The organism is Bacillus sp. NEAU-Y102, from assembly GCF_054788175.1.
In genome coordinates, this window is record NZ_JBTWFK010000010.1 from 1 (window position 1) to 57671 (window position 57671).

Below are 57671 nucleotides of genomic sequence, written 5' to 3' on the forward strand. Positions count from 1 at the left end.
AGATTTCCCATAGCGTAAGCTAGTAAGATCCCTGAAAGATGATCAGGTTGATAGGTTCGAGGTGGAAGCATGGTGACATGTGGAGCTGACGAATACTAATAGATCGAGGACTTAACCATATAATATGTAGCAATGTTATCTAGTTTTGAGAGAACATAAAAAATTTGTTGACTTTTAAAGTGAATAAGTTATAATAATGATTGTCTCAAAAGAATAATGTCTGGTAATGATGGCAGAGAGGTCACACCCGTTCCCATACCGAACACGGAAGTTAAGCTCTCTAGCGCCGATGGTAGTTGGGACCTTGTCCCTGTGAGAGTAGGACGTTGCCAGGCAATATTATTCCGCAGTAGCTCAGCGGTAGAGCTATCGGCTGTTAACCGATCGGTCGTAGGTTCGATTCCTACCTGCGGAGCCATTGGAGAGCTGTCCGAGTTGGCCGAAGGAGCACGATTGGAAATCGTGTATACGTCACAAGCGTATCAAGGGTTCGAATCCCTTGCTCTCCGCCATAGGATTTATAATATTTGGCCCGTTGGTCAAGTGGTTAAGACACCGCCCTTTCACGGCGGTAACACGGGTTCGAATCCCGTACGGGTCACCACTTTGGAGGATTAGCTCAGCTGGGAGAGCACCTGCCTTACAAGCAGGGGGTCGGCGGTTCGATCCCGTCATCCTCCACCATATGAATTTTATATAAATAGTATTATCGCGGGGTGGAGCAGCACGGTAGCTCGTCGGGCTCATAACCCGAAGGTCGCAGGTTCAAATCCTGTCCCCGCAACCAAATGGTCCCGTGGTGTAGTGGTTAACATGCCTGCCTGTCACGCAGGAGATCGCCGGTTCGACCCCGGTCGGGACCGCCATTTTAATAAGGCTCGGTAGCTCAGTCGGTAGAGCAGAGGACTGAAAATCCTCGTGTCGGCGGTTCGATTCCGTCCCGAGCCACCATTTATTTTAATAAAATACGCCGGCTTAGCTCAATTGGTAGAGCAACTGACTTGTAATCAGTAGGTTGGGGGTTCAAGTCCTCTAGCCGGCACCATGTAAGTTTCGGAGGGGTAGCGAAGTGGCTAAACGCGGCGGACTGTAAATCCGCTCCTTCGGGTTCGGCAGTTCGAATCTGCCCCCCTCCACCATTTACATAGGGGCATAGTTTAAAGGTAGAACTGAGGTCTCCAAAACCTCCAGTGTGGGTTCGATTCCTACTGCCCCTGCCAAATATATTTACACAACATGGCGGTTGTGGCGAAGTGGTTAACGCACCGGATTGTGGCTCCGGCATTCGTGGGTTCGATTCCCATCAGTCGCCCCATTTTTATTTTTAAAATTACAAATAATTAATTGATACTTACATATAATTAAGTAAGAATTCGATGGGCTATAGCCAAGCGGTAAGGCAACGGACTTTGACTCCGTCATGCGCTGGTTCGAATCCAGCTAGCCCAGCCATTTTTGCGGAAGTAGTTCAGTGGTAGAATACAACCTTGCCAAGGTTGGGGTCGCGGGTTCGAATCCCGTCTTCCGCTCCAATGAAATTTAATATGGCGGCATAGCCAAGTGGTAAGGCAGAGGTCTGCAAAACCTTTATCACCGGTTCAAATCCGGTTGCCGCCTTTTCTTTTGTGCCGATGTGGCGGAATTGGCAGACGCGCACGACTCAAAATCGTGTTCCTTCGGGAGTGTCGGTTCGACCCCGACCATCGGTATCATGAACGTCGTAAAAAAACTCTATACAATTAGTATAGAGTTTTTTTGTTTTCTTTTCATTACATGACAAAATAAGCACAAAAAGTGTACGGTGAGTAAACTGCGAAACATTAAAAGGATAAAAACAAACATTCAATTTTATCCTTTTAATTGCGGTATTCTATAATATTCCCTTCGAGCACTCTAGAGAGAATTTCTCCACCCCGGTGACATGAAGTTAAATCCGACACCACCAGTAGATATTAGTACATGATCAGCTGTTAATTTCGTAATTTCTAAAAACTTCTTTTCAAACTTTTCTCTGTTGTATTTGTACATAGTTGAGTGGCACGACCACATGTGCGTTGAAGTACTCAACTAGTCCCCTAATTCCTTCAATTCAGGAAACGCCTCAAATTGGATTGGTTCATCTAATTTCATGAATCTTACTTGATAGATAGTTGGGTTTAACTTCTCTCCTATTCCTTTAAAAGCATGTGATTTTTTCTCATTTGAATGTGTCATAATTCTCCCTCCACCTTTTCTTCAAATTTTTCCCTATTTTTATTGTACAGCAATAGAAAGTAATTATGGGAATATTATGGAAATCGGTATCGGCAATATAAAAAGACTCTAACAGAAATGTTAGAGTCTTTTTTGTTAAATTATATTATGTGATGCTAAAATTCGTAATAAACTTAGGAATTCATGTATAATATAACTTGTCGAAAGAACAAAATGATAGTGATTTATATTATGTCTGTAATATGAATCAAAAATGAACTTTTTATATTTCTTTTAAAAATGTGTTGAACACACATTATATTTCATATTAATATTTTTATGTAGATTTAAAACGAGAAAGAGAGTGGAAAGTATGGGCCGTAAATGGAACAATATTAAAGACAAAAAAGCATCGAAAGATGCAAATACAAGCCGTATATACGCGAAATTTGGACGTGAAATTTATGTGGCGGCAAAACAAGGAGAGCCAGATCCAGAATCAAACCAAGCGCTTAGAGTCGTATTAGAACGTGCGAAAACATACAATGTACCAAGAACAATTATTGATCGTGCAGTTGAAAAGGCAAAAGGCGGTTCAGAGGAAAATTATGACGAGCTTCGTTATGAAGGATTTGGACCAAATGGAGCTATGGTTATTGTAGATACACTTACAAATAACGTAAACCGTACTGCAGCAGATGTACGAGCTGCATTTAGCAAAAACAATGGTAACATGGGTGTAAACGGTTCTGTAGCTTACATGTTTGATGCGACAGCTGTTATCGGCCTTGAAGGTAAAACATCAGATGAAGTTCTTGAAATTTTAATGGAAGCAGATGTTGATGCACGTGACATTCTAGAAGAAGAAGATTCTGTTATCGTGTATGCTGAACCTGATCAATTCCATTCAGTACAATCTGCACTTAAAGGTGCTGGTGTTGAAGAATTTACAGTTGCAGAATTAACAATGCTTGCACAAAGTGATGTTACACTTCCCGAAGATGCTCAAGTACAATTTGAGAAAATGGTTGATGCATTAGAAGATTTAGAAGATGTGCAACAAGTTTACCACAACGTAGACTTAGGAGAATAATACGATAGAAGCCCTGTCCGTTTAACGGATAGAGGCTTTTTTTATGAAGTTAATTAAGTTGATGAATTAGTAAAGGTATTTTGTTGTAGACAGGGAATATGCTTATAGGGATATATGAAATAATCATTATTTCTAGGAGGTTTAATATGGAACATAAAACACCAAAGCATATCGTTGCTGTAGCAGGTTATTTAACAAATGAAAAAGATGAAGTGTTATTAGCTAAAGTACATTGGCGATCGGATACGTGGGAGTTGCCAGGAGGACAGGTGGAAGAAGGAGAAGCGCTCGATCAAGCAGTTTGTAGGGAAATGTTTGAGGAAACCGGTTTAACTGTGAAGCCGGTTGGAGTTACAGGTGTTTACTATAATGCTTCTATGCATATTTTAGCTGTTGTTTTTAAAGTGGCATATGTGAGCGGTGAAATAAAAATTCAACCTGAAGAAATACAAGAGGCTAAATTTGTTGCTTTAAATGAAGAGAATATAGATGAGTATATAACGCGTCCTCATATGAAATCCAGAACGCTTGATGCGATGAGAGCAACACATTATATTCCGTACGAAACGTGGGAAGTACAGCCGTATAGTTTAATAGGAAGATTGTAAAGAAAAGAGTGACCGATTTGAGATACATTCAAATCACTACTCTTTTTTTTGTATACTGTTTAAGAAAAAGGTCAAAATAATAATAGCGCTAGTATTGATTTGTAGAACGTTTGTTCTGTATAATGGATTTATCCCGCTATTTGCCGCGCAGCTCAATTGGTGAGGGCTAATAATCAGTGGGGATGAACAAAACCTCCACTGATTAAAGTTTCACTTTATATGTTATATACATTTAGATTACTAGATAGTTAAAAGTACATATATTTGTAGATGATATAATTAAAGTGTAAAGTGAAAATATAATAGTCTTAAGGGTTACTCTCTTATTGGTTATTCGTACTTTAACATACCTATATTCAATATTTCAGATGAATAGTAGATAAAAAAAGACTGTGATACAATACTTTTTTATCCGACTATTTGCTGGGCAGTAAGCCTGATTGATGAGGGCTTATTAAAGTTTCACTTTATACCTTACAATGATGTAAGGTACGTGTAAGAGAAATCGATGGGATATTTTTTTACAACAATGTATTCTTAAAGTAAGAGTTATATGCTGTGTGGAAAAGAGGTGTTCAAGATGAAAGAACGAGTATTATCTAGGGTGAACTATCATCAAAAAGTTGCATTAAATCCAATGACTAAACTTTTTTATAAAGCCATTATATTATTATTATTGTTAAGTTGTACGTTATTATTCATTGGAAATGTAATGATTGAGCAAAGTGATATTAGTAAATTACATGTGCGGGCTAAGTTAGAGGTACCAGAATCATTAACACATGCATTTATTGCGACAGAAGATAAAAGATTTTATCATCATAACGGTTTAGATTATATAGCAATTATTAGGGCCTCTGTTGAGAATATAAAGGCTGGTGGTGTCGTACAAGGAGGAAGCACGATTACACAGCAGCTATCTAAAAATGCTTTTTTAACGAATGAACGTACATTTTCTCGTAAGTGGAAAGAGATTTTTTATACGAAAAAAATTGAACGTACATTTACGAAGGATGAAATTTTAAAATTATATGTAAGTAACATTTATTATGGAGAAGGAGCATGGGGAATTGAAAAAGCAGCAAACCTTTACTTCGGTAAAAAGGTGAACCAATTAACGTTGGCTGAAAGTGCAATGATGGCTGCTGTAGTAAAAGCACCTGCTTATTACTCACCTGCCCAAAATTATGATAAAGCAGTAGAGAGACGAAATGTCGTTTTGAGACTAATGGAGAAAGAAGGCTATATAAGCCATGATGAGTATGTTCAAGCAGTTAGTGAGAAATTGGTAATTCGTCATGATATAAAAATAGAGCAGTCGATGTTAAATAGCGCGCGTAAAAAAGCAGTAAGTTAAGAGAAGTTCCTACAGAGGAGCTTCTTTTTTTGAATAAATTGTGACAAATTGTGACACAATATCGTCACAATTATTGTGTTTTTGTAATTTATGTGAGCGTGTTCATTGCGTGACGTATATAAGTGTTGATATTATGTGTATTGTGTACAATGCTGTATACAGAATATGAATTTAAAGAGGAATGTATATGAAATCAAATAAACTCATGGCTCTTGGTATAGTTTTTTCTATCGCAGTATTGATTGTAATTGGAACAATTGCGTATAGCATCATAAATGACAAAAAAGATAAAGGGAATGAGATGTTTGCTTATTCCACACAACAATCTTTAGGGAAAGATGATGCTCCAGTTAAGGTAGTTGAATTTGGAGACTTCAAATGTCCTGCTTGTCGTACTTGGGATGTAACAGTATTACCTCGATTAAAAGAAGAGTATATTGATAAAGGCAAAGTGCAGTTATATTTTATTAACTTCCCATTTATCGGAAAAGACTCGGATTTAGGTGCAGCAGCTGGTGAAGCAATTTATAAACAAGATAAAGATTCATTCTGGATTTTCTATGATGAGATTTATCAAAATCAAAAGAAAGATACGGAAGAATGGATTACAGAAGATTTGCTTCTTAGCATTGTGAAAGAGAAACTTCCAAAAGTTGATGTAGAGCAATTTAAGAAAGATTTACACAGTAAAGAAATTACAGAAAAAGTACGTAAAGATTCAGATCGTGCTCAAAAATTAAAAGTTCAAGGTGCTCCTTCAGTATATGTAAACGGAAATCTTGCAAACCCTGATTTCGATAGTATGAAGAAGGCCATTGATAAAGAATTGAAAAAGTGATGAGGTCTCTCATCACTTTTTCGACTTTTTTCGATAAAATTCTTGCCTCTATTTTTTTAACATGCTATACTACTTTACATAAGTTATTCTAATATCTTATATGTAATTCATATTTGCGGGTGTAGTTTAGTGGTAAAACAAGAGCCTTCCAAGCTCTGGTCGAGAGTTCGATTCTCTTCACCCGCTCCAAATTTTATTAAATGTTTTTCTATAAATTGTGATCAACGCAGTGTTTCGTTTCCGAGATAAACGAGGCATTGCGTTTTTTAATGTTTGAAAAATATAATTACATGCGAAAATAGAAGTAAATAATAGTATTCCAAAAGTGAATTACTAACCAATAAAGTCGTTACATAAGGGATGATGGATTCATCTGAGGAGGCGATTAAGAGTGGATTTTGAACAATTAAAGCAAGATGTAATTGCGTATAGTAAAACAATTGGCATAGATAAAATAGGCTTTGCGAGTGCTTCTCCTTTTGAGGAATTAAAGCAGCGCTTAATCCAGCAACAACAATTAAATTATCAATCTGGATTTGAAGAGCCTGATATAGAGAAGAGAACGAATCCGCAACTTTTATTACCGGGTGCTAAATCAATTATTGCGATTGCTTTAGCATATCCTTCAAAATTAAAAAATGCACCATTAAGTAAGCGTGGAGAACGCCGTGGAATTTTTTGCCGTGCTTCTTGGGGACAAGATTATCATCTTGTTTTACGAGATCGTTTGCAAAAATTAGAAGCATATTTAATTGAAAAACTTCCGGATATAGAAGTGAAGTCCATGGTTGATACAGGTGAATTAAGTGATCGAGCTGTATCAGAGCGTGCAGGCATTGGCTGGAGTGGGAAAAACTGTGCTATTATTACACCTGAATTCGGTTCGTACGTATACTTAGGGGAAATGATTACAAATGTTCCATTCCCGCCAGATAAGCCGATAGAAGATCAATGCGGGGGCTGTACGAAATGTATCGATATTTGTCCTACAGGTGCTTTAATACAGGGGGGACAGTTAGATTCGAAGAAGTGTATTGCGTTTTTAACACAGACGAAAGGATTCCTACCTGAAGAATATCGCGATAAAATAGGAAATCGTATATATGGATGTGATACGTGTCAGACTGTTTGCCCGAAAAACAAAGGAATGGATTTTCATAATCATCCTGAGATGGAGCCGGACCCTGAGCTAGTTAAACCATTATTAACGCCACTTTTAACAATTAGTAATCGTGATTTTAAAGAGAAATATGGGATTATGTCAGGGTCATGGAGAGGGAAAAAGCCACTGCAAAGAAATGCGATTTTAGCATTAGCACATTTTAAAGAAGCATCGGCAATTCCTGATTTAATTGGTGTTATGAAAGATGACCCAAGACCGGTATTGCGCGGAACGGCAGCATGGGCACTTGGGAAAATTGGGGGAGATGGAGTAGGCGAAGCGATTGAGAAAGCGATGGAACGTGAGAAAGATGAAGAAGTACTTCATGAAATGAAGCGCGGGCTTGAATTGTTAGCACAGAAAAAAGAGTAGATAATATTTCCCTTTTTCATATTGTAATATGGGAGGGAAACGAAATGGCTGTAAAAATGAATATTGAAAAGCAAGTACAACAGTTTTTAGCATATATCACAGAGAAACGAACAGACGTGGATGGTATTGCTGAGGATTTACTACAAATGGCACAGAGAAAGAAACAATTGTTTCAAAGGCGTAGTGCACATATAGTGAAAGCAACTGCGGATGTTTCTTTCATTAGACAATTAAATAGTAATGACCATCAAGAAATTGATTATCAAATACATTTTAAATATTTAATTAAGCATAAAGAATTATTTTATATTGAAGAGGAACAATTAAAACGAAGAGTTTGTTTAAATAATAGTCGGATTATAGGCGATTATGATATTGAAGTGTCAGAAGAAATTAGAATGGGTGAGACATTAGAAAGGGAAATTACGAAAGAGAAGTACGGTTCTTATCAGTATAATCGTTTAGAGGCAGTGAAATATGCAGAGCGTTGGTGGGATGACCGAAATCCTATGTATCGTAATTTCCCTGATAATTGTACGAATTTTATTTCTCAATGTCTTCATACTGGAGAAGTACCTATGAACGGATATCCTAATATTCGTAAAGGATGGTGGCAAAGGGAGAATCAGTGGAGTTGGAGCTGGGCTGTTGCACATTCTTTTTATTGGTATTTGTCAGGTGCTACAACAGGACTTCGAGCAGAGGCGGTAGAGAGGCCAGAAGAACTTATTCTTGGAGATGTTATTGCTTATGATTTCGAGGATGACGGAAGATGGAATCATACGACGATTGTAGTAGCAAAAGATGCAGATGGTATGCCGCTTGTAAATGCACATTCAGCGAATAGCCGTCGACGTTATTGGAACTATGAAGACTCTAGTAAATATACACCACAAATGAAATATAAATTCTTTCATATTATTAATGGGTAGAGATTTTTCGCTCAAGTGGTATAATACGTAGTAGACAAAAAACAGAGGTGAATATCGCGTGGGAGTACATGTTGTTTTATATCAGCCAGAAATTCCAGCAAATACAGGGAATATTGCTCGTACTTGTGCAGCAACTGGAACAGAATTACATTTGATTAGACCGCTTGGATTTTCAACGGATGATAAAATGTTAAAGCGTGCCGGATTAGATTATTGGCAGCACGTGAAAATTACGTATTATGATTCAATTGAAGAATTTTATGAAAAAAATAAAGATGGTGAATTCTTCTATTTAACGAAGTATGGCGAAAAAGCTCATACAGCGTTTGACTATAGCAAGCGCGAGAAGGATTACTATTTTGTATTTGGAAGAGAAACAAACGGCTTACCAGCTAATGTAATCGAAGAAAACTTTGATCATTGTTTACGTATTCCAATGACAGATAAAGTACGTTCATTAAATTTATCTAATACAGCAGCAATTTTAATTTATGAAGCGTTCCGTCAACAAAATTACCCTGGATTAGATTTAGAAATCGTTTATTAAAAGTCGCCATATGGCGACTTTTTTTTATAAAATAAAAATAATATGTAATCATACATTTAAAAGAGAGGACATAATCATATAGAATGGGATATATGATTAAAAATAGATAAGACGGGTTGAGATAAATATGAAGGAAGAATATAGTAATCAAAATACCTTTTTAAGTATGATAGATATGGATTTAATTAGACAAGGATTATTACATGCTATTCAAGATTTAGTATTTATTTTGAAAGTTATTGATGATGAAACGTTTAAATATATGTATGTGAATAGAATAGGAATGGATTATGCTAGGTTAAGCGAAGAGTGCTATGGAAAAACTTTTGCAGAAGTATTACCAAAAGATATAGCGGGGATATTGCAAAGGCAATATGAAAAAGTAGTGAGAGAAGCGAAAGCACACACATTTTGTGATGTAGTCAAATTACAAAAAGGTGAGATACATTATGAATCTTCACTTAATCCTGTCTGCGATGAAGAAGGAATATGTCAATTTGTTATTTGTATTACAAGAGATATTACAGCTCAAATTGAGGAGAAGACAGAGATAGAGGAAAAACAAATGTTATTTAAGTCGTTACTAGAATATAATAATGACTCAATTATATCTATAGATTCTATAGGGAGAGTTACATATGCAAACCCGGCAACGTATGAAATATTTGGATACCGGTATGAAGAGTTAAATAATAAATTTATTTTTGAATTCATTAATAAAGAATATGAAAAAGACTTTCAAATTCTATTTAAAGGAGCTCTGCAGGGAAGAGCAAAACAAATTGTTTCAAAGAAATATGTTCATAAAGAAGGGTACGAGCTATATATTTCTTTGAGAACTATCCCGATTATTGTGAACGGTGAAATTGTTGGAGTTTATATTGTTACGAGAGATGTTACAAGGCAAGTATTAAACGAAATGCGAACAGAATATTTAGCCTACTATGACCAGTTAACGGGATTAATGAATAGAATTTCATGTACAAATAAGTTAAATACTTTTTTAAAAGAGAGTATAAATTTTGCGCTTGTATTTATAGATTTAGATGAGTTTCATCGTATTAATGATACATTTGGTCATAAAGAGGGAGATAAAGTATTACAAAAAGTTACAGAATGTTTAAGCAATCTAAAAATAGAAGGTATGCACTTATTTAGAGAACACGATGATCAATTTGTTATGTTAATAGAAAATATAACGAAAGAATGTGTAGAGGAAATTGCAAAAGGCATACTGAAAAATATTAGTGAATATTTTGTAATCGAGGAAGAAGATGTATATTTAAGTGCGTCAATTGGAATTGTAATGGCTCCAGCAGATGGAGAAGATGAAAAAATACTATTTCAGAGGGTCGATGCTGCTTTAGAAAAAGCAAAAGAAAAAGGAAAAGGACATTATCATTTTTATTGTAGTGGATTAGACTGTGAGCGTGAACAAAGGTTTATAATAGAAAACCAGTTACATCGTGCTATAGAAAAAAATGAGTTTTTCTTATATTATCAGCCACAAATTAATATTGAAACGAAAAAAATAGCTAGTATGGAAGCTTTAATAAGGTGGGAGAATAAGGAATTAGGATTTGTTTCTCCAAATCAATTTATTCCGTTGGCAGAAAGAACAGGATTTATTATTAAGCTCGATGAATGGGTAGTAAATCAAGTGTGTCAGCAACTGCGCGAATGGTTAAATAAAGGATATGAAGTGGTCCCAATTGCAGTTAATATTTCAGCTAGACACTTTCGCTCTATTACATTAATAGAGATGATTACACGGGCTTTAAATAAGTACAATGTACCAGCTCATTTATTAGCGATAGAGGTTACAGAAGGAGCTCTTATACATAAAGATATATCGAAGAGAGTGTTACTACAATTAAAAGAACAAAATTTAAAGATTCATTTAGATGATTTTGGAACAGGCTATTCATCTTTAAGTTACTTGAAAACATATCCAATTGATACTTTAAAAATTGATCGTTCTTTTATGGAAGGTATACATATAGATGAACGTGATACGAATATTACAGCTGCAATTATTCATTTAGCTCATACTTTAGAACTGAATGTAATTGCAGAGGGAGTAGAAAAAAAGGAGCAAATACAGTTTTTGAAAGAAAAGAATGTGAAGCTTGTACAAGGTTATTATTATAGTCGACCATTATCCAAATATGATATGGAAAATATGTATTATAAATAATGTATAAAAAAATGATGTGCTAAAAGCACATCATTTTTTATGTGTACCTGGTTTGTCATTGTAACCAGATGTAAAAATAGCTGTAAGAAATGTGAGTGATACACCTAAAATTAATAATAATTTCATACTAATATCCTCCTTACTTTTTTCGGTTCACGAGTTCTATTTATTACCCAAAATGTATGTAAGGTTCTTAGAAGAAAAGAATTTATTTATAATGAATAGCAGTGTGAAAACGTTAATACCTATATTATACAGAATTTTCTTTGAATTTTGGAGAGAATTTTAGCGTGCTATTATATATTTCGTTTTGATTTAAAGAATGTTTAAGGACATCCTAGCATACCTTTTATAATAATCCGATTGAACAAGGAGATGGGGGAGGAGCTATAATGGATATTCTAAAAAAGATTGAACAGCATCGAGCAGCAGAAGAACGGTTACAATGGGAAGGTACGTTTGCGGAGTATTTGGAGCTTGTGAAAGAAAGACCATGGGTGGCTCAAACAGCACACTCTCGCATTTACAATATGATAAAAGATGCTGGAATTGAAGAAGTTGATGGTAGAAGAAAGTATAACTTCTTTAGTAATCAGCTCTTTGGATTAGAGGATGCTCTAGAACGTCTTGTAGAGGAATATTTTCATCCATCCGCAAAACGATTAGATGTTAGAAAAAGAATTTTATTATTAATGGGTCCTGTTAGTGGAGGGAAATCAACGTTAGTTACGATGTTGAAACGAGGATTAGAAACATATTCACGAACAGATCGTGGAGCAATTTTTGCAATTAAAGGATGCCCAATGCATGAGGATCCACTGCATTTAATTCCACATCATTTACGAGATGATTTCTTTGATGAGTATGGGGTTAGAATTGAAGGAAATTTATCACCACTAAATGTCATGCGTTTAGAGCAAGAATACGGATCAAGAATTGAGGATGTAGTTGTAGAGCGTATTTTCTTCTCTGAAGATCGCCGTACAGGGATTGGTACATTTAGCCCGTCTGATCCAAAATCACAGGATATTGCAGATTTAACAGGTAGTCTGGACTTTTCTACGATTGCAGAATATGGTTCAGAATCAGACCCGCGTGCGTATCGATTTGATGGAGAATTAAATAAGGCGAACCGAGGAATGATGGAGTTCCAAGAGATGTTAAAATGTGATGAGAAGTTTTTATGGCACTTATTATCGCTTACGCAAGAAGGGAATTTCAAAGCGGGAAGATTTGCGCTTATTTCAGCAGATGAATTAATTGTAGCGCATACGAATGAAACAGAGTATCGCTCATTTATAGCAAATAAGAAAAATGAAGCATTGCACTCAAGAATTATTGTAATGCCAGTTCCTTATAATTTACGAGTAAGTGAAGAAGAACATATTTATGAAAAAATGATTCGTGAAAGTGATGTGTCGAATGTTCACATTGCACCACACACACTTCGCGTTGCAGCAATGTTCACTATTTTAACTCGTTTAAAAGATCCGAAGCGTCCGGATATTGATTTAATTAAAAAGATGCGTTTGTATGATGGAGAAACGGTAGAAGGTTATAATGCGATTGATGTAGAGGAGCTACAACGAGAATATCAAGATGAAGGTATGAAGGGTATTGATCCTCGTTATGTCATTAACCGAATTTCGTCTACAATCATTCGAAAAGAGGTACCATCTATTAACGCGTTAGATGTACTTAGATCTTTAAAAGATGGGCTGGATCAGCATCCATCGATTAGTAATGAAGACCGTGAACGTTATATGAATTTCATCTCATTAGCGAGAAAAGAATACGATGAAATCGCAAAGAAAGAAGTACAAAAGGCGTTTGTTTATTCATATGAAGAATCGGCTAAGACACTTATGGATAATTATTTAGATAACGTCGAGGCGTACTGCAATAAATCGAAATTACGTGATCCGTTAACAGGAGAAGAAATGAGTCCAGATGAAAAATTAATGCGCTCAATTGAAGAGCAAATTGGGATTTCAGAAAATGCTAAGAAAGCGTTCCGTGAAGAGATTTTAATTCGCATTTCTGCTTATGCCCGTAAAGGAAAACGCTTTGATTATAATTCACATGAACGTCTTCGTGAAGCGATTCAGAAAAAACTATTTGCTGATTTAAAAGATATAGTGAAAATTACAACATCAACGAAAACGCCAGACGAAAATCAGCTTAAGAAAATCAATGATGTTGTTGCGCGTTTAATTGATGAGCATGGCTATAATTCTTCTTCAGCAAATGAATTATTACGCTATGTAGGTAGCTTGTTAAACCGATAGTTTGATAACAAAACGCTGTCTCTTGTATTTTGCGGGACAGCGTTTTATTATCCGTTCATATGTGTATAAAGTGTCATACCTTGTCCAAATGTAATAAATTAAGATGCAATTTCATGAATTTATTGTCAATTATTTTTACAATATGCATATGATAGAGTAACCAACCATTCATACGAAAAAAGCCAACACAATACAATATGTTGCAAAGTAAAAATGTGTGCAACAATGCATTGTGTTTCTTTCTTATCAGTGGCTGAATATTTCTTTCTATTATGTGAGTGGCAAAATTTTGTTTAGGATGCTCGGGTATTGTATGAAAAACGTTATAAATGTTTATGGGATGATTTTCTGTGGGCAGTTACCTTTCAAATATTCTAGCTTGCACAGTACAGAACAAAATTTATAGATTGCTGTTCATAAAGGAAGACAATTACAGTAAGGAGGGAAAGGAATGGGCGAAGAAAATCAACCAAATTATACGATTTCACAGGAAAACTGGTCCCTCCATCGCAAAGGATATGACGACCAACAACGCCATCAAGAAAAAGTACAAGAGGCAATTAAGAATAATTTACCCGATCTTGTAACAGAAGAAAGTATAGTTATGTCTAATGGCAAAGATGTTGTAAAAATACCAATTCGTTCTCTAGATGAATATAAGATTAGATACAATTATGATAAAAATAAACATGTTGGGCAAGGAAACGGTGACAGTAAAGTTGGTGATGTCGTTGCGAGAGATGGATCAGGTGGTCAAAAACAAAAAGGGCCAGGAAAAGGGCAAGGAGCAGGAGATGCAGCTGGGGAAGATTACTATGAAGCTGAAGTCTCTATTTTAGAATTAGAGCAGGCGTTTTTCAGAGAGTTAGAGCTGCCTAATTTAAAGAGAAAAGAAATAGATGAAAATCGGATTGAACATGTTGAATTTAATGACATTAGAAAAACAGGATTATGGGGAAATATCGATAAGAAACGAACAATGATATCTGCATATAAACGAAATGCGATGCGTGGTAAAGCATCTTTCCATCCAATTCATCAAGAAGACTTAAAGTTCCGCACTTGGAATGAAGTATTAAAGCCAGATTCAAAGGCTGTTGTGTTAGCGATGATGGATACGAGTGGATCGATGGGAATGTGGGAGAAGTATATGGCACGTAGCTTCTTTTTCTGGATGACAAGATTTTTACGCACAAAGTATGAAACAGTTGATATTGAATTTATTGCTCACCATACAGAAGCGAAAGTCGTCACAGAAGAAGAATTTTTCTCAAAAGGAGAAAGTGGCGGAACAATATGTTCTTCCGTATATAAAAAGGCATTAGAACTGATTGATAATAAATATTCACCAGACCGCTATAATATTTATCCATTCCATTTTTCAGATGGTGATAATTTAACATCAGATAATGCTAGGTGTGTAAAGCTTGTGGAAGAATTAATGAAGAAATGTAATATGTTTGGATATGGGGAAGTGAATCAGTATAACCGCCATAGTACACTCATGTCAGCCTATAAAAATATTAAAGATGAAAACTTTAGATACTATATTTTAAAGCAAAAAGCAGACGTATTTCATGCGATGAAAAGCTTTTTTAGAGAAGAATCAGGTGAGAAAATGGCATAACCTCTTTTAAAGAGGTTCTTTTTTTGTAAACTTTTTATTTTTCTAGTTGACAATGATAATGAAAATCATTATCATTTATTCGAGAAATGATTACATTTCGAATTATATATTTTGGAGGAGATGTAAAGTTGAAACAAAATAAAAGAAAAAGTATAAATGCAATGATTATAGCGGCGGCGTTATCACTTCCGTTTGCTGTATATTCGACACCTGCTTTAGCAGCGGTAGCAATTGAGGTGAATAAAACGGGACAAGGTTTAGAAGATGGTACATATGATGCTGTTATTAAAGCTTATAAAGATAAAACGAATGAAGAGTCTATGGCAGCTGTTTATATAAAGGATCCGAAATTAACAATTGAGAATGGAAAGAAAATTGTAACAGCAACGTTAAGTGATAGTGATTTTTTCCAATACTTGAAAACAGAGGATATTCATACCCCTGGTGTGTTTCATGATGTAAAGGTCATATCAGAAGACAAAAAGAAAAATGGACGAAGGTTATTCAATTTGAAGTTGGAGAACTAGGAAAAAGATATAATATGCAAATGCATATTTATATTCCAACGATGGCCTATAATAATAAATATCAAGTGCAGTTTGAAGTAAATGCTATAAATTTAGAAAACAATGTTTCAGAAAAACAAAAGGAAAATAAAGAGGAGCAACAAGATGAAAACGGAAATGTAATATTAGATAAGCAATTACAAAAATATATTAATAAATATAACTTAGATAGAGATAATGTAGATACGCCAATCACAAAGAAAGATTTATTACAAATTAAAACATTATCCATTTATTCAGGTAAAGGGATAAATGAAATAGCTGGTTTAGAGTATATGACAAATTTAGAGAAGTTGACGTTACGAGAGTCTAATGTAACAGATATATCAGCTATCTCGAAATTGAGAAGTTTGAAGTACGTTGATTTAACTTCTAATTCAATTGAAAGTATTCATCCAATTGGGCAATTAGAGAATATTAATATGCTTTTTTTAAGAGATAATAAAATTTCTGATCTTACACCATTAAGTAAAATGAAAAAAATCAAAACATTAGATTTAATCGGTAATAACATTAAAGATATCCAGCCATTATTTACATTATCAACTATGAAACAATTATACTTAGCAAATAATCAAATCAGTGATCTTAATGGAATTGATCGATTAAATAATGTGGAACTATTATGGATAGGGAACAATAAAATTAATAATGTTGAATCTATTAGTAAAATGAGTAATCTTATTGAACTAGAAATTGCTGATAGTGAAATAAAAGATATATCACCATTATCTCAATTAGGAAATTTACAAGTGCTGAATTTAGAAGAGAATTATATCTCTGATATATCGCCGCTGAGCACCTTAACAAATTTACATGAGATAAATCTTGGAGCAAATGAAATTTCTGACGTAAGACCTGTTGAGGAATTAGGTAAGCGAATTTCAATTGACATTCAAAGACAAAAAATCTTTTTAAATGAAGCAAGCGTAGATGAAGAAATAAAAATCCCAGTATACAACCTTAAAGGAGAGCCACTTCAAAATATTAATGTAAAAAGTGAGGGGGCTACTCTGAATAACGGATTTATAAAATGGAATAGTCCTGGAGAAAAAATATATGAATTTAAACTAGATACTAATTCTACTGAAAGTAAAATAAGATTTAATGGTACGGTTATACAGAATATAGTTGAAAAACAAAAAGAAAGTCAAAATGTAATTCTCGATAAAACTTTACAACAACATATTAATAAAGAGAATTTAGGTAGAGAGAATTTAAACGCTCCTATAACAAAAGAAGATTTATTACAGATTAAAACAGTAGAGATACTTAAAGAAAAAGGAAAAGAGATAAAAGATATAACAGGTTTAGAGTACATGACGAATTTAGAAAAACTCACTATAGAAGGAGTAGGCCTAAAAAATATAGAGTTTATCTCAAACTTGAAACAATTGAACGATGTAAATGTATCTCATAATCAAATTGAAGATACAACACCGTTATCTTTATTGAAAAATTTGCAATGGTTAAATCTTACAGATAATCGTATTAAAGATGTAACGGTTCTTGGCTCAATGTTAGACTTACTTAGTTTAAAATTAGCTGAAAATGAGATTCGTGATGTAAGGCCATTAATACAATTAGGTCAGTGGGGGACAATTGATGTTAGAAGGCAAAAGGTCATTTTGGATGATGCAGAAATAAATAAAGAAGTGACAATTTCTGTATATGATCTAGAGGGAGAGCCAATTGAAAAGATTACACTAAAGAGTGAAGGTGGAACGCTTACCGATGAGGGAATCATTTGGAGTACTTTAGGAGAAAAAATATATGAATTTGATTTAGATGCAGATCATTATGAGACTGGCATATTATATAGTGGCATTGTAATTCAGAATATAGTAGAAACATTAATACCGAAAGAAGAAGTGAAAGAACCAACGAAAGAAGTGGAAGAAACAAAAGAAGAAGTGAAAGAACCAACAAAGGAAGTTGAAGAGTCAAAAGAAGAAGTGAAAGAACCAACAAAGGAAGTTGAAGAGTCAAAAGAAGAAGTGAAAGAACCAACGAAAGAAGTTGAAGAGTCAAAAGAAGAAGTGAAAGAACCAACAAAGGAAGTTGAAGAGTCAAAAGAAGAAGTGAAAGAACCAACAAAAAAAGTTGAAGAGTCAAAAGAAGAAGTGAAAGAACCAACAAAAGAAGTTGAAGAGTCAAAAGAAGAAGTAAAAGAACCAACGAAAGAAGTTGAAGAGTCAAAAGAAGAAGTGAAAGAACCAACAAAAAAAGTTGAAGAGTCAAAAGAAGAAGTGAAAGAACCAACAAAAGAAGTTGAAGAAGCGAAAGAGGAAGTAAAAGAGCCAAAAGGAAATAATCAGGTTGTTGAAAACGAAGGCAGAAAAGCAGATACTTTAAATAAACAACATGTTAATAAGACGGAGGAAGGAAAGAAATCTTTACCATCAACAGGCGGTGAAGCTAGCACATCGATTTTACTTTCTGGAATAACACTTGTTCTTTCCGCACTAAGTATGTTCGTATTTAGAAAGAGGTTATTTAAGAAATAAATAACGTTTAATCTTATTATTGTATATAATTAATGTTTATTTTTTGAGAAGACATCATCATGGCAGTTTCATTAGAAACATGCATATGATGATGTCTTTTATGTAATAGATAGAGTAAAACCCCATTCGTATGAAAATTATATTTCATACGAATGGGGTTTGTTAATTTTCTTTTTTCTCTCAGTCATCACGGATTCAGAAGTAATTTGAGGTGCCAATTGTTACATAATCTTTTTTATTTTTTGCGGAACTTCTTTCGTTTGCGAATTAACATCTTCCTTTCGCAGCTCTTTAAATAGCGAAGCAACCATAAGAACGACTACGATAGAAAATGGTAGTGCTGCGATTATAGCTGCAATTTGTAGTGCATTTAATCCTCCAGCTTGTAATAAAAGTGCTGCAATGATCGCGATTGTTAATCCCCATATAAGTTTTAAACTATTTTTCGGTGATAAGCTTCCGTTACTCGTTTGCATTGAAACAACAAATGTTGCCGAGTCGGCAGAAGTAACGAAAAATGTGGCTACTAAAATTAACCCGATAACCGTTAAAAATGTAGAGAATGGTAGGTGTGAAATAACAGCAAATAATCCAATCTCTGTACCATTTTTTGCGATTTCATCAGCTATCCCAAGCGATTGGAACATTTCCATATGGATAGCGGTACCGCCAAATACTGCAAACCAAAATGTACAGATAAGAGTTGGGACTAATACAACTCCAATAATAAATTCTTTTATTGTGCGCCCTTTAGAAATACGAGCAATGAATGTACCGACGAATGGAGACCAAGAGATCCACCATCCCCAATAGAAAATAGTCCAGTTTTCAATCCAAGAAGAAGATTTTTCACTAAATGCTCCTAAATTTAATCCCATACTAGGTAAAGCGCCGATATAAGAACCGAGTGTAGATGTGAAATATTTCATAATAAATACAGTTGGTCCTAAAATTAAAAAGGAGACGAGTAAAATACCTGCGAGAGAGAAATTCAAGTTACTCAAATATTTAATCCCACGATCTAAGCCAGTTTGCGCACTTGTTAAATATAAAACAGCGAAGATAGCTATAAGTACGAGCTGAGTAAGTAAAGTGTTATGAATAGAAGGGAATAAATAGCTTAATCCTCCGGCAATTTGTTGAGCACCAATCCCAACAGATGGCACAATGCCAAATACTGTGGCTAAAACAGCCAAAATATCGACTGTTTTTCCGATAGGAGAATTTTTCGATCGATTAAATAATGGAGTAACTGTAGCCCCAATTGTGCTACCTTTTTGTTTGCGGAATGTGAAATATGCAATTGTTAAAGCAACCATCGCGTATAGTGACCACGGAAAGAGTCCCCAGTGGAAAAATGAATATTGCATAGCGAGTTTGGCGCTTTCCTCTGTACCTGCTTTTCCTGTTAATGGATCTGTAAAATGTGAAATCGGTTCAGCGATTCCATAGAAGAGGAGTCCAATCCCCATTCCTGCTCCAAACAACATGGATAACCAAGATGAATAGCTGTATTTTGGTCTTTCTCCATCTTTACCAAGACGAATAGAACCGTATTTTGAAAAGGCTAAATAAGTAGCTAAAACAAGCATTGTGGTCATAAGTAGAGAGTAAAACCATCCAAATTTATTGAGGATAAATGAGTTTAAAGAAGATGTGATACTTTGTAAATCATGGCCTTGTATCCAGCTTGCTGGTATGACACCCCATATAATAAATAAGGTTGTAAGCAAGATGGAGATATAAAATACACTGTTCTCTTTTTTTATCATAGAATCCCACCTTTATTTAATAAAGTTAACAATTATATTAACCATAACAATTAAAGGGTGAAATGTCAAAAAATTCTCTTTTTAATATTTGTAAAAGGGAATTTTGATTGTTATAAGTTCATAATCAGCGGAGGTTAGATAAAGGAAAGGGTGTTCACGATATGTACAAATTATAGGAAGAAATAATATGAAATATTGCATTTTATATTGTTACATCCAGATTTTATGTTAAATTCTTGAATGGAATATTAAAATAGGGGGCAAGGATATGAACAAGAAATCAAAGATCAATAAAGTGATGCTTAGCATTAGTACAATGGCTTTATCGTTAGGGGCACTTCAAACTCATGCAGCAGCGGAAGAAAAAGTACCGTATAATGTGCTAAAAACGAAACCGGTTGGAATTGAAAAGCCAGTAGATGAAGTTGGGCATGTTTCAAAAGTTGATGAAACCTTATCATTTCAAGAACGTTTAAAAGTAGGCGATTTTTCACAGCGACCAGCATCTATTACGAAGAAAACGGCAGTAAAGCAAGTTAAAGAAAGCTATTCAATGGCTGATTTAAACAAAATGAATGATCAAGAATTAGTTGAAACATTAGGCAGTATTAAGTGGCACCAAATTACAGATTTATTCCAGTTTAATGAAGACACAAAGGCCTTTTATAAAGATAAAGGAAAAATGCAAGTCATTATAGATGAATTAGCTCATAGAGGTAGTACATTTACGAAAGATGATTCAAAAGGAATTCAAACGTTTACTGAAGTGTTGCGTTCCGCTTTTTATCTGGCATTTTATAATAACGAATTAAGTGAATTAAATGAAAGAAGCTTCCAGGATAAATGTTTACCTGCTTTAAAAGCAATCGCAAAAAATCCAAACTTTAAGCTTGGTACAGATGAACAAGATACAGTCGTATCTGCATACGGAAAATTAATTAGTAATGCATCAAGTGATGTTGAAACAGTTCAATACGCATCAAATATTTTAAAGCAATACAATGATAATTTTACTACTTATGTAAATGATCGAATGAAGGGACAAGCAATATACGATATTATGCAAGGGATTGACTATGATATACAGTCGTATTTAGTTGAGGCCCGTAAAGAAGCGAATGAAACGATGTGGTATGGAAAAGTAGATGGGTTTATTAATGAAATAAATCGTATTGCTCTTTTAAATGAAGTAACGTCAGAAAATAAATGGCTCGTTAATAATGGTATTTATTTTGCAAGCCGTTTAGGGAAATTTCATAGCAATCCGAATAAAGGATTAGAGGTTGTTACACAAGCAATGCATATGTACCCACACTTAAGTGAACCATATTTTGTTGCGGTAGAACAAATTACAACAAATTATAATGGTAAAGATTATAGCGGGAATACAGTAGATTTAGAGAAAATACGTAAAGAAGGAAAAGAGCAGTACTTACCAAAAACGTATACATTCGATGATGGATCAATTGTGTTCAAAACAGGAGATAAAGTATCAGAAGAAAAAATTAAGAGATTATATTGGGCTGCGAAGGAAGTAAAGGCACAGTATCACCGTGTAATTGGAAATGACAAAGCATTAGAGCCAGGAAATGCGGATGATGTGTTAACAATCGTAATTTATAATAGTCCAGATGAATATCAGTTAAATAGACAATTGTATGGGTATGAAACAAACAACGGTGGAATTTATATCGAAGAAACAGGAACATTCTTTACATATGAGCGTACACCAGAGCAAAGTATTTATAGTTTAGAAGAGTTATTCCGTCATGAATTTACTCATTATCTGCAAGGGAGATATGAAGTTCCTGGTTTATTTGGAAGAGGAGATATGTATCAAAATGAAAGGTTAACTTGGTTCCAAGAAGGAAATGCAGAGTTTTTCGCAGGCTCTACTCGTACGAATAACGTTGTACCAAGAAAGAGTATAATTAGCGGATTATCATCTGATCCTGCAAGCCGTTATACTGCAGAGCGCACACTATTTGCTAAATACGGTTCTTGGGATTTCTATAATTACTCGTTCGCATTGCAGTCTTACTTATATACGCATCAGTTTGAAACATTTGATAAAATTCAAGATTTAATTCGTGCGAATGACGTGAAAAATTATGATGCATATCGTGAAAATCTAAGTAAAGATCCTAAGTTAAATAAAGAGTATCAAGAGTATATGCAGCAGTTAATTAATAATCAAGATACATACACTGTACCAGAAGTAGCTGATGATTATTTAGCTGAACATGCAACGAAGTCGTTAACAGCGGTGAAGAAAGAAATTAGTGATACGTTGCCTATGAAAGATACAAAAATGACAAAACATAATTCTCAATTCTTTAATACATTTACATTAGAAGGTACGTATACAGGTAGTGTCACAAAAGGTGAATCAGAAGATTGGAAAGCAATGAGTAAAAGAGTAAATGAATCTTTAGAACAATTGGCGCAAAAAGAATGGAGTGGCTACAAAACTGTTACAGCATACTTCGTCAATTATCGTGTGAATAGCTCAAATGAATTTGAATATGATGTAGTCTTCCATGGAATCGCAAAAGATGATGGAGAAAATAAAGCTCCGACGGTTAATGTAAACGGGCCTTATAATGGAGTTGTAAAAGAGGGAATTCAATTTAAAAGTGATGGCTCAAACGATGAAGATGGAAAAATTGTTTCTTATTTATGGGAATTTGGAGATGGAAGCACAAGTGCAGAAGTGAATCCAGTACATGTATATGAAAGAGAAGGTTCTTATAAAGTATCGTTAAGAGTAAAAGATGATAAAGGAAAAGAGAGCAGAAGCGAAACAACTGTTACGATTAAAGATGGAAGTTTAACAGAATCAGAACCAAATAATCGTCCAGAGGAAGCAAATCGTATCGGGCTAAATAGTACGATAAAAGGTAATCTTATTGGCGGGGACCACACTGATGTTTATACATTTAATGTAGCATCAGCGAAAGATATCGACATTTCTGTTTTAAATGAGTATGGAATTGGGATGACATGGGTACTTCACCATGAATCAGATATGCAAAATTATGCGGCTTACGGTCAAGCTAATGGGAATCATATAGAAGCAAAATTTAATGCAAAACCAGGTAAGTATTACTTGTATGTATATAAATATGATAATGGCGATGGAACATACGAATTGTCAGTAAAATAAGTACTTTTCCAATGTATGTTTAACTTTACTTTTTGTGGAAAATAATATATTATATAGATATATAATATATCGGTTATTTTCTAGGAGGAGCCTGTCACAATAGGTTTCTCCTGTTCTTTTTTAGAGGCCTGTCTTACAGGCTTTTCTTTAAAGGGTAAATAACTGAAAATTTAGAACGATAATCTTTGAAAGAGGTGGGGCATACACATAACAAAAAAGGGATTGTTTAAGAGAGGGGGATAAGAAATGGCTTTGTTTGGTTATCCACTTGAAACAATTTATTTATATGGATTTATTATTGCTACTATACTCACTGTAATTTATATCTTTTTTGGAGATATATTTGAATCCATATTTAGTTTTGGAGGCGGATCTGTATCCGTTGTTACTTTATTACTTAGTTTTTTCGCCATGTTATGTGGACTTAGTTATATAGGAGAATATTTATTTTCCTTTAATAGTATTCTTATTTTTGGGGCTGCATTTGCTATATCTTTTATCGGTGTATTCATCATGAAAATACTAATTTTAAAACCGATTGCAGAAGCAGAACAAAACACGGTGCAACGTATGGATGAATTCATCGGTTGCAAAGGAGAGGTCATTACGACTATTCCTACAGAAGGGTTTGGTGAAGTATTAATTTCCTCCCAATTTGGAAACAATGCAATCCTAGCTAAAACAGTTGGAAAGAAAGATATTTCGCAAGGAACAGAGGTTATTATCGAGGGAGTCCAAGATGGTGTTTTACTTGTACAGAACATCGCTTATTCTTTAAAGAAACCAAAATTATAAGGGGGAATTTACATGACGATTCCATTAATTATCGGTGGAGTATTACTCGCAATTTTAATTCTACTCATTTTAGTATTCATTACAAAGTATCGAACAGTTGGACCAGATGAAGCATTAATTGTTACTGGAAACTGGCTTGGTGGCGGGAAAAATGTAGTTACCACTGATGATGGAAAGAAGATTAAGATTATTCGTGGTGGCGGTACTTTCGTAGTTCCGATTATGCAAAGAGCAGAGCCTTTAAGTCTATTAAACTACAAATTAGAAGTGGGAACACGTGATACGTATACGAAACAAGGTGTACCGATTACAGTAAATGGTGTTTCTATTATTAAAGTAGGATCTACCATTGAAGAAGTTTCTACAGCAGCTGAACAATATTTAGGAAAAGAAACAGAAGAGTTGAAAATAGAAGCAAAAGAAGTTTTAGAAGGTCATCTACGTGCTATTTTATCTTCTATGACAGTAGAAGATGCCTATAGTAATAGAGAGCAATTCGCTCAAAAGGTACATGAAGTAGCTTCTACAGATTTAAAGAAGATGGGACTTCGCATCGTTTCCTTTACAATTAAAGAAATCATGGATAAGAACGGTTACTTAGATGCACTTGGTCAGCCACAAATTGCGATGGTTAAGCGTGATGCAACAGTTGCAAATGCAGAGCGTGAAAAAGAGGCACGAATTGAAAAAGCTCGTGCTGAGAAAGAAGCGAAAGAAGCTGAGTATCAACGTGATGCACAAATCGCTGAAGCTGAAAAACATAAAGAGTTAAAAGTACAATCTTATAAGAGAGATCAAGAACAAGCTCGCGCAGATGCAGATCTTTCCTATGAATTACAACAAGCAAAAGCGCAACAAGGTGTTACAGAAGAGCAAATGCGCGTTAAAATCATTGAACGTGAAAAGCAAATTGAATTAGAAGAAAAAGAGATTGCGCGTCGTGAAAAGCAATATGATGCAGAAGTAAAGAAAAAGGCAGATGCAGATCGCTATGCTGTTGAACAATCAGCAGAAGCGGAAAAAGTAAAACAAATGAAAAAAGCAGATGCAGATCAATATAAAATTGAAGCGGAAGCAAGAGCACGTGCAGAAGAAGTTCGTGTAGAAGGTTTAGCGAAGGCGGAAATCGAAAAAGCGCAAGGTCAAGCAAAAGCAGAAGTACAAAAAGCACAAGGTACAGCGGAAGCAGATGTTATCAGATTAAAAGGTTTAGCAGAAGCGGAAGCGAAACAAAAAATTGCAGAGGCATTTGAGTTATATGGCCAAGCGGCGATTATGGATATGGTTCTTAACATGCTTCCAAGTTATGCGAAGGAAGTTGCAAGCCCACTTAGCAACATTGATAAAATTACAGTTGTCGATACAGGTGGCGGTGGTAAAAATAGCGGCGCCGGAAAAGTTGCAGGTTATGCGACTGATTTAATGGCAACGATGCAAGAAACATTAAAAGCTTCTTCTGGCATTGATTTAAAAGAGTTATTAGAAGGATTTGCTGGAAAAGGAGCAGTACAACAATTATCAAACGATAAACCTGTTGTATCTGTAGTAGAAGATGCGAAAAAAGAAGTAGAAAAAGATAAAGAATAGTAAAGCGGGAGGAACCTCTAGTAAGTGAGATACTAGAGGTTCTTCAGTGAATTATAATATTTCGAATAATATACATTTTTATATATTGTTTTAATTATTTAATTTATATAGAATGAAAAAGGTATGTATCAATTCTTTATGATGTAGAAAAAGATAGAGAGTCTCATCGATACATTTAAATTGTATTATTTTTATAGAAAGATTAAATGTTAATTAATTACATTTAAAACGGTATGGAGGGGTAGAAGTATGTTTCAAGGGAAATTAAGGAGTAGTAGTTTAAAAACAAAGTTACTTGTATCATTTATTATTATTTTAATTCTTCCAAGTATTGTAATTGGTTGGACGTCTTATCAACAGGCGAAGACGAATTTTAATGAAACGATTTTGAACTCGGCGAAAGATAATATAAAAATTTTGGATAATGTAATTAATAAAGAATTGGATAGTAAAAAAATAGATGCAACTTATTTTACAAAATTATTCACACAATCAAGTTACCAAGCAGATCAAATTCAAAACATACAAAATAAACTAGAAGAATACAATAAACTGCATCCAGAAATGGAAGCAATCTATACAGGATCTAGTAATGGACAGTTTATTCAATCACCAGCTATTCAGATGCCAGATGGATATAATCCTACAGAAAGAGATTGGTATAAAGAGGCAGTGAAGAAAAGCGGAGAAGTAATTGTAACTGCTCCATATAAGTCAAAAACGACAGGTAATATTGTTATTACACTAGCAAAACAAAATGAGGATAAAAGTGGCGTTCTTGGGATTGACTTAATCATTAATGATATTGTTACTACTTCCAAGATGGTTAATATCGGTAAGGAAGGGTATGTAGCAATATTTGATCAAGATAAAAATGTAGTAGCGCACCCGACACTGAAGCCAGGAGAGAAATTAGAAGAGAAACTTAGTAAAGAATTGTATAAACAGGAAGCTGGGGATGTTCATTATTCGTTAGATGGTGAAGATCGTAATATCACTTTTAAAACGAATAAGAAAACTGGATGGAAAATAGCAGGAATTATGCCTTCCAAAGAAATTATCGAAGCGGCTGAACCTATTTTCTATAAAACAATAACTGTTCTTGGAATTTCGCTACTAATCGGTGGGATTGTAATTTACTTCATTATTGCGTCTATTATTAAACCGTTAAAACAACTTATTATATCATCGAAGAAGATTAGTGAAGGCGATTTAACAGAATCAATTACAGTTCATTCTAAAGATGAAATTGGACAGCTAGGAGAAAGCTTTAACGAGATGGCTACATCGTTACATAGTGTCATTTCCAATATAAACATTTCAGCAAGTCATGTAGCAGCATCTTCAGAAGAATTAACAGCTAGTATGAAGCAGACAAGCGAAGCAACGGAACAAATTACACAGGCGATAGAGCAAGTATCGAGTGGTGCAGAAATACAAACGAAAGAAGTTGAAGAAGGAGCAACATTGTTAGAAGAAGTTACAGAAGGAATTCAGCGTGTTGCAGATAGTTCTTCATTAGTATCTACAGCCTCTATGTATACGAAGAAAAAAGCTGAAAATGGTGGGACGTTAGTTGAAAAAACTGTGAATCAAATGCAATTAATTCATGATTCTGTTTCACAGTCAGACAAAATCATTGGTTTGTTAGACGATAAGTCGAAACAAATTGGAGCAATTCTTGAAGTGATTCAACATATTGCAGAACAGACAAATTTATTAGCGTTAAATGCGGCAATTGAGGCTGCGAGAGCTGGAGAGCAAGGAAGAGGATTTGCAATTGTAGCAGATGAAGTGCGAAAGCTAGCAGAACAATCAGGACAGTCTTCTACGGAAATTGGAAAACTAGTGAAAGAGATTCAATTTGATATAAAAGAAACAGTAAGCTCTATGAATCAGGTTGGAACAGAAGTACAATCAGGACTTGTAGTTGCAAATGAAACGAAGCAAAGCTTTGCCGAAATATTGAAGTCTACAAATGATACAGTTGTACAAATTGATAGCATGGTAGATGTAGCAAAACAAATGACGGTAGATGCAAAGCAAGTAAGTGCATCTATTAATGAAATTGCAGCTACGATTGAAGAAAATGCGGCAAGCGTTCAAAATATTGCTGGTTCCTCTGAGGAACAATTAGCTTCAGTAGATGAAATAAATGCAGCAGCAGTTCATTTATCACAAATGGCAGAAGAATTACAAGAGATGATTAGTAAGTTTAAAATATAATAATAAACTGTTAAGAAACGAAGTAGTGCTTATGCTTCGTTTCTTTTTTTATGAAGATAAAAAAGAAAGAAATATATAGTAAGCGTGTTATGATAATAAAAAACTGTATTTTCTTTAAATTCTATCTTTAATTATGTTAGGGGAATGGTTTTGACATTGAAAAAATTAAAACTACAACCGAGAATTACATTAACTATTAGTACACTTATTCTTGTTGTACTTTTGCTAACAAGTTATTTATTTTTTTACATATTATCTGAAACAGTAGAAGAGCAAATTGGTAAAAGGGCCTTGCATGTTGCGAAAACAGTTGCTGCGATACCAGAAATTCAGGAAGCTTTTCAAAAAGAAAATCCAGCTTCTATTATTCAGCCAATCGCAGAAAAAATTCGAATTGATACAGAAGCTGACTTTATTGTAGTTGGAAACAAAGAGGGGATTCGTTATGCGCATCCTGAGCGAGATAAAATAGGAGAAAAAATGGTTGGCGGAGATAATAAAGGCGTTTTATTAGAAGGGAAATCTTATGTTTCGAAAGCTAATGGATCGTTAGGCCCTTCATTGCGTGGGAAAGTCCCAATCCGTAACCAGAAAAATGAAATTATCGGTGTGGTGTCTGTTGGGTTTTCAATGGCTGATATTCATGGAGCAGTAGAAGTGTATGGAAAGCGTGTATTTTGGATTACAGTAATAGGTCTTTTAATTGGGGTAATCGGCTCTATATATTTAGCGGGAAGTATAAAAAGAATGATGTTCGGGATGGAGCCAGAAGAAATTTCATCTTTATATGAAGAGCATAGTACAGTGATTCAATCTGTACGTGAAGGGATTATTGTAATCGATAAAAATGGCATGATTAGTTTAGTCAATCAAGCAGCTTATGATATTCTTTCGCTAAATAAACAACAAAATATTATTGGGGAATTTATTTTAAATGTAATTCCTAATTCAACGATACTAGATGTACTTCAAACTGGTGAAGAACAGTTTGACCGCCAATTAAATATAAAAGGACAGGCTGTTATTGCGAACCGTCTACCTATTAAAGTAAAGAATAAGGTAACTGGCGTTGTATCGAGCTTACGTTTGAAATCTGAAATGGATCAGTTAACAGCAGAATTGTCCCAGACGAAGCAATATACAGAGGCATTGCGGGCGCAAACGCATGAATATAATAATTTATTGTATACGCTTTCGGGTCTTATCCAATTAGAATCATATGAAGATGCTTTAGAGCTTATTCATAAGGAAACAGCGGTATATCAAGATTTTGTTCAATTTATTATGAAGCGGATTCAAAATCCGTGGTTAGGTGGAATTTTAATTGGATTTTATAATAGAGCACGAGAGTTGAAGATTGATTTTATGCTAGATCGAGAAAGTGGTTTAGACAAATTAAGTCCACATATTGAGAGTAATTATGTCGTTTCTATTTTAGGGAATTTAATTACGAATGCATTTGAAGCAATTGAAAAAAATGAAGAGAATGATAGGAAAGTAAGGATGTTTGTAACTGATATTGGAGAAGAAATATTAATTGAAGTGGAAGATGCAGGGCAAGGGATTCATGATGAAATAATTACTAGCATATTCTATAAAGGCTTTTCGACGAAAGAAGGAGGAGAGCGAGGATATGGATTAGCAAAAGTGAAAGAGTTAGTAGAAGATTTAAATGGAAGTATTGCAATTGAAAAAGGGGATTTAGGTGGTGCGTTATTTATTATTGCACTACCGAAAGAGAGAGGCGAATAGTAATGGGTGAGGAGATTGAAGTATTAATTGTAGAAGATGATATTCGGATTGCTGACATTCATCGTCGTTTTACTGAAAAAATTGAGGGATTTAAAGTAATTGGAACGGCAACGACTGGAGAACAAGCGAAAGAATGGCTAGAGCTTGTGAAGCCACAGCTCGTTTTATTAGATGTGTACTTACCTGATATGCAAGGAACGGAACTTGTCACATATATTAGGAATCATTTGCACGATACAGATATCATTATGATTACAGCGGCATCGGAAACAGATGTAGTGAGGCACGCCCTGCGGGGCGGAGTAACAGATTATATCGTAAAGCCACTAATGTTTGATCGATTTAAAGCAAGTCTAGAAGGCTATCAAAAAAAGATTATACAGTTAAAGAAGAACAATCAATTATCTACGGAACAAATTGAATATTTATGGTCTCAAAGAGGTGTGAAGGGAGATCAAATAGAATATGCCCCGAAAGGGATAGATCCTTATACTTTAGCGAAAGTAAAAAAGCATATGTTAACAGTTAATGAAGAAGGGATTACAGCAGAAATGTTAAGCTCAATGATTGGAGTAAGCCGATCAACGGCAAGGCGCTATTTAGAGTATTTGATATCTGGGAAGAAAGTCCACGCAGAGCTAATATATGGAAGTGTTGGGAGACCGGAGAGACGTTATTTTCTTGCTTCTTCATAATAAAAAACAGTAGAGGATTTTATTTCTTCTACTGTTTTTTTGCATCTTATATTGGAATAATCCCAATTACAATTCCGGTAATTAACATAACCATTGTCGTTCCAACGGCCCACAATAAAGTGAAGCGTTGATGTTCACCGAAATCAACTTTGGCCATTCCGACCAATAAATAAGTGGAAGCGACAAGAGGACTTAATAAGTGAACGGGTTGCCCAAGTAAGGAAGCGCGTCCCATTTCAGCTGCACTAATTCCGTAAGTAGCAGCAGCTTTCGTCAAAATAGGTAATACCCCGAAGTAAAATGCATCATTAGACATGAAAAATGTGAATGGCATACTGAGAAGTGCTGTAATAATTGGTAGTTGTGGTCCAAGTGCATCTGGTATAAGAGTTACTACACTGTTAGCCATTGCATCTACCATTTTTGTTCCAGATAAAATACCAGTGAAAATACCGGCAGCAAATACGAGAGAAACAACTGCTAATACATTCCCTGCATGAGAAGCAATACGTTCTTTCTGTTGCTCTAAGTTTGGATAGTTAATCATAACAGCAATAGCAAAAGCGACTGTAAATAAAACAGGTAACGGCATAACTTCTAGTATGAGACAGACAAGTAATGTGGCGGTTAATAAAAAGTTAATCCATAGAAGTTTAGGGCGTTTATGCACTGCTGCTTCGACAGTTGCAGCTTGCTCATCCATTGTTTGCATTTGTTTTAAATACTGTACATCCATAATTCCTAAACGTTTTCTTTCTTTTTTTCCAAGATAGTAGGCAACGAAAACAACCCAAATTGCACCAGCAATCATTCCTGGAATAAGAGGTGTAAATAATTCGGAAGCCTCAAGTCCAAGTGCGCTCATAACACGAGCTGTGGGTCCACCCCAAGGTGTAAGATTTGTTACTCCCGCTCCTAACATAACAACTCCAGCTAATATGAGTGGGTTCATTCCAAGGCGCTTATATAGTGGATACATTGCAGAAACTGTAATCATGTATGTTGTTGTACCATCACCATCTAAAGAAACGATAATAGTCAATATAGCCGTTCCGACAACGATTTTTAAAGGATCTCCTTTTACAAATTTTAAAATCTTACTAATGACAGGATCAAATAAACCGCTATCAATCATAATCCCAAAATATAAAATAGCGAACATAAGCATAATACCAGTAGGTGCTAATTTTTGAATCCCCTCTAACATCATAGGCCCCATATTGGCATAGAATCCGCCAATTAATGCAAAAACACTCGGAATTAATATTAATGCTACTAGCGCTGACATACGTTTCGTCATAATTAAAAACATAAAGACAAATACCATTGCAAATCCAAGTAGTGCTAACATGTAATTTCCCCCTCAAAAGAATGATTGCGCTTTCAAAATAGAATAAAAATTCAGAAAAAGGTTTTTTATTTATAATAAAAGCATCCATTCAAATGGTAAATAATTTGAAAAATAACATCATTAGAAGCATAATTTTTATTTTGTTCATTTTGTTCACGGTAGTTAATTTGAATTTTTAAAAAGTAAGCTACTCCTCGTAAGAATGGTAGAATAAGATGAAAATAGTGAAGTGTGGAATAGGGAGTAGATTTTATATGAAAACGAGAATTGAAGAGATTTATAGCTCTTATGAAGGAAAAGTAGAGGAGATTTTTATTAATGAATCTTCTTACGTATATGAATGGGAAAAATTACTGATGATCCGAAAAAATGACGGTGAGCTTAAAAAAATTACAGTCGGGATTAGTGGAAATATAAGATTGGTAAATGTAGAAGTTGGACAGGAAATTAGTGCGGATACATTATTAGTTAAGTTAGAAGATGATTTGTTAATTACAGGCTGCGAGTGATGAGAGATGTGTAGAAATAACTACACATCTTTTTTTGTTTCCTATATTACAAAAAGCACATTGTTTTTTCACAAATCTCACACAACCTTTTGGTATTCTTTTCGTGAAGTATACGGTTTCTAGGGAGGAATATTGATGAAAGTAAAATATGTTGTACTTGCTATATGTTTATGTTTCGTATTTACGGTAGTCGGGTGTGGGAAAAAGGAAACAGCAGCTGTTGCTATTGATGAGAAACATGATAAATGTGATATTTGCCAAATTGGGGTAACAGATAATCAATTTGCAACAGAAATCATTTTAGAAAATGGAAAAGCGTTAAAGTTTGATGATATCGGTTGTATGTATAAATGGATGGAGATCAACTCGGATGAAAAGACGAAAGAGAAATTTGTTCGAGATTATGATTCGAAAGATTGGATTTCGTTAGAAGACGCTACTTACGTATATGATAAAACAATAACGACACCGATGGCTTATAATGTCATTTCATTTAAAAATAAAAAAGATGCAGAGAGCTTTGTATCTAACTATAAGGGCAAAGTTCTTTCGTATAAAGAGTTAGCAGAGCATAAATGGGAAATGAATAAAGAGATGATGGGGAAACCGAAAGCAGGAAATCATGGTGGACATCATTAATAATAGAAAAAGACAACTATATAGTTGTCTTTTTCTATTATTACTCAGGTGCAAATATAGAAAAGGTGTAAAATTTTTAGAAGAACGGTTACAATGGAATATAGTAACCTAAAGCAATCATTTATGTACTTTTTAGAAATGTATACAAATGCGGTAAAAACGTGCTAAACTAATTGCTTCATAATGTTAATGATGGGGCCATCAGGCGTATCATTCCAATAGGTTGAGAAACATAGTATAAGCTTAAGATAATCCGATTAAAGAAGGAATCTAAAGGGCTTATGGATAAATGTACTCAAGAAGAGTTATTGTATGTGATGGAGGAATGGTTAAGAAAACATTATCTTTCATAGGAGCTGTAGTTGTGAGAAAACAAAAAATTTTATTATGTATTTTATTAGGACTTTTAATGACGGTAGTGGCTTGCGATAAGCAAGAAGAACCAGAATCGAAACCGGTTCATGTGAAAAATGAAAAGAAAAAAGAGAAGCATAAAGAACAGGAAGAATCTAAAGAAGAGAAAAGTATAAATTTAATGGACAAACAGTTGTTACTTTCAGCTACTCTTGGAGACACAGAGACAGCTATGAAGTTGATTCAGGATGGAGCGAATATAAACGTAGAAGGTGACAACGGAGAAACGCCTGTCCTTGCAGCGACGTACCAAAATCATGTAGAGACAGTTAAAGCATTAATTGGTGCAGGTGCTAATATTGAAATTAAAGATGAGAAAAAAAGTAATCCACTTCTTTATGCAAGTAGAGAAGGATATACGGATATTGTAAAAGTATTAATTAATGCAGGAGTTAATACGAAAGAAACGACTAAGTCAGGTGGAACAGCACTTATTTCTGCATCTGAGCGTGGCCATGTAGAGGTTGTTAAAGAATTATTAGAGCATACAGATATTGATGTGAATTATAAAAATGAACGTGGTGGAACAGCGCTATTAGAAGCAATTGTATTAGGAAATGGTAGTGAAAACCATAAGAAAGTAATTCAATTGCTTATTGATCACGGTGCAGATGTAAATATGGCTAACAAGGAACATCTGACGCCACTGCAATACGCTGAAAAAAGAGGTTTTAAAGATATTGTAAATATGTTGAGGGTAGCTGGAGCGAATGAAGTAGTACAGCCACAACAACCAGTAGAGTAACAAACGAAAAATAATCCCATTTAGATAGACAGAATGAAGAAATCAGTTAGTATGATGGATTCAGTAATGTGTATTTGAATGGGATTTTTGTTTTGAACATGAAAAATAGATTATGAATGGATGGTATATGGGGTAAATAAGGAGGATATAAATGACTCTCTGAGAACTTGATTTAATAGTAATTCAGGCAGAGGTTTTATTTGTTCATAATCAAGTAGGAAAAATGAAATATGTAAATGAACAAGGAAATCCGAAAGCACCACGTTTTTTTCTTGGCAGAACTCGTGAAGGGGGTATAACGAGATATCATTGTAATGTGGATGATGAAACGGTAAATAAGATTGAGAAGTTAATTCGAGAACCTTCAAAGCATATAGAGATAGCAAAGATTATTAATGTATTAAATGAAGAAAGAACAGTGGAAAATATTTGGATGGGTCCTGCTTTCATGTTTACTAGTAATTTACATAAGCCGACTAGAACAATACAAATAACGGAGAAGAATAGAGAGCTTTTACGAGAAAATTTTCCTAATCTAATAGAACAGATGGAATGGAGGAAACCTTATTTTGCAATTGTAAAAAATGAAAAGGTGGTTTCTGTTTGTTGCAGTGCCAGAAGTACCCCGTAGCTGCTGAGGGAAGTGTGGAAACTTTAACCGAGTTTCAAGGGAATGGATATGGTACTGATGTTGTTACAGCTTGGGCCATAGCAATACAAGAGGAAAAGCGCATTCCACTTTATAGTACTTCCTGGGATAATTATGCCTCACAAGCAGTTGCGAGAAAACTAAAACTGATTGACTATGGAATGAATTTGCATATCACTTGAATTTTAAAGATAGTTGTTGCGTTCTGTTGGAGTTCATTCATATATCTAGATTATTGTAAAAAGTAATGTGGTGAATATTAACACTCGATTAACACCTAATTAACAAACTATCAAAACTGGCTTAATAAATGAGTAATATAGTAAAGGTAACAAAATAACTAGGGTAGAGAACATTTGAGAACACCCGCTTACATATAATGTGCCGCTTTCTTAGGTTTGCTCTATTCCCTAGAGTTCAAATAAGGAGAAAGGCGTTCTATGTAAGTAGGTGTTTTTAGTTTGGATAAAAATAGAACAGTTAGGTGGAATGAATGTTTAAAGAACCTTATATTGCGATGATAAAGGATTGGAAAGGATACAAAGCATACAAACAATTGCCGAAAACAGTTTTTCTTATGACGGGATCAATGCTGGAATTACCAGAGCGTGTATACGAATTGCAGAAACATGGACATGATGTATTTCTTCATTGTGATTTTATACAAGGCTTAAATACGAATACAGAGGAAGCGCTTTTGTATATTCAAGATGTTATCGGGGCACAAGGTATTATTTCAACAAAGGGTTCGACAATTCGAAATGCTAATAAAATTGGATTGAAAACAATTCAACGTATTTTTATTGTAGATACTTTATCCCTTACTAAATCAATTGAAAATTGTAAAACGACTAAACCAAATGCAGTAGAGATTATGCCGGGGATTATGCCTTCTATAATTAAACAGCTAGCAGAGGAAATAGAGTTTCCTATTATTGCAGGCGGGCTGATTCAAACGCGAGAAGATGCGGAAATTGCAATTCGTGCAGGAGCAAGTGCGATTTCAACAAGTCATTATGAAGTATGGATACAAGAAGAAAAAAGGAGTGCAACCTTGTGATTGAATTGAAAAATGTTTCAAAGGTATATAAAAATGCAAAAGAGACGGCGGTTAAAGGCGTATCGGTTCATATTAAGAAGGGCGAATTTTTTGTTTTAGTTGGACCTTCGGGATGCGGGAAAAGCACATTATTACGAATGATTGCTGGCTTAGAAGAGATTTCTTCGGGAGATTTAATTATTAATGAACGTGTTGCAAATGATATAGAGCCGAAAGACCGTAATCTATCAATGGTATTTCAAAATTATGCATTATATCCACACTTATCTGTAGAAGAAAATATTTTATTTGGACTTAAGGTAAGAAAAGTACAAAAAGAAGAGCGACAAAAGCGATTAATGGAAGCTATTGAAATGGTAGGACTGAAAGAGTATGTGAAAATGAAACCAGGCCAATTATCAGGCGGACAAAGACAGCGTGTTGCACTTGCCAGGGCAATTGTGAGTCAAGCACCAATCTGTTTAATGGATGAACCACTTTCGAATTTAGATGCAAAATTACGTGCGCAAATGAGAATTGAAATTAGAGAAATTCAGCAGCGATTAGGAATTACGATGATTTACGTTACCCACGATCAAATAGAAGCGATGACTATGGGAGATCGTATCATGGTTTTAAATAAAGGAAGTATACAGCAAGTTGGAACACCACTTGACATATATAACGAACCAGCAAACGAATTTGTTGCAAGCTTTATAGGTTCTCCTTCTATGAATATAAATGATGGAGAAGTAGATAAAGAAAAAGGTGTATTACATATAGGGCAATTGCAAATTCCATTATCTATTGGACAGTTAAAGCAATTACCAGAAGGAATAATTCGTATAGGCATGCGTCCTGAGCATATTGCACTGTCTGAGGAAGGACAAGAAGTGACGCTGCAATCTGTAGAAGTATTAGGGAATGAATCTATATTAAATTTTGCGGTAAATGGAACAACTTGGAGTGCGAAAGTCATCGGACAGTTACTCCTGAACAAAGGTGACAAAGTAAAATTATTATTCTGGCAAGAAAAGTTATGCTTCTTTAACGAAAACACGAATGAACGCTTAAAAGTGGTAGCTGAAGAAGAGTTGAAAGTGGTGGCGAAATAATGATTGAAGTAAGTAAGTTGCCAGTTCAAACAAAAGTGTCAAAAAAGAAAAAATTATGGGGGAGAACGAAAGATTTAAGAATAGGATTATTGTTTTTGGCGCCATCTATTTTGTTATTTTCGATTTTTCTGTTCTACCCATTGTTTAGGACGATTTATTATAGTTTTTATTTAACCGATATACATGGAGAAGCTAATCTTTTCGTTGGCTTAGAAAATTATCAATATTTATTCTCTGATCCTGCCTTCTACAAAAGTATAAAATCAACTTTACTATTTGTTTTATATACAGTGCCTACGAGCATTATATTTGCTTTGTTTCTTGCGTTGATTGCGAATGGAAAGGTAAGAGGTATTGGGTTATTCCGAGTTCTGTTTTCTTCGACGATGGGAATATCAGTAGCTGCTAGTGCAGTGATTTGGCTATTTTTATTTCATCCAAGTGTAGGATTATTTAATAATATATTAGGCTCTATGAATCTTCCTGCAATCGCATGGTTAACGAGTCCGGACTGGGCACTATTCTCTGTATCAGTTACAACAGTTTGGGTGAATACAGGATTTGCATTTTTAGTTATATTAGGTGGTTTACAAAATATCGATACGTCTTTATATGAGAGTGCATCTATAGATGGTGCTAGTTATTTATATAAGCTTCACCGTGTTACATTACCGATGCTATCGCCAACTTTATTCTTTATTGTAACCGTAACGTTAATTAGTGCGTTCCAAAGCTTTGGACAAATTGATATTTTAACGCACGGTGGACCGAATGATGCAACGAATTTAATTGTGTACTCGATTTACAAAGAGGCGTTTGTGAATCATCAATTTGGAACAGCAAGTGCACAAGCGATGGTATTATTTGTTTTCATTTTCATTGCTACATTACTTCAATTTAAGTTTGCTGAGAGAAAGGTGCATTATAAATGATTGTTAAACAGTGGAAGCGAAATTTCCTATTATACATGCTGCTCATAATTAGTGCAGTAATGGTATTTTTTCCTGTACTGTATGCGTTTTTAATAAGCTTTATGACACCAGACGATATTCAAATGAGAAGGTTATTTCCAACTCAATTTACTTTTGATAATTTCATTAATATTTTTCAAAAAGTACCGCTTTTTACATACTTATATAACAGTTTAATTGTATCGATAGTCGTTATGATTGGACAACTTATCGTATCAAGCTTAGCGGCGTATGCTTTTGTTTTTCTTCAGTTTAAAGGAAGAAACCTTATTTTCTTCCTGTTTATTTCGACGATGCTTATTCCGTGGGAAGCAACGATGGTACCTAACTTTTTAACGATTCAAAACTTTGGCTGGATCAATAGTTTCGCTGGGATGACAGTGCCATTTTTTGCGACAGCTTTCGGTATTTTCTTGCTACGTCAACATTTTATGACACTTCCGAATGAACTGAAAGAAGCTGCTTTTATTGAAGGGATTGGAAATATAAGATTTTTATTCAGCGTTGTAATACCGTATTGTAAAACGAGTTTTATTACGCTTGGAGTATATAGCTTTTTAACAACATGGAATATGTATTTATGGCCACTTTTAGTGACCACTGATGAAAAAGTAAGAACAGTGCAAATCGGTGTAAAGCAGCTTCAGTCTCAAGAAGTTGCAACTGATTGGGGAAGTGTAATGGCCGGTGTTACGGTTATCGTTATTCCAACATTGATTTTACTATTTTTAGGACAAAAACAATTACAACAAGGATTAACAAAAGGTGCAATTAAATAACTAAGAGAAGGTGAGCTTAAAATGAGTTTAGTAAAAAAAGGTGCTGCCCTATTAATGGCAGCAACAATGGCATTATCTAGTGCCGCTTGTTCAAATAGTAAAACAGAGGGAAAACCTGAAGCGCAGGCAAAAGTAGCACCAGTTGAAAAAAATGGTGATAAAACTGTAATTCGCTTCTGGCATGCGATGGGTGGAAAAACACAAGGTGTACTAGATAGTCTTGTTGCAGACTATAATAAGTCACAAAGTAAATACGAGATAAAGGCAGAGTTCCAAGGGACATATGAAGAGTCTTTAACGAAGTTTAGAACGATGTCTGCAACGAAAGAAGCGCCAGCTCTTGTTCAATCGAGTGAAATTACAACGAAATATATGATTGATAGCAAAAAAATCACACCAATTGATAGCTGGATAAAAAAAGATAAGTACGATACGTCAAAATTAGAAAAAGCAATTACAAATTATTATTCAGTTGATGGAAAAATGTATTCTATGCCATTTAATTCATCTACACCAGTATTAATTTATAATAAAGATGCTTTCGCAAAGGCGGGCTTAGATCCAGAGAAAGCTCCAAAAACATATGTGGAATTACAAGAAGCAGCGAAAAAGTTAACGATTAAAGAAGGCGGAAATGTAAAACAATATGGATTCTCCATGCTTAACTATGGTTGGTTCTTTGAAGAGTTGTTAGCGACACAAGGTGCTTTATATGTAGATAATGAAAACGGCCGTAAAGATGCTGCAAAGAAGGCGGTATTTAACGGTAAAGAAGGACAGAAAGTATTTGGAATGTTAGATGATTTAAATAAAGCTGGCGCACTTGGAAAGTATGGAGCAAGTTGGGATGATATTCGTGCTGCGTTCCAGTCTGGACAAGTTGCTATGTATTTAGATTCTTCAGCAGGTGTTCGCGATTTAATTGATGCATCTAAGTTTAATGTAGGTGTTTCATATATTCCATATCCAGAGGATTCGAAACAAAATGGTGTTATCATTGGAGGCGCATCATTATGGATGACGAATATGGTTTCAGAAGAAACGCAACAAGGTGCTTGGGACTTTATGAAATATTTAACGAAGCCAGACGTACAAGCGAAATGGCATACGGCAACAGGCTATTTCTCAATTAATCCAGATGCATATAATGAGCCGTTAGTAAAAGAGCAATATGAAAAATATCCACAGTTGAAAGTAACAGTAGATCAACTGCAAGCGACGAAGCAATCTCCAGCAACACAAGGTGCTTTAATTAGTGTATTCCCAGAATCACGAGATGCAGTTGTAAAAGCATTAGAAGCAATGTATGACGGAAAGAATAGTAAAGAAGCGTTAGATGAAGCTGCCAAAGCAACAGATAGAGCAATTAGCATTTCATCTCGTACGAGTCAAAAATAAGAGAAAGCCGTATCCTTAAAAGGGATACGGCTTTCTTTATAGGGAGATAAGGGATCAAAGAAATGATGAAGTTTTATCTCTTTTATATGAGTAAAGGGTCTAGAGTGAATGTTGTCCTTTTCATTATTTATTCAACTCTATTGCGACTTGTTTACCATTTACGAAAACCTCTACTACCGCTACTACAACTTCCATTACTTTTTTCATCTCTCATCTCTCCTTGTTTTTTGTTTCATTTCTTACTCTCAGTATAAGGAGATACAGTAATTACAACTATCGAATTGGATGACAAGAGACTTACATTGTTGTAAGGATAATAGTTTAGTTTGTAATAAAGTGAAACTTTAATCAATGGGGCTTTTCTTCATCCACCACTGATTATTAGCCCTCACCAATCGGGCATTAACGGGCAGCCCTACCCCCACCTAACTTCTTTGCTTCCGCTGAATTTTGAGGTGGGGGTCTTACTGCCTGTTAATGCGGGATAAATTTAATCCAAGGTTAAGATTCGGAATTTTCCGTTGTTTTGAACTATAATTAGAAAGAGGGGGGATAATATGAAAAGAATTCTTGTTATTAGTGATATTCATGGAGAAATAGAAAAGTTCGAACAGTTGTTGAAAGAAGCTCAATATAATGCGAAAAAGGATCAATTAATCTTACTGGGAGATTATGTAGATCGTGGTCCAAATGCGCGTGCTGTAATTGAAAAGGTAAAAGAATTGAAAGAAGAGGGAGCACTCATTTTAAAAGGAAATCATGAAGATATGATGATTAAGGCGTTAACGACAAATGAGGAACGTTCATGGAACCATTGGGTAAAAAGAAATGGTGGAGATAAGACATTATATAGTTATGGATTTGTAGAAGAAGATATTGCGGTTAATGAGAAAGACTTCCAAAAACCGATTTTACAATCTTCTGTATTAGAGGAACATATAAAGTTTATTCAAGAATTAGATCATTACATTGAAACAGAAGAGTATATATTTGTACATGCTGGGGTTGAGCCGATGAAACGAGTTTCTGAATCTGAACCATATACGTTAATGTGGATCCGTAATGAATTTCATAATGGATATAGCGGTGAAAAGGTTGTTGTATTTGGGCATACGGAAACAAAAACGCTTCATAGTAGTGAGGATTGCGGAGTGTATTTTGGTAGTAATCGTATTATTGGAATTGATGGCGGGGCTGTGTATGGTGGTCAGCTAAATTGTTTGGAGTTGCCAAGTAAAAAGGTATATGTAATAAAAAATTGAAAGAGATAAGAGGAATCTTATTTCTTTCAATTTTTTATTAAGGTAAATTTAAGACAAAGTTTTTATAATAAAACTTCAAAATTTTAGAAGGAAATAGCTGAAAATGAAATTACGTAATATAACTACATTCTTTTGTTATGAAGAGAAGAAATGTAATAATAAATAGAATTGAACTATTTGATGGAAGGTGAGAGCATGCGCTTACTTGTAGTAGAAGATAATACTTCGTTATTAGAATCTATCGTACAAATTTTGCGTGATGAATTTGAAGTGGATACAGCATTGAATGGAGAAGATGGATTGTTTTTAGCGCTTCAAAATATATATGATGCAATTTTGTTGGATGTGATGATGCCAGGGATGGACGGATTTGAAGTGATTCAAAAAATACGTGATGAAAAGATTGAAACACCAGTCCTGTTTTTGACAGCGAGAGATTCTTTAGAAGATCGGGTGAAGGGATTGGACTTTGGTGGAGATGACTATATCGTTAAGCCATTTCAGGCCCCTGAATTAAAAGCGAGAATTCGCGCTTTACTACGCAGAAGTGGTAGTTTAACAACGCAGCAAACGATTCGCTATAAAGGGATTGAATTGTTCGGAAAAGATAAAGACGTTCAAGTAGATGGACAAGGTATTAAGTTGACATTGAAACAATATGAGCTACTAGAGTATCTCATTCAAAATAGCGGGAAGATTTTAATGCGTGAACAAATTTTTGATCGTGTTTGGGGATTTGATTCAGATACGACAGTAGCGATTGTAGAAGTGTATGTGCATCATTTACGTAAAAAATTAGAGCCATTCGGTTATCAGAAAGATATTCAAACCGTTCGAGGTATTGGATATATATTAAAAGAACAATGAGAAAAGGAAGTATGTTTCAAAAGACACGCATTCGTTTGACTATAGTGAATTCATTAGTATTTATCCTATTAATAGGTATATTAGGCAGTATTATTTATTCATACACATATAAGCGTATTTATAATGAAGTGGATCAATCTATAAAAATGATGGCTCAGTATAGAGAAAAATTAGATGTTAAAATACCACCAAGAAAACGCATAGAGAATATCCAGATTGGAGATCCGCGAGTAACTAGAATAACTTGGAATGGGAAAATAGTGAAAATAGAGGGCGATAACCGTAAATTCCGTTCTATTTTTGAAGAGAATTTGGAAAAGTTTTCTCCAAAAAAATTAGGGGAGTTACAAGATATTGAAGTACAAGGACGATATTTTAGAGCATTTTCGCTTCAAAAAGATGGAGAAATAGTTCAAATCGTGCGAGATATAACAGCGGAAGAAAGAATGTTAAATACTTTATTTTTAATCCTCGTTATAGGTTGTAGCATAGGAAGCCTCTGTGCGATAGGTATCGGCTTTTTCCTAGCTGGCAGAGCACTTGTACCTATTCAAAATTCATGGGAGAAACAGCAGCAATTCGTTTCTGATGCATCACATGAACTAAGGACACCGCTTGCAGTTATTCAATCAAAAACGGATGTGTTATTCCAATCACCATCCGCTACGATAGAAGAAAAAGCGATGGATATTTCTACAATTTCAAAAGAATGTAGGCGGTTATCGAAACTCGTTAGTAATTTATTATTGCTAGCACGTTCTGATTCTAATCAAATTGAGATGGATAAGAAAACATTTGAACTTGATAAATTGTTAGAAGAAATAGTAGCTCCATATAAAGAGATTGCTTCTTATCAGGAAAAAGAAATGATACTAAAAGTAGAACGTGGTGTATCTTTTATGGGGGATAGAGAGCGGATTCATCAAATGATGGTCATACTGTTAGATAATGCGATGAAGTATACAAACGAAGGTGGGCATATTCAAATAGATTGTACGCAAACGAGTAGTTCAATTCGTATACAGGTGAAGGATGACGGGATAGGAGTGAAAGAAGAAGATATTCCGAAATTATTTGATCGTTTTTATCAAGGGGATAAAGCAAGAAGTACGTCAGAAGGAGCTGGATTAGGTCTTTCAATCGCAAATTGGATTGTAGAAAAGCATTATGGAAAAATATCAGTAGAGAGCAGATGGGGAAATGGCACTTGTTTTGAAGTGATTTTCCCTAAAAATCAAAAAATATAAGTAAGAAGACGATCTTGTTTTTACAAGGTCGTCTTTTTTTTAAGGGAAAGTTAAGAAACTATTTATATTATGTATGGCATAAAGAACGTTCGTTACATGAAGAAGAGACTAGGTGTATGTGAGTGGATTTTATCAATCATAATGTTATCTCAAGCAGCGATGAGATGTATGTATAGTATTAAAAAAATTATGGGAATGCTGAAAAAGAAAGTGTAAGAGGGAGGAATTAATTTTGAAAAAGAAAATGATGACGGTATTCACTATTGGAGTAATGAGTTTAAGCATATTAGGGGGTGCCTCTCCTTCTGAAACACAAAAAGGAAAGACAGATTACACGCAGCGCAGTAAAGAACAATTGAACAATGGTAAGATACATGCAGTGCATACAGAAGAAAAAGCAGAGGAACTAGGTATTGAAACGGAAGGAAAAGAACAAATTACATTAGAAAAAGAAATTCATGAAACAGAAGTAGGAAGGGAAGCAGAGCAGTTAGGTATTTCGATTGAAGGAAAAGATGTTGGGACGCTGTCAGAAGAAATCTATGAAACAAAAGTAAAGCAAGAAGCGTTAAAGCTAGGTATATCTATAGAGAATACATCAATTGTAGATTTAATTACTCAAATTAATACGATTAAAATTAAATATGAAGCAGATAAATTAGGCATTTCTACAGATGGAAAAGAAATTGAAGACATCGCGGAAGAAATCTACGGAACGAAAGTAAGAGAAGAAGCAGGAAAGTTAGACATTTCTCAAAAAGGAAAAGAAATTGAAGAGTTAGCACAAGAAGTGTACGAACAAAAAGTACAGGAAGAAGCAAAAAAATATCATATTGATTTGTACGGTAAAGATATATATCAAATATTAAAAGAAATTAATGAACAAAAGGTGCTACAAATGGCAGATGAGCTTAATATGGATAAAATGAATATGAATATTCAAGAGTTAGCGGAAAAGATAAAAAAAGATCAGCCTGAAAAAGGAAAAGAACTAAATTTTGTACCGATGATTAGAACGGATGCTGACGCATTTTATTCTTATTTAACGAATTAATAAGGGCGTGAAAGTGATAAGAAAATTGAAGTGGTATATATGTACAGCTTTACTAGGTGCAGCAATATGGAGTGTATATACAAATGGAATTCCAAAGTATGTAGAGAAGTTTACATTCTCAAATATACAAAGAGGAAAAGAAACGGAGTTTAGTAATAACGATGAAAAAGTCATCTTATCAAATGTTCCATTAATTCAGCAGTTACCAGAATTGGATAGAGGCTGTGAAGTGACAAGTTTAGCAATGATGTTACAATACGCTGGTGTTTCAGTGGATAAGATGACATTAGCAAATGAAATAAAAAAAGTTGATTTTATAGACGATGGTGTGCGCGGGAATCCGAATGAAGGATTTGTAGGTAATATTTATACATTCTCTGAATCAGGATATGGTGTATATCATGGGCCACTTTTTCAGTTAGCAGAAAAATATTTACCTAATAAAGCTGTAGACTTAACTGGGAAGAATATAGAAGAGATTTATAAGAGTGTAAAAGCAGGGAAACCGGTAGTCATGATTACGAATGCAACATTTGCACCATTAGATGAAGATGAATTTACTACATGGGAAACAAATAGTGGAGATGTTTCTATTACGTATAATGAACATTGTATTGTACTTATTGGGTATGATCAGGAATCTGTATATATTCGAGATCCACTTGAGGATAGCTTAGATGTAAAAGTACCGAGAGAAAGCTTTGAACAGGCATGGGTGCAAATGGGGAGTCAGGCAATTAGTTATGTAAAGAGCTCCAAATAAATTAGGATGAAGAGTTTTAGTAAGATGACTATAAGGCGAAGGATAGAGATTGAAGATTATAAGAGAAATTTTTTAGAGTAGAAGCTGTTGAAAAATAAGAGAACTTTAGTATATATAATGCTAAAGTTCTCTTATTTTTATGATTAAAATCCTTATTAAGGAGTGAATATGGAAAAATGCATAATTGACGAAAAATTTACATGTTATCATTATATATTGTTTTATGTATGTTAATTGTATAAAATGACACAAGTATCCACATTACATAAAGGAGGCTTATTATGCAAAAAATATTTAACTGGGTTAAATGTATGAGTATCAAGAAAAAATTAATCATTTCATTTTTTATTATTTTAACTATACCAGGAATTATTATCGGTGGTGTTTCATATCAAACTGCCAAAACAAATTTTGAACATCAAATGACAGATAAAGCAAAGGAGAATATTTCAGTTTTAAATACTGTTATTTCTCAAAATATAGAAGAGAAATTTGTTGATGCGACGTATTTTGCAGACATCTTAACAGAGGATACATATCCAAATGGACAAGAAGAGATAGTGAGAACGAAGTTAGCACAATATATAAAGCTTCATCCAGAAGTAGAAGGTATTTATATTGGAACGCAGACGGGAAAGTTTATAAGAGAACCATTTATCCAAATGGCTGATGGGTATAATCCAACAGATAGATCTTGGTATAAAGAAGCACATGAAAATAAAGGGAAAGTAATTGTTACTGCACCATATCAATCAGCATCTACAAAAAATATGGTAGTGACCATTGCGAAAGAAGTAAAAGATGGTAAAGGTGTTATAGGAATTAACTTAAATTTAGATAACATCTTAAAAATTTCCAAAATGATTAACATTGGTGAAAAAGGTTATGCAGTTATTTTAGATCAAAATAAGCAAATTGTTAGTCATCCATCTAGAAAACCAGGTGCGAAAGTTACTGATCCTTGGGTTAAACCAATTTATGAAGATAAACAAGGAAATGTGTCTTATACAGAACAAGATGATAAAAAGAATTTAATCTTTGCAACAAATGAAAAAACCGGCTGGAAAGTAGTTGGAGTTATGTTCGATGAAGAAATTACCCAAGCTGCCAGTCCAGTGTTTTATAAGACTTTAATTGTTATTGCTATCGCTATTGCATTTGGTAGTGTATTAATTTATTTCATTACAAGGTCTATTACAGGGCCATTACGAAAAATAGCTGAATCAGCATATAAAATTAGTAAGGGAGATTTAACAGAGAAAATTACAATCCATTCTAAGGATGACATAGGGAAATTAGGGACTTCATTTAATGAAATGTCTACGTCTTTACAAGATGTTATTACCCAAATTAGCTTTTCAGCAGAACATGTCGCGGCATCGGCTGAGGAGTTAACAGCGAGCGTACAGCAAGCAAATGATGCGACAGATCAAATTACAATTGCAATGGAACAAGTATCAGGTGGGGCTGAATCACAAAGTCAAGGTGTTGAAGAAGGTGCGGCTACATTACAACAAGTAAATACAGCAATTCAAGATGTAACCGGAAGCGCAGAGTCAATTTCTATTTCCTCATTACATGCGAGAGAAAGAGCTGAAGAGGGAGAAGATTTAGTTGAACAAACTGCAAAACAAATGCAGTCTATTTCTAGGTCGGTATCCGAGTCAGATGCTATTATTAAACTTCTTGATGAGAAATCAAAGCAAGTAGGAGCTATTTCTGAAGCAATTCAAAACATAGCTACTCAAACGAACTTATTAGCTTTAAATGCGGCTATTGAAGCAGCAAGAGCAGGTGAACAGGGTCGAGGATTTGCTATTGTAGCAGATGAGGTTAGAAAATTAGCAGAGCAATCAGGAGAGTCATCTGGAGAGATTGCAAATTTAATTGCAGAAATTAAGGCGGATATTGAACATACTGTTAAGGCAATGGATAATGTGAATGGAGAAGTTCAACAAGGCCTTGATGTTGTAACAAAAACGAAAGTAAGTTTTACGGAAATTTTAAGTTCTACTACACATATTGTTTCTCAAGTTAATCAAATGGTAGAAACAACGAAGAGAATTGCTGGAGATGCAAATGAAGTGACAAATGCTATTGATGAAATTGCAGCGGCTGCAGAAGAAAATACAGCTAGTATGCAAAGTGTTGCAGCTTCAACAGAAGAACAGGTTAATTCAATGGAGGAAATTAGTTCAGCTTCGCAAAACTTAGCTGGGATGGCCGAAGAACTACAAGCGATGACTAGTAAATTTAAAGTATAATAACAGCAGATAAGTAAGGTGAAAATAATATCACCTTACTTATTTTTCTATTCAGCAATTAGGGGAGTCATTAACGGGATGAAAAAAAGAAAAAGACTATGGAATTTGTGGAAAACGATTACATTGTTAGTTTGTACAGTTGTAATTTTTTCTTTACTTGTGACAGATATATTAATTAGTCATAATGTAGAACGGGCGACGGAGGATAGCCAAGCAGAGAAAGCAAAAACAATTGCACACATTGTGGCGAATGATTCAATTGTAATCAATGGCTTGGTTGGGAAAGCGGATACTCCTGCAATCCAAACGTATACAAATAGGATATTAAAAAACACAGGTGTTCAATTTATTGTAGTTATGGACATGGATGGAATAAGAAAATCTCATCCAGATCCTCAAAAAATAGGTCGTCATTTCATTGGTGGGGACGAAGGGCCTGCATTGAAAGGAAAAGAACATGTATCGTTAGCAGAAGGAACTTTAGGTATTTCCATGCGAGTGTTTGTACCAATATTTTCTGAAACAGGTGAACAACTTGGAGCAGTGGCCGTTGGTATTTCAGCAGATAATGTAAAAGAGAGAGTTAAGGAAAGTAGACATATCATTTATATTGGTGTCGGAGTTGGAGTATTAGTCGGAATTATAGGAGCAATATTGCTAGCTAGACATATCAAGAAAAGTTTATTCGGTCTTGAGCCGCACAGGATAGCAAAAATTCTTGAAGAAAGAAATACGATGCTACAATCTGTAAAGGAGGGGATCATTGCTGTAGATAAAGAGGCTAGAGTAACGTTAATTAATAATGAAGCAAAACGTCTATTTAAAAAAAGTGGACTTGAAGAAAATTTTATCGGTAAAGATGTTGAGTTGTATATGCCAAATTCACGTATAAAAGAAGTATTGCAAACGGGAGAAGTACAATTAAACGAAGAACAAAATATTTATGGAATTACGATTGTGACGAATCGAGTTCCTTTATATGTAAAAGGAGAAATAGTGGGTGCAATTGCAACATTTCGTGATAAAACAGAGATTAGAAAACTAGCAGAGGAACTAACTGGTATTAGACTATATGCAGAAGCATTACGGGCACAATCTCATGAGTTTATGAATAAGATGCATGTCGTATTAGGGCTTACACATATGAAACAGTATGAAGAATTACAGAAGTATATAAGCGGTATGGTATCAGAGCATCAATATGAAATTGGTGGAGTTATGAAAAGAATAAAAAGTCCAGTATTTGCTGGTTTTTTACTAGGTAAGCTCAGCTATGCTAGAGAGAAAAATATAAAATTAATTATAAGTGAAGATTCTTATATGCCGGAAATAGATGATGAAAGTATTACTCATGAACTTATTACGATTGTCGGAAATTTAATTGATAATGCATTAGAAGCAGTGACGAATTGTGAAAAGAAGCAAGTTGAAATTGAGATACAACATGGGGATATATTAACTATTACAGTACAAGATACGGGAAAAGGTATACAAGAAAAAGAAATAGAGGAATTATTTACGAAAGGTTATTCCACAAAGGGAGATAACCGGGGTTATGGTTTGTATCTTGTAAAAGAAAGTATACAGCGAATAAATGGGGAAATTCATATGCATTCATTAGTAGGAAAGGGAACAACGATAACAATTGAAATACCTAAAGGTAGGGATGAGAGGCAAATATGATTAAAGTTTTAATTGTAGAAGATGACCCGATGGTAGCAATGTTAAATACGCACTATTTAGAGCAAGTAGGAGGGTTTGAACTTGTTCAAGCAGTTAACTCAGTAAAGTCGGCGATAGAAGTATTAGAGACATCACGAGTGGATTTAGTATTACTTGATATTTTTATGCCTGAAGAGACTGGGTTTGAGCTTTTAATGTATATCCGGAACCAAGAAAAAGAAATCGATATAATGATGATTTCAGCTGTACATGATATGGGGAGTATTAAAAAAGCATTACAATATGGAGTTGTAGATTATTTAATTAAACCATTTACATTTGAACGATTTAAAGAGGCATTAACTATATATCGAGAAAAATTTACTTTCATGAAAGAACAACAAAAAATTAGTCAATCGGAATTAGATTCGTTAATTTTACAAAAAGAAAAAAGAGAGCCTACTGTCACTAAAGAGCTTCCGAAAGGGTTAACGAAGCAAACGTTGCAATTAATTTGGCAGAAGATCGAGTCGCTGAATGGAAGAGTGTTTACAACAGATGAAATGGCACAATTAGTTGGAATTTCAAGAGTTTCTATTCGAAAATATGTAATGTTTTTGACTGACATTGGGGTGTTAGAAAACGAAATGATGTACCAACATGTGGGAAGACCTGTAAGTAAATTAAGATGTGTTGATCAAAAGAAAATAGAGTTTTACGTATAAGCGACTTAGTATAAGTCGCTTATACTTTTTTTAATTACAAAATCAATTACAAAACTTACAAAAACTATTTTTACTATTGAAAGCGTTTTAATATTGTTATTAAGAAAACGAGGGGGTGCCATATGGGAATTCAAAAGAATGTGGAAGCGGTATCATTTTCTGAAGGAAATGAAGTACAAAGAGAATCTTTCGCTTCTAAAATTATGAATGTAAAAATCGGTGTTATACCTTTACCGTTATATGTAGTATTGGCTGCTATTATTTATGGGGCATCTGTATATAATAAATTGCCAGCAGATATGATTGGTGGATTTGCAGTTATTATGATCATGGGGATTTTCTTAGGCGATATTGGGATGAGAATTCCAATTTTAAAAAATATCGGCGGTCCAGCAATACTTTCGTTATTTATTCCATCATTACTTGTATTTTTTAACTGGATGAATCCAGCTTCAATGGAAGCTGCGACAATGTTAATGAAAAAATCGAACTTTTTATATCTATATATTTCTTGTTTAGTAGTCGGAAGTATTTTAGGAATGAACCGTAAAGTGTTAGTACAAGGTTTCGTTCGTATGTTTATTCCTTTAGTAGTAGGGACGTTAGCTTCTGTAGCAGTAGGATTATTGGTCGGTTCACTATTTGGATTTGAAATGAAGCAGACATTCTTCTTTATCATCGTACCAATTGTGAGTGGTGGTATCGGGGAAGGAATTTTACCATTGTCGCTAGCTTATAGTGATATTTTAAATGAATCATCAGCAACGTTTGTATCACAGCTTATTCCAGCAGCTATTATTGGAAATATGTTCGCAATTGTAAGTGCAGGGTATATGAAGCGTTTAGGTGAGAAGAAACCGGAGCTTAGTGGTAACGGTGTATTAGTGAAAACGGACAATCAAGCAGAATTATTAAAAGAACAAAATACAGAGAAGCCAATTGACTTCTCATTAATGGGAGCAGGTTTATTAATTGCGTGTACGTTCTTCATCTTCGGAGGATTTGCTTCTAAGTTCATCGGTATTCCTGGGGCAATCATTATGATTTTCTCAGCAGCACTTGTGAAATACTTTAAATTAATGCCAGCGAAAATGGAGCAAGGAGCATTCCATTTATATAAATTTATTTCAAAAAATTTAACTTGGCCTTTAATGGTTGGATTAGGATTGCTATATATTCCGTTAAAAGACGTAGCAGCAGTTCTTTCAGTAGGATATGTTGTTGTGTGTGCATCGGTTGTTCTTACAATGGTAGCATCAGGTTTTCTTGTAGGGAAAGTGATGAAAATGTATCCAGTTGAATCAGCGATTGTAACTGGATGTCATAGTGGTTTAGGTGGAACTGGAGATGTCGCTATTTTATCGGCTTCAAATCGTATGGAATTAATGCCGTTCGCGCAAATTTCTACTCGTTTAGGCGGAGCGGCAATGGTTGTAACAGCGACAATATTATTAAAGATGTTTTCATGATTAAACAAGCTAGCTATATTCATATAGCTAGCTTGTCAAATTAAGGGGAGATTATAAGTATGTTAGCAAATCAAATTAATGAAAGATCATTGTTATTGCATAAAGAGTTAGTAGGGAAAATTGAAATTACAAGTAAAGTGGAGGTAAATTCAGCGGATGATTTAAGCCTGACGTATACACCAGGTGTAGCGGAGTCTTGTAAAGCAATTGCGGCAGATGAAGAAACGGTGTATGACTATACAGCACGTGGTAATATGGTGGCGGTTGTCTCAGATGGAACAGCGGTACTTGGTTTAGGAAACATTGGACCAAAAGCGGCTATGCCTGTTATGGAAGGAAAAAGTATTTTGTTTAAGAAGTTTGCGAATGTAGATGCTTTCCCATTATGTTTAGGCACAACGGATGTAGATGAAATCGTTACCCTTGTAAAAAATTTAGAGCCTACATTTGCAGGGATTAATTTAGAAGATATTGCAGCACCACGTTGTTTTGAAATTGAAAAGCGATTAAAAGAAGAAACGAATATTCCTATATTCCATGATGATCAACATGGAACAGCTATTGTCGTTTTAGCAGCTGTTATTAATGCATTAAAAGTTGTTAGCAAACAAATGGATAATGTAAAAATCGTTATTAACGGTGCGGGTTCGGCAGGAATTGCAATTGGAAAATTATTATTAAAGGCTGGTGCAAAGTACATTACATTAGTTAGCTTAGAAGGTATTGTTTGTGAAGGTGAAACATGGATGAACGAAGCGCAAATTGAAGTTTCAAAAAAGACAAATCGTGAACATGTGCGTGGAACGTTAAAAGAAGCGATTCACCAAGCTGATATTTTTATTGGCGTATCTGCTCCTAACGTATTAACGAAAGAACTTGTACAGACGATGAATGAGAAAGCAATTGTGTTTGCAATGGCGAATCCAATTCCAGAAATCTTCCCTGAGGATGCATTAGAGGCTGGGGCAGCTGTAGTAGGAACTGGGCGCTCGGATTATGCGAATCAAGTAAATAATGTATTGGCGTTTCCCGGAATATTCCGCGGTGCGTTAGATGTGCGCGCGACTGATATTACAGAAGAGATGAAATTAGCGGCAGCATATGGGATCGCTAACATCATTACGGACGAAGAACGTAATGCGAATTATGTAATCCCGAATCCATTAGATAAAAGAGTTGTTCCAAGTGTTGCAGAAGCAGTAGCGAAAGCAGCTATTGATTCAGGCGTGGCGCAAATTACGAAAATAACAAGTTATTAATAGCTAAAAGCAGTGCCTAAAAAGGCACTGCTTTTTTGAGATAAGAAATCAAAATAATGAAGAAGTGTAGAATTATTTATGTTTCTTCACTATTTATTTAATTCCATTGCAACTTGTTTACCATTTACTAAAACCTCAGTTACTGCTACGATCACTTCTATCATTTTTTTCATCTCTCATCTCTCCTCGTTTCATTTCTTACTTTAAGTATAAGAGAAGAGAGATAATTCAACTATCGAAGTACATGACGTAGAAATTACATTGTTGTAAGAAAGTGGTTTATTTTTGTCACTTTACTCAGCGGTGATTACAAACTGATCATAATATTTTTCATTCACATATATATTTAATAACCATAATCCAGATGAAGGTAGTGACATAGCGAGAGGGAGTTCGCTTGTAGTAGAATCGATTGTATTTGAAGTAGTCCAAGTTTGTTTGGAAGTTTCTTTTTGAAAGAGTACTGGTGTTGGAGTTACAGATCCTTGTTTTAGCGCAATAATAGACAATTTTCCAGTTGGTATTTCAGAATCTAGAAAGTACCATATTATTTCATTTTGTTCATTTGCGATAATAGGACTATCAGCCATTGCGATTTTTTTTTCGATGCCTTTTAAAGGTATTTTTCCGTCTATGAATGAGGGTGCTTCTTCCCAATTTACATCTTTTAAAACACTAAGGTGAAAGAAGGAAGGTGCGTTCACTTGAGTGGATGATGTTGTGACAGCTTCTGTTTTAGGTACTTTTGAATCAGGTTGTGCTTGTGTGCATCCAGTGATGAGGAAGGAGAGAAGTAGCATAGTTCCGATTTTTTTCATGGTGCCACACTCCTAGTTTTTATTGTTAGTGTAATTGTATTTGCTAGAAGGCGGGACAATTCCTTTAAATTATAAAAAGAGGTCGTAAGTTTTGTACGACCTCTTTTGACATTTTTTATCCCGTAAAAGCCCGATTGGTGTAGGTTAATAATCTGTGGGGGGGATGAACAAACCCACACTGATTAAAGTTTCACCTTATATTTGTTCGGTTGTATAGGTTGGTTCGGTTTCTTTTTGAGGCATCGTCAAAAAAATAACGGACAGAACGATACATACGCCGCCTAATAATTGATATGTTCCAAAAGATTCATTTAGCCAAGTGATTGAAACGATGGCAGCTACAAGGGGTTCAATGCTAGATAAAATGCTTGTTTCTGTTGCGGCTAAATATTTCAGACTACCGATATAAAGAAGGAAAGAAAGAGTGCCGCTTATAATGATAAGAATAAGCATAGAAAAAGTTTTTGGTGTAAAGGTTTGTGAAAGCTGACTCCATCCAAACGAACTATTACAAATAAGCAGGGCGATGCCGCCGATTAACATCCCCCAGCCAATTACTATGGTTGTTCCGCATGCTTTAATAAGCGAAGCTGGATGGAGGGTATAAAATGCAAATCCGATTGCTGTTAATAGTCCAAAAATAATAGCTTCTTTAGATAAAACAACATTTTCAATTGAGCCATTTGTAATGATGAAGTATGTCCCTGTTAGCGCAGTTATAATTGCGAATAGTTGCATAGAAGCAGGGAATTTTCTTTGTTCAAATGCAACATACATGGTAATAAGAACAGGACCTAGAAATTGAAATAGCGTTGCTGTGACCGCGTTACTAATATGAACCGTTTCGATAAAGGCGTATTGTGCACCGAGCATGCCGAGAATAGAGAAAATAATAAGTTGTATAGAATATCTAGGGTGTTTCCAAATTTGAAATATGTTTTGTTTCTTTGTAAGTAAGAAAGACAAAATAAATATTCCTGCAAGCAACAAGCGAATTGTTAAAAAATCAATTGAGGATACATTAGTATGCTGAAATAGCCACTGAATCATTGGACCAGATAATCCCCATAATGTAGCCCCTGTAATAATCATAATAAGTCCGATACGTCTACCATTGTTCATTATCATGTTTCTCCTCTCCGGTATTTGATTTTTTATGTGTGACATGATAAAAGGAATTATATATAACTTCTGGTACTGTAAAAAGTATCAGATTTTAGTTTTATTAAGGGGTCAGATATTATGTTAGAATTAACGCCTAATTTAAATGTGAATAGTAAAAAGGCATTATATGTGCAATTGTATGAGTATATAAAAAAAGAAATTAAAGATGGATCGATTGTACCTTTTACGAAATTACCAGCTAAGCGAAAGTTAGCGATACATTTACAAGTAAGTAAAAATACAGTAGAGGCAGCGTACGAACAATTACTTGCAGAAGGTTATATTGAGTCGATATCGAGAAAAGGTTATTTTGTATGCAAGATTGAGCAAATGGTTCATGTAGAGGATTGCGGAGAGAGAATAGAAGAAGTACCGTTTCAGGAGAAGAGTTATAAATTTGACTTTACACAAACAGGAATTGATACAAATGCTTTTCCATTCAATATGTATCGGAAAATTGTAAATGAAGTATGGCAGCCGCATAATAACGAACTTCTCTTTCTAGGACACCCTCAAGGGGAAGCGAGCTTAAGAGAAGAGATTACGAATTATTTGTATGAATCTAGAGGTGTGCGTTGTTCAGCTAGTCAAATTGTATTAGGAGCGGGAACACAAATATTAGTGAAACTATTGTTTCAATTGTTAAAGGGAAGCAATTATGCAGTTGAAAACCCAGGGTATCATAGGAAGATGGTTGTTTTTGAACAGGGAGAAGCAAGAGTCCAAATGTTATCTTTAGATAGAGATGGAATTTGTATTGCAGATTTAGAAAATAGCAATGCGAATGTTGTATTTGTTACACCTTCCCATCAGTTTCCATATGGAATGATTATGCCTATTACGAGAAGGATGCAGCTCTTACAATGGGCAAAGAAAGAAGAGGGCAGGTATATGATTGAAGATGATTATGATAGTGAATTTCGCTATTCTGGAAAGCCTATACCGGCGCTACAAGGGTTAGATACAGAGGGGAAAGTTATTTATATGGGGACGCTATCTAAAGCATTATTGCCATCGCTACGGATGAGCTATATGGTGTTGCCGAAGAAATTAATTAAAAAGTATCAACAGCAATATTTATTTTATACACAAAGTGTTTCAAGAATGGACCAAGAAGTGATTAGAAGATTTTTAAATGAAGGCTATTGGGAAAAACATATTCATAAAATGCGTGTCGTCTACCGAAAGAAGAGAGATCGACTTGTTTTTGAAATAGAGAAGTATTTCTCTAATCGTGTTGAAGTGATAGGAGAAGATTCGGGATTACACATTTTATTAAAAGTGCATAACGGAATGCGGGAAGAAGAATTAATTCAAGAAGCTGCGAAACATAGTATCAAAATATATCCTGTGTCTACGTACTATAAAGACGGTACGGCGCCTGAGAGTGTAGTTTTACTTGGGTTTGCGATATTATCAGAGGAAGAAATTGCGAAAGCGATTCAATTATTACACACGGCATGGTTTACCAGAAAGTAAAAAACATCCTCCAAACATGAGGATGTTTTTTATTATTTATTTTCATCTAAGAATAAGACCATATGCTCTTCGTCCCAATATTGTCCGTTATATTTTAATGAACGTTCTTGTACACCGAATGTTTTAAAACCTAATGATTCATAAAGTTTTTTCGCTCCATTGTTGCCAACAACAACATCAAGCATAACTTGTTCTACTTCTAAAGATTTAGCAAGCTCAAGACATTCTTTAATAAGTGCTTTTCCTGCTCCAAGTCCACGTGCTTTTGGAGATACATATACAGAACCGATTTTAGCTTTATGTTCTTGTTTTACATATGGTTTCGTTTCCAGTGTTGCAACCCCGATTAATTTTCCATCTTTAAATGCACCTAGCGTATAGTTTTCATCTTGTGCTAATTTTTGTGCTTTATATTCAATCGCACACTCTTTATTAATAATATCTTCATAAGAAGAGCTGAATGCTTCAGGGTTTTGCTTTAATCCTTCTACGCGAAGTTCTAAGTAAATTTCTGCTTCGTCTTTTGTTAATACATGGATATCCAATTATATCACCCTCCAAATCTTTGCAAATGTACCTTTATTTTATATTGAAATAAGAATAATTTCAAAAGCTTAGCTTATATGAGCTGTTTTTATGAACAAAATAACACCAGTAGTGTTTACTACTACTGGTGTTTTCACACGCATATTATTCAAAAGGTAGCTCGATTATAAAGTTTGTTCCCGCTCCTAATTGGCTTGTTACTAGAATAGAACCGTTATGCAATTCTACAATTTCCTTTGCAACAGCTAGCCCGATACCTTTTCCGCCTGTAGCTCGTGTTCTAGATTTATCGACACGATAAAAGCGGTCAAAAATATGCGGGATATCTTCTTCAGGAATACCTTCACCTTCATCTTGTACACTTATTGTAAAAGAATCTGTTTCCATGAGTACACGTATCGTAATAGATGTGTTTTCTGGCGAATGTTGATAAGCGTTGTGTAATAAATTTAACATAACTTGTTCCATACGTCTTTCGTCTATACAAACTTCTAAATTATCTTTGCAATATACATGAAGTTGCATTTGCTTATTCGTTAATGTTGTTTTTGTTTTTTCAACCATTCGTTCTAAAAATGGCTGAAGAAGCACTTTTTGTTTTTTTATAACAAATTGGTGTTGTTCTAATTGTACAAGCATAAATAAATCTTGGACGAGATCGGTTACACTATCCGTTTCATCCTCAATGATTTGTAAGTATTCTTCTCGCTCCTCTTTTGTTAAAGAGTCTCTCTTTGCTACCTTTGCATAACCCTTCATATAGGTCAATGGAGTTAATAGTTCATGAGCGACACTAGCGAGAAATTCATTGCGCTCTTTTTTCATATACGTAAGTTCACTCGATAAATCTTCAATTGTTTTTGCTAAACTTCCGAGTTCATCATTCCGTTTAATACCTAATTGAATTGGTTTATTTAATTTTGACATTTTTTCTGTCGCTCTCTTCATTTTTACAAGTGGTTCTGTAATAACGCGTGAAAAAACAAAGACAGAAATTGTTGTTAAAATAATTGTTAAAACGCTAATGATAAGAAATTGGTTCATGAGTTTAAGTAACATATTTTCTAGGAAAGATGTTTTTAATAGCATATATAGCTTTCCTTGAAACTTTGTTGTGTTAAGTGGGCTTACTGTTGTGATGAACTTTGATTTTTTCCAGTTTCTTTCAACGACCAATCCGCCGTCTGGGACAGTTTCTGTTTT

41 protein-coding genes, 16 tRNA genes, 2 rRNA genes and 5 pseudogenes (1 of these 64 running past the window's edge) are annotated in these 57671 nt (G+C 34.7%); 57 read left to right on the plus strand and 7 right to left on the minus strand.

The window, feature by feature from the left end:
• The 17 genes from ACYFX0_RS22735 to ACYFX0_RS22815 form a co-directional block, all read left to right on the plus strand.
• A 23S ribosomal RNA gene (locus tag ACYFX0_RS22735) occupies positions 1–119 on the plus strand; the annotation flags it as partial.
• Between the two features lie 100 nt (positions 120–219).
• A 5S ribosomal RNA gene (gene rrf, locus ACYFX0_RS22740) occupies positions 220–335 on the plus strand.
• 8 nt (positions 336–343) lie between these two features.
• A tRNA-Asn gene (locus tag ACYFX0_RS22745) sits at positions 344–418 on the plus strand.
• 2 nt (positions 419–420) lie between these two features.
• Positions 421–512: transfer RNA gene (locus ACYFX0_RS22750), tRNA-Ser, on the plus strand.
• Positions 513–529: 17 nt separating this feature from the next.
• Positions 530–604: transfer RNA gene (locus tag ACYFX0_RS22755), tRNA-Glu, on the plus strand.
• Positions 605–608: 4 nt separating this feature from the next.
• Positions 609–684, plus strand: a tRNA-Val gene (locus ACYFX0_RS22760).
• A gap of 26 nt (positions 685–710) precedes the next feature.
• Positions 711–787, plus strand: a tRNA-Met gene (locus tag ACYFX0_RS22765).
• Between the two features lie 3 nt (positions 788–790).
• Positions 791–866 (plus strand) — tRNA-Asp (locus ACYFX0_RS22770).
• A gap of 9 nt (positions 867–875) precedes the next feature.
• A tRNA-Phe gene (locus ACYFX0_RS22775) sits at positions 876–951 on the plus strand.
• A gap of 18 nt (positions 952–969) precedes the next feature.
• Positions 970–1045: transfer RNA gene (locus ACYFX0_RS22780), tRNA-Thr, on the plus strand.
• A 10-nt stretch (positions 1046–1055) separates the two neighbouring features.
• Positions 1056–1139: transfer RNA gene (locus tag ACYFX0_RS22785), tRNA-Tyr, on the plus strand.
• 7 nt (positions 1140–1146) lie between these two features.
• Positions 1147–1220: transfer RNA gene (locus tag ACYFX0_RS22790), tRNA-Trp, on the plus strand.
• 19 nt (positions 1221–1239) lie between these two features.
• Positions 1240–1315, plus strand: a tRNA-His gene (locus ACYFX0_RS22795).
• Between the two features lie 62 nt (positions 1316–1377).
• A tRNA-Gln gene (locus tag ACYFX0_RS22800) sits at positions 1378–1452 on the plus strand.
• A 5-nt stretch (positions 1453–1457) separates the two neighbouring features.
• Positions 1458–1532, plus strand: a tRNA-Gly gene (locus ACYFX0_RS22805).
• A gap of 14 nt (positions 1533–1546) precedes the next feature.
• Positions 1547–1617, plus strand: a tRNA-Cys gene (locus tag ACYFX0_RS22810).
• Positions 1618–1627: 10 nt separating this feature from the next.
• A tRNA-Leu gene (locus tag ACYFX0_RS22815) sits at positions 1628–1709 on the plus strand.
• A 184-nt stretch (positions 1710–1893) separates the two neighbouring features.
• On the opposite strand, the pseudogene ACYFX0_RS22820 reads toward ACYFX0_RS22815, so the two are convergent.
• Positions 1894–2214: pseudogene (locus ACYFX0_RS22820) on the minus strand (DUF3884 family protein).
• Positions 2215–2566: 352 nt separating this feature from the next.
• Between ACYFX0_RS22820 and ACYFX0_RS22825 the strand changes: the two are divergent.
• The 12 genes and pseudogenes from ACYFX0_RS22825 (at position 2567) to ACYFX0_RS22880 (ending at position 18287) form a co-directional block, all read left to right on the plus strand.
• Complete coding sequence (locus ACYFX0_RS22825) at positions 2567–3286, plus strand: YebC/PmpR family DNA-binding transcriptional regulator (RefSeq protein WP_106081994.1); 720 nt, start codon at positions 2567–2569, stop codon at positions 3284–3286.
• Positions 3287–3432: 146 nt separating this feature from the next.
• Complete coding sequence (locus tag ACYFX0_RS22830; protein WP_000400451.1) at positions 3433–3894, plus strand: NUDIX hydrolase; 462 nt, start codon at positions 3433–3435, stop codon at positions 3892–3894.
• 580 nt (positions 3895–4474) lie between these two features.
• Positions 4475–5251 (plus strand): transglycosylase domain-containing protein, encoded by a 777-nt coding sequence (locus ACYFX0_RS22835; protein WP_460271961.1) that lies wholly within the window; start codon positions 4475–4477, stop codon positions 5249–5251.
• Between the two features lie 187 nt (positions 5252–5438).
• Complete coding sequence (locus tag ACYFX0_RS22840; RefSeq protein ID WP_000841308.1) at positions 5439–6089, plus strand: DsbA family protein; 651 nt, start codon at positions 5439–5441, stop codon at positions 6087–6089.
• A gap of 115 nt (positions 6090–6204) precedes the next feature.
• Positions 6205–6278: transfer RNA gene (locus ACYFX0_RS22845), tRNA-Gly, on the plus strand.
• A gap of 202 nt (positions 6279–6480) precedes the next feature.
• Complete coding sequence (queG, locus tag ACYFX0_RS22850; RefSeq protein ID WP_000345208.1) at positions 6481–7623, plus strand: tRNA epoxyqueuosine(34) reductase QueG; 1143 nt, start codon at positions 6481–6483, stop codon at positions 7621–7623.
• Positions 7624–7667: 44 nt separating this feature from the next.
• The gene (locus tag ACYFX0_RS22855) at positions 7668–8555 is read left to right on the plus strand and encodes an amidase domain-containing protein (RefSeq protein ID WP_000279323.1); all 888 of its coding nucleotides are present in this window, start codon (positions 7668–7670) and stop codon (positions 8553–8555) included.
• Positions 8556–8613: 58 nt separating this feature from the next.
• Positions 8614–9102, plus strand: a complete 489-nt coding sequence (gene trmL, locus ACYFX0_RS22860; protein ID WP_000538147.1) for a tRNA (uridine(34)/cytosine(34)/5-carboxymethylaminomethyluridine(34)-2'-O)-methyltransferase TrmL — start codon at positions 8614–8616, stop codon at positions 9100–9102.
• A gap of 127 nt (positions 9103–9229) precedes the next feature.
• The gene (locus tag ACYFX0_RS22865; protein WP_106081995.1) at positions 9230–11299 is read left to right on the plus strand and encodes a sensor domain-containing protein; all 2070 of its coding nucleotides are present in this window, start codon (positions 9230–9232) and stop codon (positions 11297–11299) included.
• A gap of 392 nt (positions 11300–11691) precedes the next feature.
• Positions 11692–13587 (plus strand): PrkA family serine protein kinase, encoded by a 1896-nt coding sequence (locus ACYFX0_RS22870; protein WP_000353273.1) that lies wholly within the window; start codon positions 11692–11694, stop codon positions 13585–13587.
• Positions 13588–14038: 451 nt separating this feature from the next.
• Entirely contained in the window at positions 14039–15214 is a 1176-nt protein-coding gene (gene yhbH / locus ACYFX0_RS22875; RefSeq protein ID WP_000503516.1) for a sporulation protein YhbH, read from the plus strand.
• Positions 15215–15342: 128 nt separating this feature from the next.
• Positions 15343–18287 (plus strand): annotated as a pseudogene (locus tag ACYFX0_RS22880) (leucine-rich repeat domain-containing protein).
• A gap of 221 nt (positions 18288–18508) precedes the next feature.
• Here ACYFX0_RS22880 and opuD read toward each other — a convergent pair.
• Positions 18509–20059: a glycine betaine transporter OpuD gene (gene opuD, locus ACYFX0_RS22885; RefSeq protein ID WP_000591601.1), complete on the minus strand. Its 1551-nt coding sequence runs from the start codon at positions 20057–20059 to the stop codon at positions 18509–18511.
• Between the two features lie 268 nt (positions 20060–20327).
• Here opuD and colA point away from each other — a divergent pair, with 268 nt between their 5' ends.
• The 7 genes and pseudogenes from colA (at position 20328) to ACYFX0_RS22920 (ending at position 30280) form a co-directional block, all read left to right on the plus strand.
• Complete coding sequence (gene colA / locus ACYFX0_RS22890) at positions 20328–23225, plus strand: collagenase ColA (RefSeq protein WP_106081997.1); 2898 nt, start codon at positions 20328–20330, stop codon at positions 23223–23225.
• A gap of 246 nt (positions 23226–23471) precedes the next feature.
• Positions 23472–24020, plus strand: a complete 549-nt coding sequence (locus ACYFX0_RS22895; RefSeq protein ID WP_001173143.1) for an NfeD family protein — start codon at positions 23472–23474, stop codon at positions 24018–24020.
• 12 nt (positions 24021–24032) lie between these two features.
• Positions 24033–25607 carry a flotillin family protein gene (locus ACYFX0_RS22900; protein WP_000154996.1) on the plus strand — a complete coding sequence of 525 codons (1575 nt, stop codon included), beginning with the start codon at positions 24033–24035 and terminating at the stop codon, positions 25605–25607.
• A gap of 249 nt (positions 25608–25856) precedes the next feature.
• Positions 25857–26891, plus strand: a pseudogene (locus ACYFX0_RS22905) (HAMP domain-containing protein); the annotation flags it as partial.
• A gap of 81 nt (positions 26892–26972) precedes the next feature.
• On the plus strand, positions 26973–27833 hold the full coding sequence (locus tag ACYFX0_RS22910; protein WP_431188648.1) for a methyl-accepting chemotaxis protein: 861 nt from the start codon (positions 26973–26975) through the stop codon (positions 27831–27833).
• A 144-nt stretch (positions 27834–27977) separates the two neighbouring features.
• Positions 27978–29585, plus strand: a complete 1608-nt coding sequence (locus ACYFX0_RS22915; RefSeq protein WP_106081999.1) for an ATP-binding protein — start codon at positions 27978–27980, stop codon at positions 29583–29585.
• Between the two features lie 2 nt (positions 29586–29587).
• Complete coding sequence (locus ACYFX0_RS22920) at positions 29588–30280, plus strand: response regulator (protein ID WP_000503468.1); 693 nt, start codon at positions 29588–29590, stop codon at positions 30278–30280.
• 46 nt (positions 30281–30326) lie between these two features.
• On the opposite strand, the gene ACYFX0_RS22925 is transcribed toward ACYFX0_RS22920, so the two are convergent.
• Complete coding sequence (locus tag ACYFX0_RS22925; RefSeq protein ID WP_000880474.1) at positions 30327–31631, minus strand: CitMHS family transporter; 1305 nt, start codon at positions 31629–31631, stop codon at positions 30327–30329.
• A gap of 254 nt (positions 31632–31885) precedes the next feature.
• Between ACYFX0_RS22925 and ACYFX0_RS22930 the strand changes: the two genes are divergently transcribed.
• From ACYFX0_RS22930 to ACYFX0_RS23025, 20 genes and pseudogenes are all read left to right on the plus strand, one after another.
• Complete coding sequence (locus ACYFX0_RS22930) at positions 31886–32140, plus strand: hypothetical protein (RefSeq protein WP_000857378.1); 255 nt, start codon at positions 31886–31888, stop codon at positions 32138–32140.
• A gap of 135 nt (positions 32141–32275) precedes the next feature.
• Positions 32276–32779: a nitrous oxide reductase accessory protein NosL gene (locus ACYFX0_RS22935; protein WP_000865665.1), complete on the plus strand. Its 504-nt coding sequence runs from the start codon at positions 32276–32278 to the stop codon at positions 32777–32779.
• Positions 32780–33068: 289 nt separating this feature from the next.
• Positions 33069–33938, plus strand: a complete 870-nt coding sequence (locus ACYFX0_RS22940; protein ID WP_000287334.1) for an ankyrin repeat domain-containing protein — start codon at positions 33069–33071, stop codon at positions 33936–33938.
• 223 nt (positions 33939–34161) lie between these two features.
• Positions 34162–34769, plus strand: a pseudogene (locus ACYFX0_RS22945) (GNAT family N-acetyltransferase).
• A 311-nt stretch (positions 34770–35080) separates the two neighbouring features.
• Positions 35081–35647 carry a glycerol-3-phosphate responsive antiterminator gene (locus tag ACYFX0_RS22950; protein ID WP_000472005.1) on the plus strand — a complete coding sequence of 189 codons (567 nt, stop codon included), beginning with the start codon at positions 35081–35083 and terminating at the stop codon, positions 35645–35647.
• Entirely contained in the window at positions 35644–36741 is a 1098-nt protein-coding gene (locus ACYFX0_RS22955) for an ABC transporter ATP-binding protein (protein WP_142398825.1), read from the plus strand. Before ACYFX0_RS22950 ends, ACYFX0_RS22955 begins: the two co-directional genes overlap by 4 nt.
• A complete protein-coding gene (locus ACYFX0_RS22960; RefSeq protein WP_000573804.1) occupies positions 36741–37673 on the plus strand; it encodes a carbohydrate ABC transporter permease in 933 nt (310 codons plus the stop codon). The genes ACYFX0_RS22955 and ACYFX0_RS22960 overlap by 1 nt, the downstream gene beginning before the upstream one ends.
• On the plus strand, positions 37670–38491 hold the full coding sequence (locus ACYFX0_RS22965) for a carbohydrate ABC transporter permease (RefSeq protein WP_106082001.1): 822 nt from the start codon (positions 37670–37672) through the stop codon (positions 38489–38491). The genes ACYFX0_RS22960 and ACYFX0_RS22965 overlap by 4 nt, the downstream gene beginning before the upstream one ends.
• A 21-nt stretch (positions 38492–38512) precedes the next feature.
• Positions 38513–39889, plus strand: coding sequence for an ABC transporter substrate-binding protein (locus tag ACYFX0_RS22970; RefSeq protein ID WP_000060581.1), 1377 nt, complete (start codon positions 38513–38515; stop codon positions 39887–39889).
• Between the two features lie 557 nt (positions 39890–40446).
• On the plus strand, positions 40447–41151 hold the full coding sequence (locus ACYFX0_RS22975) for a metallophosphoesterase family protein (protein WP_000821985.1): 705 nt from the start codon (positions 40447–40449) through the stop codon (positions 41149–41151).
• Between the two features lie 195 nt (positions 41152–41346).
• Positions 41347–42018 carry a response regulator transcription factor gene (locus tag ACYFX0_RS22980; protein WP_001238636.1) on the plus strand — a complete coding sequence of 224 codons (672 nt, stop codon included), beginning with the start codon at positions 41347–41349 and terminating at the stop codon, positions 42016–42018.
• Complete coding sequence (locus ACYFX0_RS22985) at positions 42015–43265, plus strand: sensor histidine kinase (protein WP_012614732.1); 1251 nt, start codon at positions 42015–42017, stop codon at positions 43263–43265. The genes ACYFX0_RS22980 and ACYFX0_RS22985 overlap by 4 nt, the downstream gene beginning before the upstream one ends.
• Before the next feature lie 232 nt (positions 43266–43497).
• Complete coding sequence (locus ACYFX0_RS22990) at positions 43498–44319, plus strand: transporter (protein ID WP_106103472.1); 822 nt, start codon at positions 43498–43500, stop codon at positions 44317–44319.
• Between the two features lie 7 nt (positions 44320–44326).
• Complete coding sequence (locus tag ACYFX0_RS22995) at positions 44327–45082, plus strand: C39 family peptidase (RefSeq protein ID WP_003255893.1); 756 nt, start codon at positions 44327–44329, stop codon at positions 45080–45082.
• A gap of 422 nt (positions 45083–45504) precedes the next feature.
• A pseudogene (locus ACYFX0_RS23000) lies at positions 45505–46407 on the plus strand (HAMP domain-containing protein); the annotation flags it as partial.
• 120 nt (positions 46408–46527) lie between these two features.
• Positions 46528–47346, plus strand: a complete 819-nt coding sequence (locus ACYFX0_RS23005; RefSeq protein WP_434166820.1) for a methyl-accepting chemotaxis protein — start codon at positions 46528–46530, stop codon at positions 47344–47346.
• A 78-nt stretch (positions 47347–47424) separates the two neighbouring features.
• Positions 47425–49029: a sensor histidine kinase gene (locus tag ACYFX0_RS23010; protein WP_000746398.1), complete on the plus strand. Its 1605-nt coding sequence runs from the start codon at positions 47425–47427 to the stop codon at positions 49027–49029.
• Positions 49026–49733 carry a response regulator gene (locus ACYFX0_RS23015; RefSeq protein WP_000598691.1) on the plus strand — a complete coding sequence of 236 codons (708 nt, stop codon included), beginning with the start codon at positions 49026–49028 and terminating at the stop codon, positions 49731–49733. The genes ACYFX0_RS23010 and ACYFX0_RS23015 overlap by 4 nt, the downstream gene beginning before the upstream one ends.
• Positions 49734–49855: 122 nt before the next feature.
• Entirely contained in the window at positions 49856–51202 is a 1347-nt protein-coding gene (locus ACYFX0_RS23020; protein WP_000512725.1) for a 2-hydroxycarboxylate transporter family protein, read from the plus strand.
• 59 nt (positions 51203–51261) lie between these two features.
• Positions 51262–52461, plus strand: a complete 1200-nt coding sequence (locus tag ACYFX0_RS23025) for an NAD(P)-dependent malic enzyme (protein ID WP_000880775.1) — start codon at positions 51262–51264, stop codon at positions 52459–52461.
• A 293-nt stretch (positions 52462–52754) separates the two neighbouring features.
• Here ACYFX0_RS23025 and ACYFX0_RS23030 read toward each other — a convergent pair whose 3' ends face one another.
• Positions 52755–53279: a DUF4871 domain-containing protein gene (locus tag ACYFX0_RS23030; RefSeq protein WP_106082003.1), complete on the minus strand. Its 525-nt coding sequence runs from the start codon at positions 53277–53279 to the stop codon at positions 52755–52757.
• A gap of 195 nt (positions 53280–53474) precedes the next feature.
• Positions 53475–54401 (minus strand): DMT family transporter, encoded by a 927-nt coding sequence (locus ACYFX0_RS23035; RefSeq protein WP_001059061.1) that lies wholly within the window; start codon positions 54399–54401, stop codon positions 53475–53477.
• A 120-nt stretch (positions 54402–54521) separates the two neighbouring features.
• On the opposite strand from ACYFX0_RS23035, the gene pdxR reads away from it, so the two are divergent.
• The gene (gene pdxR, locus ACYFX0_RS23040; RefSeq protein WP_000891922.1) at positions 54522–55922 is read left to right on the plus strand and encodes a MocR-like pyridoxine biosynthesis transcription factor PdxR; all 1401 of its coding nucleotides are present in this window, start codon (positions 54522–54524) and stop codon (positions 55920–55922) included.
• 32 nt (positions 55923–55954) lie between these two features.
• Here pdxR and ACYFX0_RS23045 read toward each other — a convergent pair whose 3' ends face one another.
• Positions 55955–56467 carry a GNAT family N-acetyltransferase gene (locus ACYFX0_RS23045; protein ID WP_106082004.1) on the minus strand — a complete coding sequence of 171 codons (513 nt, stop codon included), beginning with the start codon at positions 56465–56467 and terminating at the stop codon, positions 55955–55957.
• A 145-nt stretch (positions 56468–56612) separates the two neighbouring features.
• Positions 56613–57671, minus strand: the 3' portion of a protein-coding gene (locus tag ACYFX0_RS23050) for a HAMP domain-containing sensor histidine kinase (RefSeq protein WP_106082005.1). Its footprint extends 396 nt past the window's final position; the window shows 1059 of its 1455 coding nt (coding positions 397–1455); the start codon falls outside the window, past its right edge; it ends in the stop codon at positions 56613–56615.

Bases quoted from the DNA above. Each gene is read 5' to 3' on its own strand.
- ACYFX0_RS22825 (WP_106081994.1), top strand. From the start codon at position 2,567: ATGGGCCGTAAATGGAACAATATTAAAGACAAAAAAGCATCGAAAGAT.
- ACYFX0_RS22830 (WP_000400451.1), top strand. From the start codon at position 3,433: ATGGAACATAAAACACCAAAGCATATCGTTGCTGTAGCAGGTTATTTA.
- ACYFX0_RS22835 (WP_460271961.1), top strand. From the start codon at position 4,475: ATGAAAGAACGAGTATTATCTAGGGTGAACTATCATCAAAAAGTTGCA.
- ACYFX0_RS22840 (WP_000841308.1), top strand. From the start codon at position 5,439: ATGAAATCAAATAAACTCATGGCTCTTGGTATAGTTTTTTCTATCGCA.
- ACYFX0_RS22855 (WP_000279323.1), top strand. From the start codon at position 7,668: ATGGCTGTAAAAATGAATATTGAAAAGCAAGTACAACAGTTTTTAGCA.
- ACYFX0_RS22865 (WP_106081995.1), top strand. From the start codon at position 9,230: ATGAAGGAAGAATATAGTAATCAAAATACCTTTTTAAGTATGATAGAT.
- ACYFX0_RS22870 (WP_000353273.1), top strand. From the start codon at position 11,692: ATGGATATTCTAAAAAAGATTGAACAGCATCGAGCAGCAGAAGAACGG.
- yhbH (WP_000503516.1), top strand. From the start codon at position 14,039: ATGGGCGAAGAAAATCAACCAAATTATACGATTTCACAGGAAAACTGG.
- opuD (WP_000591601.1), bottom strand. From the start codon at position 20,059: ATGATAAAAAAAGAGAACAGTGTATTTTATATCTCCATCTTGCTTACA.
- colA (WP_106081997.1), top strand. From the start codon at position 20,328: ATGAACAAGAAATCAAAGATCAATAAAGTGATGCTTAGCATTAGTACA.
- ACYFX0_RS22895 (WP_001173143.1), top strand. From the start codon at position 23,472: ATGGCTTTGTTTGGTTATCCACTTGAAACAATTTATTTATATGGATTT.
- ACYFX0_RS22900 (WP_000154996.1), top strand. From the start codon at position 24,033: ATGACGATTCCATTAATTATCGGTGGAGTATTACTCGCAATTTTAATT.
- ACYFX0_RS22910 (WP_431188648.1), top strand. From the start codon at position 26,973: ATGAAGCAGACAAGCGAAGCAACGGAACAAATTACACAGGCGATAGAG.
- ACYFX0_RS22915 (WP_106081999.1), top strand. From the start codon at position 27,978: ATGGTTTTGACATTGAAAAAATTAAAACTACAACCGAGAATTACATTA.
- ACYFX0_RS22920 (WP_000503468.1), top strand. From the start codon at position 29,588: ATGGGTGAGGAGATTGAAGTATTAATTGTAGAAGATGATATTCGGATT.
- ACYFX0_RS22925 (WP_000880474.1), bottom strand. From the start codon at position 31,631: ATGTTAGCACTACTTGGATTTGCAATGGTATTTGTCTTTATGTTTTTA.
- ACYFX0_RS22930 (WP_000857378.1), top strand. From the start codon at position 31,886: ATGAAAACGAGAATTGAAGAGATTTATAGCTCTTATGAAGGAAAAGTA.
- ACYFX0_RS22935 (WP_000865665.1), top strand. From the start codon at position 32,276: ATGAAAGTAAAATATGTTGTACTTGCTATATGTTTATGTTTCGTATTT.
- ACYFX0_RS22940 (WP_000287334.1), top strand. From the start codon at position 33,069: ATGTACTCAAGAAGAGTTATTGTATGTGATGGAGGAATGGTTAAGAAA.
- ACYFX0_RS22950 (WP_000472005.1), top strand. From the start codon at position 35,081: ATGTTTAAAGAACCTTATATTGCGATGATAAAGGATTGGAAAGGATAC.
- ACYFX0_RS22960 (WP_000573804.1), top strand. From the start codon at position 36,741: ATGATTGAAGTAAGTAAGTTGCCAGTTCAAACAAAAGTGTCAAAAAAG.
- ACYFX0_RS22965 (WP_106082001.1), top strand. From the start codon at position 37,670: ATGATTGTTAAACAGTGGAAGCGAAATTTCCTATTATACATGCTGCTC.
- ACYFX0_RS22970 (WP_000060581.1), top strand. From the start codon at position 38,513: ATGAGTTTAGTAAAAAAAGGTGCTGCCCTATTAATGGCAGCAACAATG.
- ACYFX0_RS22975 (WP_000821985.1), top strand. From the start codon at position 40,447: ATGAAAAGAATTCTTGTTATTAGTGATATTCATGGAGAAATAGAAAAG.
- ACYFX0_RS22980 (WP_001238636.1), top strand. From the start codon at position 41,347: ATGCGCTTACTTGTAGTAGAAGATAATACTTCGTTATTAGAATCTATC.
- ACYFX0_RS22985 (WP_012614732.1), top strand. From the start codon at position 42,015: ATGAGAAAAGGAAGTATGTTTCAAAAGACACGCATTCGTTTGACTATA.
- ACYFX0_RS23005 (WP_434166820.1), top strand. From the start codon at position 46,528: ATGGAACAAGTATCAGGTGGGGCTGAATCACAAAGTCAAGGTGTTGAA.
- ACYFX0_RS23010 (WP_000746398.1), top strand. From the start codon at position 47,425: ATGAAAAAAAGAAAAAGACTATGGAATTTGTGGAAAACGATTACATTG.
- ACYFX0_RS23015 (WP_000598691.1), top strand. From the start codon at position 49,026: ATGATTAAAGTTTTAATTGTAGAAGATGACCCGATGGTAGCAATGTTA.
- ACYFX0_RS23020 (WP_000512725.1), top strand. From the start codon at position 49,856: ATGGGAATTCAAAAGAATGTGGAAGCGGTATCATTTTCTGAAGGAAAT.
- ACYFX0_RS23025 (WP_000880775.1), top strand. From the start codon at position 51,262: ATGTTAGCAAATCAAATTAATGAAAGATCATTGTTATTGCATAAAGAG.
- ACYFX0_RS23030 (WP_106082003.1), bottom strand. From the start codon at position 53,279: ATGAAAAAAATCGGAACTATGCTACTTCTCTCCTTCCTCATCACTGGA.
- ACYFX0_RS23035 (WP_001059061.1), bottom strand. From the start codon at position 54,401: ATGAACAATGGTAGACGTATCGGACTTATTATGATTATTACAGGGGCT.
- pdxR (WP_000891922.1), top strand. From the start codon at position 54,522: ATGTTAGAATTAACGCCTAATTTAAATGTGAATAGTAAAAAGGCATTA.